The 55,481-nt window shown below is 68.3% G+C and carries 56 protein-coding genes (2 of these 56 running past the window's edge); 28 read left to right on the top strand and 28 right to left on the bottom strand.

Annotation, left to right across the window (positions count from 1 at the left end; genetic code table 11):
• Positions 1-41, bottom strand: partial view of a VTT domain-containing protein gene (locus tag QNJ30_08605; protein ID MDJ0943511.1) — the start only. It extends 586 nt beyond the left edge of the window; 41 of the gene's 627 nt are visible here — the first part of the coding sequence; its start codon is at positions 39-41; its stop codon lies off the left edge, out of view.
• 202 nt (positions 42-243) lie between these two features.
• Complete coding sequence (locus QNJ30_08610; GenBank protein MDJ0943512.1) at positions 244-2,031, bottom strand: hypothetical protein; 1,788 nt, start codon at positions 2,029-2,031, stop codon at positions 244-246.
• Between the two features lie 150 nt (positions 2,032-2,181).
• Between QNJ30_08610 and QNJ30_08615 the strand changes: the two genes are divergently transcribed.
• The 7 genes from QNJ30_08615 to QNJ30_08645 all read left to right on the top strand — a co-directional run bounded on the left by QNJ30_08615 (position 2,182) and on the right by QNJ30_08645 (position 6,519).
• On the top strand, positions 2,182-2,598 hold the full coding sequence (locus QNJ30_08615) for a hypothetical protein (protein ID MDJ0943513.1): 417 nt from the start codon (positions 2,182-2,184) through the stop codon (positions 2,596-2,598).
• 191 nt (positions 2,599-2,789) lie between these two features.
• Positions 2,790-3,440: a hypothetical protein gene (locus tag QNJ30_08620; protein MDJ0943514.1), complete on the top strand. Its 651-nt coding sequence runs from the start codon at positions 2,790-2,792 to the stop codon at positions 3,438-3,440.
• 74 nt (positions 3,441-3,514) lie between these two features.
• Positions 3,515-4,099 carry a hypothetical protein gene (locus tag QNJ30_08625; GenBank protein ID MDJ0943515.1) on the top strand — a complete coding sequence of 195 codons (585 nt, stop codon included), beginning with the start codon at positions 3,515-3,517 and terminating at the stop codon, positions 4,097-4,099.
• Positions 4,100-4,359: 260 nt separating this feature from the next.
• Positions 4,360-4,944: a hypothetical protein gene (locus tag QNJ30_08630; GenBank protein MDJ0943516.1), complete on the top strand. Its 585-nt coding sequence runs from the start codon at positions 4,360-4,362 to the stop codon at positions 4,942-4,944.
• A 313-nt stretch (positions 4,945-5,257) separates the two neighbouring features.
• Positions 5,258-5,467, top strand: a complete 210-nt coding sequence (locus tag QNJ30_08635; GenBank protein ID MDJ0943517.1) for a cold-shock protein — start codon at positions 5,258-5,260, stop codon at positions 5,465-5,467.
• Between the two features lie 187 nt (positions 5,468-5,654).
• Entirely contained in the window at positions 5,655-6,020 is a 366-nt protein-coding gene (locus tag QNJ30_08640; protein MDJ0943518.1) for a DUF4168 domain-containing protein, read from the top strand.
• A gap of 70 nt (positions 6,021-6,090) precedes the next feature.
• The gene (locus QNJ30_08645) at positions 6,091-6,519 is read left to right on the top strand and encodes a peptidylprolyl isomerase (GenBank protein MDJ0943519.1); all 429 of its coding nucleotides are present in this window, start codon (positions 6,091-6,093) and stop codon (positions 6,517-6,519) included.
• 16 nt (positions 6,520-6,535) lie between these two features.
• Here QNJ30_08645 and QNJ30_08650 read toward each other — a convergent pair whose 3' ends face one another.
• Positions 6,536-7,648, bottom strand: a complete 1,113-nt coding sequence (locus QNJ30_08650) for a hypothetical protein (protein MDJ0943520.1) — start codon at positions 7,646-7,648, stop codon at positions 6,536-6,538.
• Between the two features lie 227 nt (positions 7,649-7,875).
• On the opposite strand from QNJ30_08650, the gene hspQ reads away from it, so the two are divergent.
• Positions 7,876-8,205 carry a heat shock protein HspQ gene (gene hspQ / locus QNJ30_08655; GenBank protein ID MDJ0943521.1) on the top strand — a complete coding sequence of 110 codons (330 nt, stop codon included), beginning with the start codon at positions 7,876-7,878 and terminating at the stop codon, positions 8,203-8,205.
• Between the two features lie 29 nt (positions 8,206-8,234).
• Here the strand turns inward: hspQ and QNJ30_08660 are convergent, their stop codons facing one another.
• Together QNJ30_08660 and QNJ30_08665 are read right to left on the bottom strand one after the other, a co-directional pair.
• A complete protein-coding gene (locus QNJ30_08660; protein MDJ0943522.1) occupies positions 8,235-8,504 on the bottom strand; it encodes a hypothetical protein in 270 nt (89 codons plus the stop codon).
• Positions 8,505-8,751: 247 nt separating this feature from the next.
• A complete protein-coding gene (locus QNJ30_08665; GenBank protein ID MDJ0943523.1) occupies positions 8,752-9,624 on the bottom strand; it encodes a DUF547 domain-containing protein in 873 nt (290 codons plus the stop codon).
• Positions 9,625-10,266: 642 nt separating this feature from the next.
• Here QNJ30_08665 and QNJ30_08670 point away from each other — a divergent pair.
• Complete coding sequence (locus tag QNJ30_08670) at positions 10,267-11,418, top strand: TAXI family TRAP transporter solute-binding subunit (GenBank protein MDJ0943524.1); 1,152 nt, start codon at positions 10,267-10,269, stop codon at positions 11,416-11,418.
• Positions 11,419-11,749: 331 nt separating this feature from the next.
• Here QNJ30_08670 and QNJ30_08675 read toward each other — a convergent pair whose 3' ends face one another.
• From QNJ30_08675 to QNJ30_08685, 3 genes are all read right to left on the bottom strand, one after another.
• Positions 11,750-13,198 carry a peptidoglycan-binding protein gene (locus tag QNJ30_08675; GenBank protein MDJ0943525.1) on the bottom strand — a complete coding sequence of 483 codons (1,449 nt, stop codon included), beginning with the start codon at positions 13,196-13,198 and terminating at the stop codon, positions 11,750-11,752.
• Between the two features lie 635 nt (positions 13,199-13,833).
• Entirely contained in the window at positions 13,834-15,039 is a 1,206-nt protein-coding gene (locus QNJ30_08680) for a tetratricopeptide repeat protein (protein MDJ0943526.1), read from the bottom strand.
• 97 nt (positions 15,040-15,136) lie between these two features.
• A complete protein-coding gene (locus QNJ30_08685) occupies positions 15,137-16,192 on the bottom strand; it encodes an endonuclease/exonuclease/phosphatase family protein (protein MDJ0943527.1) in 1,056 nt (351 codons plus the stop codon).
• Positions 16,193-16,399: 207 nt separating this feature from the next.
• On the opposite strand from QNJ30_08685, the gene QNJ30_08690 reads away from it, so the two are divergent.
• A complete protein-coding gene (locus tag QNJ30_08690) occupies positions 16,400-17,626 on the top strand; it encodes a glycosyltransferase family 87 protein (GenBank protein ID MDJ0943528.1) in 1,227 nt (408 codons plus the stop codon).
• Between the two features lie 31 nt (positions 17,627-17,657).
• Here QNJ30_08690 and QNJ30_08695 read toward each other — a convergent pair whose 3' ends face one another.
• From QNJ30_08695 to QNJ30_08720, 6 genes are all read right to left on the bottom strand, one after another.
• Complete coding sequence (locus tag QNJ30_08695) at positions 17,658-19,466, bottom strand: acyl-CoA dehydrogenase C-terminal domain-containing protein (protein ID MDJ0943529.1); 1,809 nt, start codon at positions 19,464-19,466, stop codon at positions 17,658-17,660.
• Between the two features lie 171 nt (positions 19,467-19,637).
• Positions 19,638-21,977, bottom strand: coding sequence for a 3-hydroxyacyl-CoA dehydrogenase NAD-binding domain-containing protein (locus QNJ30_08700; GenBank protein ID MDJ0943530.1), 2,340 nt, complete (start codon positions 21,975-21,977; stop codon positions 19,638-19,640).
• A 3-nt stretch (positions 21,978-21,980) separates the two neighbouring features.
• Positions 21,981-23,120, bottom strand: a complete 1,140-nt coding sequence (locus tag QNJ30_08705; GenBank protein ID MDJ0943531.1) for a thiolase family protein — start codon at positions 23,118-23,120, stop codon at positions 21,981-21,983.
• 45 nt (positions 23,121-23,165) lie between these two features.
• Complete coding sequence (locus QNJ30_08710) at positions 23,166-24,866, bottom strand: long-chain fatty acid--CoA ligase (GenBank protein ID MDJ0943532.1); 1,701 nt, start codon at positions 24,864-24,866, stop codon at positions 23,166-23,168.
• 229 nt (positions 24,867-25,095) lie between these two features.
• Entirely contained in the window at positions 25,096-26,130 is a 1,035-nt protein-coding gene (locus QNJ30_08715) for a class I SAM-dependent methyltransferase (protein ID MDJ0943533.1), read from the bottom strand.
• Positions 26,130-26,912: an SDR family NAD(P)-dependent oxidoreductase gene (locus QNJ30_08720; GenBank protein ID MDJ0943534.1), complete on the bottom strand. Its 783-nt coding sequence runs from the start codon at positions 26,910-26,912 to the stop codon at positions 26,130-26,132. The genes QNJ30_08715 and QNJ30_08720 overlap by 1 nt, the downstream gene beginning before the upstream one ends.
• A gap of 118 nt (positions 26,913-27,030) precedes the next feature.
• Between QNJ30_08720 and QNJ30_08725 the strand changes: the two genes are divergently transcribed.
• Both QNJ30_08725 and QNJ30_08730 read left to right on the top strand, forming a co-directional pair.
• Positions 27,031-28,227, top strand: coding sequence for a phosphoglycerate kinase (locus tag QNJ30_08725; protein MDJ0943535.1), 1,197 nt, complete (start codon positions 27,031-27,033; stop codon positions 28,225-28,227).
• Between the two features lie 79 nt (positions 28,228-28,306).
• On the top strand, positions 28,307-28,750 hold the full coding sequence (locus QNJ30_08730; GenBank protein ID MDJ0943536.1) for a cell envelope integrity protein TolA: 444 nt from the start codon (positions 28,307-28,309) through the stop codon (positions 28,748-28,750).
• Between the two features lie 92 nt (positions 28,751-28,842).
• Here the strand turns inward: QNJ30_08730 and QNJ30_08735 are convergent, their stop codons facing one another.
• From QNJ30_08735 to QNJ30_08765, 7 genes are all read right to left on the bottom strand, one after another.
• A complete protein-coding gene (locus tag QNJ30_08735) occupies positions 28,843-30,501 on the bottom strand; it encodes an acetolactate synthase large subunit (protein ID MDJ0943537.1) in 1,659 nt (552 codons plus the stop codon).
• A 42-nt stretch (positions 30,502-30,543) separates the two neighbouring features.
• Positions 30,544-31,941 (bottom strand): aldehyde dehydrogenase family protein, encoded by a 1,398-nt coding sequence (locus QNJ30_08740; protein MDJ0943538.1) that lies wholly within the window; start codon positions 31,939-31,941, stop codon positions 30,544-30,546.
• Positions 31,942-31,945: 4 nt separating this feature from the next.
• Positions 31,946-32,362 carry a hypothetical protein gene (locus tag QNJ30_08745; protein MDJ0943539.1) on the bottom strand — a complete coding sequence of 139 codons (417 nt, stop codon included), beginning with the start codon at positions 32,360-32,362 and terminating at the stop codon, positions 31,946-31,948.
• Between the two features lie 345 nt (positions 32,363-32,707).
• Entirely contained in the window at positions 32,708-33,046 is a 339-nt protein-coding gene (locus tag QNJ30_08750) for an AzlD domain-containing protein (GenBank protein MDJ0943540.1), read from the bottom strand.
• Positions 33,039-33,764 (bottom strand): AzlC family ABC transporter permease, encoded by a 726-nt coding sequence (locus QNJ30_08755; protein MDJ0943541.1) that lies wholly within the window; start codon positions 33,762-33,764, stop codon positions 33,039-33,041. The genes QNJ30_08750 and QNJ30_08755 overlap by 8 nt, the downstream gene beginning before the upstream one ends.
• A 62-nt stretch (positions 33,765-33,826) precedes the next feature.
• Positions 33,827-35,356, bottom strand: a complete 1,530-nt coding sequence (locus QNJ30_08760) for an ATP-binding protein (GenBank protein ID MDJ0943542.1) — start codon at positions 35,354-35,356, stop codon at positions 33,827-33,829.
• Positions 35,357-35,367: 11 nt separating this feature from the next.
• Positions 35,368-36,492 carry a DUF2336 domain-containing protein gene (locus QNJ30_08765; GenBank protein MDJ0943543.1) on the bottom strand — a complete coding sequence of 375 codons (1,125 nt, stop codon included), beginning with the start codon at positions 36,490-36,492 and terminating at the stop codon, positions 35,368-35,370.
• A gap of 549 nt (positions 36,493-37,041) precedes the next feature.
• Between QNJ30_08765 and QNJ30_08770 the strand changes: the two genes are divergently transcribed.
• Positions 37,042-37,611 (top strand): NUDIX hydrolase, encoded by a 570-nt coding sequence (locus QNJ30_08770; protein MDJ0943544.1) that lies wholly within the window; start codon positions 37,042-37,044, stop codon positions 37,609-37,611.
• A 10-nt stretch (positions 37,612-37,621) separates the two neighbouring features.
• On the opposite strand, the gene QNJ30_08775 is transcribed toward QNJ30_08770, so the two are convergent.
• Entirely contained in the window at positions 37,622-37,867 is a 246-nt protein-coding gene (locus QNJ30_08775; protein MDJ0943545.1) for a hypothetical protein, read from the bottom strand.
• A gap of 203 nt (positions 37,868-38,070) precedes the next feature.
• Here QNJ30_08775 and QNJ30_08780 point away from each other — a divergent pair, with 203 nt between their 5' ends.
• Positions 38,071-38,475: a hypothetical protein gene (locus QNJ30_08780; protein ID MDJ0943546.1), complete on the top strand. Its 405-nt coding sequence runs from the start codon at positions 38,071-38,073 to the stop codon at positions 38,473-38,475.
• A gap of 9 nt (positions 38,476-38,484) precedes the next feature.
• Here QNJ30_08780 and QNJ30_08785 read toward each other — a convergent pair whose 3' ends face one another.
• Positions 38,485-39,360: an EamA family transporter gene (locus QNJ30_08785; protein MDJ0943547.1), complete on the bottom strand. Its 876-nt coding sequence runs from the start codon at positions 39,358-39,360 to the stop codon at positions 38,485-38,487.
• Between the two features lie 252 nt (positions 39,361-39,612).
• Between QNJ30_08785 and QNJ30_08790 the strand changes: the two genes are divergently transcribed.
• Together QNJ30_08790 and QNJ30_08795 are read left to right on the top strand one after the other, a co-directional pair.
• Complete coding sequence (locus tag QNJ30_08790) at positions 39,613-40,269, top strand: hypothetical protein (protein MDJ0943548.1); 657 nt, start codon at positions 39,613-39,615, stop codon at positions 40,267-40,269.
• 82 nt (positions 40,270-40,351) lie between these two features.
• Positions 40,352-40,699, top strand: coding sequence for a hypothetical protein (locus QNJ30_08795; GenBank protein ID MDJ0943549.1), 348 nt, complete (start codon positions 40,352-40,354; stop codon positions 40,697-40,699).
• Positions 40,700-40,704: 5 nt separating this feature from the next.
• Here the strand turns inward: QNJ30_08795 and ftsY are convergent, their stop codons facing one another.
• A complete protein-coding gene (gene ftsY, locus QNJ30_08800) occupies positions 40,705-41,649 on the bottom strand; it encodes a signal recognition particle-docking protein FtsY (GenBank protein MDJ0943550.1) in 945 nt (314 codons plus the stop codon).
• On the bottom strand, positions 41,646-42,908 hold the full coding sequence (mtaB, locus tag QNJ30_08805) for a tRNA (N(6)-L-threonylcarbamoyladenosine(37)-C(2))-methylthiotransferase MtaB (protein MDJ0943551.1): 1,263 nt from the start codon (positions 42,906-42,908) through the stop codon (positions 41,646-41,648). The genes ftsY and mtaB overlap by 4 nt, the downstream gene beginning before the upstream one ends.
• A gap of 97 nt (positions 42,909-43,005) precedes the next feature.
• On the opposite strand from mtaB, the gene QNJ30_08810 reads away from it, so the two are divergent.
• A complete protein-coding gene (locus QNJ30_08810; protein MDJ0943552.1) occupies positions 43,006-44,019 on the top strand; it encodes a hypothetical protein in 1,014 nt (337 codons plus the stop codon).
• Between the two features lie 18 nt (positions 44,020-44,037).
• Here QNJ30_08810 and dapF read toward each other — a convergent pair whose 3' ends face one another.
• Positions 44,038-44,874, bottom strand: coding sequence for a diaminopimelate epimerase (gene dapF / locus QNJ30_08815; protein ID MDJ0943553.1), 837 nt, complete (start codon positions 44,872-44,874; stop codon positions 44,038-44,040).
• A 107-nt stretch (positions 44,875-44,981) separates the two neighbouring features.
• Positions 44,982-45,323, bottom strand: coding sequence for a thioredoxin family protein (locus QNJ30_08820; protein ID MDJ0943554.1), 342 nt, complete (start codon positions 45,321-45,323; stop codon positions 44,982-44,984).
• A gap of 453 nt (positions 45,324-45,776) precedes the next feature.
• Between QNJ30_08820 and ffh the strand changes: the two genes are divergently transcribed.
• The 4 genes from ffh (at position 45,777) to rimM (ending at position 49,244) form a co-directional block, all read left to right on the top strand.
• Positions 45,777-47,168, top strand: coding sequence for a signal recognition particle protein (gene ffh / locus QNJ30_08825; protein MDJ0943555.1), 1,392 nt, complete (start codon positions 45,777-45,779; stop codon positions 47,166-47,168).
• Between the two features lie 12 nt (positions 47,169-47,180).
• Positions 47,181-47,975: a VOC family protein gene (locus QNJ30_08830; protein MDJ0943556.1), complete on the top strand. Its 795-nt coding sequence runs from the start codon at positions 47,181-47,183 to the stop codon at positions 47,973-47,975.
• Positions 47,976-48,026: 51 nt separating this feature from the next.
• Entirely contained in the window at positions 48,027-48,467 is a 441-nt protein-coding gene (gene rpsP, locus QNJ30_08835; protein ID MDJ0943557.1) for a 30S ribosomal protein S16, read from the top strand.
• 219 nt (positions 48,468-48,686) lie between these two features.
• The gene (gene rimM / locus QNJ30_08840; protein MDJ0943558.1) at positions 48,687-49,244 is read left to right on the top strand and encodes a ribosome maturation factor RimM; all 558 of its coding nucleotides are present in this window, start codon (positions 48,687-48,689) and stop codon (positions 49,242-49,244) included.
• A 91-nt stretch (positions 49,245-49,335) separates the two neighbouring features.
• On the opposite strand, the gene QNJ30_08845 is transcribed toward rimM, so the two are convergent.
• On the bottom strand, positions 49,336-49,488 hold the full coding sequence (locus QNJ30_08845) for a hypothetical protein (protein ID MDJ0943559.1): 153 nt from the start codon (positions 49,486-49,488) through the stop codon (positions 49,336-49,338).
• Positions 49,489-49,739: 251 nt separating this feature from the next.
• On the opposite strand from QNJ30_08845, the gene QNJ30_08850 reads away from it, so the two are divergent.
• The 7 genes from QNJ30_08850 to QNJ30_08880 form a co-directional block, all read left to right on the top strand.
• Positions 49,740-50,798, top strand: coding sequence for a hypothetical protein (locus tag QNJ30_08850; protein ID MDJ0943560.1), 1,059 nt, complete (start codon positions 49,740-49,742; stop codon positions 50,796-50,798).
• Between the two features lie 157 nt (positions 50,799-50,955).
• The gene (locus tag QNJ30_08855; protein MDJ0943561.1) at positions 50,956-51,549 is read left to right on the top strand and encodes a nucleoside 2-deoxyribosyltransferase; all 594 of its coding nucleotides are present in this window, start codon (positions 50,956-50,958) and stop codon (positions 51,547-51,549) included.
• A gap of 103 nt (positions 51,550-51,652) precedes the next feature.
• Positions 51,653-52,459 (top strand): phytanoyl-CoA dioxygenase family protein, encoded by an 807-nt coding sequence (locus QNJ30_08860; protein ID MDJ0943562.1) that lies wholly within the window; start codon positions 51,653-51,655, stop codon positions 52,457-52,459.
• Positions 52,460-52,543: 84 nt separating this feature from the next.
• Positions 52,544-53,290 (top strand): tRNA (guanosine(37)-N1)-methyltransferase TrmD, encoded by a 747-nt coding sequence (trmD, locus tag QNJ30_08865; GenBank protein ID MDJ0943563.1) that lies wholly within the window; start codon positions 52,544-52,546, stop codon positions 53,288-53,290.
• Complete coding sequence (rplS, locus tag QNJ30_08870) at positions 53,287-53,790, top strand: 50S ribosomal protein L19 (protein MDJ0943564.1); 504 nt, start codon at positions 53,287-53,289, stop codon at positions 53,788-53,790. Before trmD ends, rplS begins: the two co-directional genes overlap by 4 nt.
• 125 nt (positions 53,791-53,915) lie before the next feature.
• On the top strand, positions 53,916-55,325 hold the full coding sequence (gene leuC, locus QNJ30_08875) for a 3-isopropylmalate dehydratase large subunit (protein ID MDJ0943565.1): 1,410 nt from the start codon (positions 53,916-53,918) through the stop codon (positions 55,323-55,325).
• Positions 55,326-55,346: 21 nt separating this feature from the next.
• On the top strand, positions 55,347-55,481 hold the beginning of the coding sequence (locus tag QNJ30_08880) for a L,D-transpeptidase family protein (protein ID MDJ0943566.1). Its footprint extends 1,512 nt past the window's final position; 135 of the gene's 1,647 nt are visible here — the first part of the coding sequence; the start codon lies at positions 55,347-55,349; its stop codon lies beyond the right edge, outside the window.

Raw genomic sequence — 55,481 nt, forward strand, 5'->3', positions numbered from 1 at the left:
GCCAATACGATCTGGGCGGGTTCCAAGATATAGTCGAACATTAAGCCAATACCTCAGGCCGCAGTGCGGGGAACGGACAAAACTGGCGCCGTTTCCGCAAGGTTGGCCTCTTCCAGTAATCTGTTTATCGCTTTCCCAGTCAGTACACGGTGCCGGCGCTCCTCTGGCAGCAGGAGCGATGCGCCCGACGCATGCTCTCAGTTACCGTATCCTTACTGCTGGCGCAAGGGATCTGCCTTGACATCATCTGAGGGAATACAACTTGTACGAATCGCCTTCCGCGATCGGCTGCTTGAGAGCCAGCACCCAATCCGGTGGAACCATGACAGCGTCAACTCCGAACTCGTTTGCGACGTGGACCCACTCAGCGGCAGTTCGCGCTTCCCAAACTTGCTTGAACGCGCTTTTCACGATCGCCCCCCTGTAACGTGTCGCCACGGGCGGATTCTCAAAACTGACGCCGTAAGCGATCGAAATTATGCGGCGCATTTCGCTCGCAGCCCAGGGTATGTAGGGAAGCGAGTTGGTGGCTGTCGGATCTATGAGCGCAGGCAAGGCACACAGGCGTTGTGAAATGGCAAATTGCCTGTAAGAAGCGACGAGAACCAGGCCCTTCAATTCAACGTCCCTGCATTCGTTCGTATCACCATATGATGCCGCTCTTTCAAATCCGATATATGAAAGCGCCGTAAGCGAGACGGTACCGGCGAAAAAAGCCACTGCGATGACGACGTTTGTTGCGCGAACAAACAGCCTGCTTCGCGGTCTTGGCCGCTGAGTAAATCGGGCTGCAGAAACCAAGAGAATCACGAACACAAAAATCCAAAACAGCATGATTTCATGGTTCCTAACTTCAATGTACAGGCCTAGCACGAAAGAGTACATAAGTAATGTTATCAGAGCGAAGCTAGCGGAACGGTTTTGGCACATTCTGCGGAAGCTAAATCGAAACAGAGTTCCGATAAAGAAAACCTGCACGAAAAACACATTGAACATCATAAATCGACCAGGGATGGCTCGAACCATAATCTCGCTTGCAGCGCCCAAATCGCTATGGCTGATGATGTACGGCAAGGGGCTAAGAACGACGGCGAAAGACAAGGCAAGAGTAATGCTGGAGCCATGGTAAAGGCCTTGAGTTTCTTTGAGTACATGCAGCCATAGCATCATTGCTCCGCAAATAAATGCGCTGATGATAGGCAAAATTTTGAAGTCGATGTTTCTGTGATGTCCCCAGAATTGCGACCAGATCAGGAATGCATGATCGTCGGCCGAGAATTCAGACTTTGTGGTGAAGACAAAGTGATCCACCAAATAGCTGCCAAAAAGAAACAAAGTTCCTAATGATAGACCTCTTAGAATTGCCGAACATTTTTCTCTTCTTTCCTTGAGGAGCAAAAAGGCCGCTATAAAAGCAACGATTATAACTGTCCATAAGCCAAGAATTAAATGTATACAGGTCGTCAGCACTGCGAGGAAGCCCGTGGATCTGAAATAGCCCACAGCCGCAACCCCAAGCGTTAAAATTGCGAATGATGAACCGAGCCAACTTAAATGTTCGCTGCCGATATACTGAGTTGGATAGTCAGATTCGAAAATACTAAAGAAGCCATCGCGTGCAATCAGCGGCGCCAGCAAAACGGCAAGTAGCCCGTTCTTGGAAATCGAATAGAGCAGTAAAGCCAGTCCCGCTACCATTGCTGCGCCCGCCGCCGCGGAAATCGCAGCGGACATCTGACCGTGACCTAATCCAAGTGAATATCCTAGATACCCAATTTGGTGGATCAGGCTCCAAGAGTTGGTGGCCCACTCGACTGCGTATGAATTTGATGGAAAAGAATCGCGTGACAAAAATATATAGGGCACGTCGAGTGGCCGGAGCGCAACGGCGCGCAAGAATCCCCAAACCGCTCCACAGTAGAGCGATATCAGAAAGACAGTTTCAACGTCTATTTTTTTAGAAATCAAATACAGGAAAACATTTGGGGTGCGTAAAAATCTTGAGAATATTTCATACGAGGGAAGATTCATTGCATTCTCGCGGAAGTTTGCACTTGGAGATTTCGCGGTCGTCAGATTGTACAGACAGGGTGTACAGATGCGGTAACCGCCTGACAATCGCCGCTTTTAGCGGGGCGTAATAGGCCGCCTTGGTATTCGGTTGGCAATTGTCAGAGCGATTTGTTCGAGGATGAGGAGGTGCTGCGCGAGGCGCGTTTCAGGAGCGTGCCGGTCATCGAGAACCCCGACTTCTACAACGCGCCGATCGCCGCCGGCCCGCCCTTGCCGACGGACTTCACCTCCGCGCAGGGGATCACCTGCGATGACACCGTGCTGCTCTCGACCGAGGACGGAATCGTGCAGGGCGCGCCTTCCGGCCTACTGTTTCACGAGCTGGTCCACGTCGTCCAATACCGGCTCCTGGGCATCGACGGCTTCGTCACCAGCTACGTGACCGGCTGGGCCGAGGCCGGCTTCGTTCACGAGGCGATTCCCCTGGAGCGCGAGGCCTTCGATCTCCAGCAGCGCTTCAAGCGCGAACCGCAGGGGCGCTTCAGCGTCCGCGCCATGGTTTTGCAGCGGCTCGGGCTGAGCTAGCCGTCACCGGCCCGTCGTTGTCCTTCACGCCTGCTTGAGTTTGCGCCGCCGGCCTTTGCATGCGGAAGACTCCACCCTATGTCTCTCGTTAAGATCGGGAGTTCCTCGGCCGAGGCCCGCGAACGTAGGGTTCGGCCGTCTTGTCGCGCCGGACTGCGGCGGTTTTGAGTTCGATCGGGGAGAAGGCGACCGTGGAGTTGACTGAGAAGGCTCTCGGCCGGATCGCCGCGGCGGCCGCAGTTTTGGTGTTTGTTTCCGCCTGCGGCGTTCCGACCACCTACAAGTGGAACCGCGAGCAGTGGAGCCGCGGCAAGCTCGGCTACGCCGCCGCCCAGGGCGCGATGTTGACCGATATCCGCGGCAACCCCTTCACGGGACCCAAGGCGGAGCTCGACAAGGCGGTGACCGAGACCATGTACGGCGCCCACTTCGGCCCCCTGGTCCGCTTCGTCACCCAAGCCGAAGCGCCGCAGGGCCTGAAGTCGCCCTATCGGGTGGTCATGCTGTTCAATCCCGAGGAGACCACCAGGTCCAAGGAGCTCTGCACCGGCGATCCGGCGCCCGGCGCGCCGACTCCGGGCCAGGTCAAGATCGCGGCGGCGGTCTGTTCTCAGGATCTCCTCGAGACGGCGATCTGGGGCAGGGTCGCCGAGGTCTCCGGACCCGACGACGCGGGGTTCAAGGCCTTGATCCGGCAGATGACCATGCAGCTCTTCCCGCATCAGAATCCCGACGACCGCTCGGCGCAGGGGCCGGCCGGCTACGGCTCTCCGCCGGTCGAAGTGAGCGTCTTCGATGACCCGGCTTCGGGATGGCGCGCCGCGGCGGCTTCGGCGCAATAGGACTGGAATGCAGAGAAGTGGTTTCTGGTTGGCGGTTCAAGGCATGATTGAAACCGACCGAGGAGAAAAAGACCATGGCATTCAAGGCAGAGATTCTCGGACGTAGCGTTCTGGCCGCCGGTGTCGCGGCCCTGGTCGCGGGCTGTTCGGTGCCGACGACCTACAAGTGGAACTACCAGCAGTTCAGCCGCAGCAAGCTCGCCTACGCCGCCAAGGAGGGCGCGATGCCGACCGAGATCCGCGGCAACCCCTTCAACGCGCCGAAGGCGGAGGTCGACGCCACCATCCTCGACACCATGTACAAGTCGCACTTCGGACCGCCCGTGCCCTTCGTGAGCCAGGTGCCCGAGGACTTCAGATCGCCCTACCGGGTGGTCATGCTCTTCGACCCCAAGGAAACCATGACCGCCCACGAGCTCTGCACCGGCGAACCGGAGGCCGGCGATCCGGACGCCCGGACGATCAAGGTCGCCGCCGCCTTCTGCGCCCAGGATATCCACGAGACTTCGGTCTGGGGCACCGTCCCTCGCTCCTCGGGCCCGAACGACCCGGAGTTCCAGGCCCTGATCCGGAAGATGACGAACCAGCTCTTCCCGGTTCTGGAGCCGAACGTGCGAGACAACGACCCGTCGGGCAGAAGCACCCGACGGCGCCGCTAGAGCACGATTCAGACATGAGGTCGACTCGACCTCATGTCATCGTGCTCTAAACTGTTGAACTGGAGCGGGATTCAGATTTGAAGTCCAGTCGACTCCAAATCATCCCGCTCTGGGACCGGCGCCGTCCGTTGGGCATCGGCGGCAGGGAGTTTGATCTGGTTCATGTCGCTCGGGCGGCATCTCGGGCTTCAATCGACCGAGGCTTGCCCTCGAGGGGACCGGCTTCCGATTTCGCGGCACTGACCAAGGAGGATCGAGCCATGGCGCTGAATACGCGGATTTTGATGCGCGGCGCGCTGGCGGTCGGCATCGCGGCCGTCGCGGCGGGCTGCGACTGGCCGAGGACTTACAAGTGGGATTGGCAACAATGGAGCCCGAACAAGCTGCGCTACGCGGCAGGCGAGGGCGCCATGCTGACCGAGATCCGCGGCAATCCCTTCTCGGTGCCCAAGACCAAGGTCGAGGCGGTCATCACCGACACCATGTACGGCGCCCATTTCGGTCCGCGCGTGCCCTTCGTTACTCAGGTGCCCGAGGACCACAGGTCGCCCTACCGCGTGGTCATGGTCTTCGATCCCGAGGAGACCTTGAACTCCCGGAAGATCTGCGCGGAGCCGCCGCAGCCGGGCCCGGCGAATCCCGACCGGATCCGGGTCGCCGCCGCTTTCTGCTCCCAGGAGGTCCACGAGACCTCGGTCTGGGGCACCGTCGGCAGGACCGAAGGTCCCGACGACCCGCAGTTCAAGGCGCTGATCCGCAGCATGACGACCCAGCTCTTCCCGAGACAGGATCCCAACGAGCGGGACAACTTCGACAACGGCAACGACGTCGACTGGGTCCAGTAGCGGCCACCGAACCCGAGGGTGCTCTACGGGCATCGCGGCAGGTTTGGGCATGGCGATCGACCGCCGGCGTCCGCAGTTCGAGCGATGCAATACGCCGATTCGCCCTCTGCGATGCGCCGCGGAGCCGCTTCGGATGACACGCAAAGGCTTGTTGACAATTTTAACCAGTCACCGGACACTCCGCCCCTTCACCGCGTGTGTCTGGTCGATGTTCGGCTCTTGTGCCTAATTTGCTCCCGACATTGCGGCGAAGTGAGCGGCACCCGCCCCGGCGGCGGGGGCCATCAAGACTATGCAGTGAGGGATTACAGGAATGCCCACAGGAACCGTGAAGTGGTTCAACGCAACCAAGGGCTACGGTTTCATCCAGCCGGACGACGGGGATCGTGACGCCTTCGTGCACATCTCCGCCGTCGAACGTGCCGGTTTGTCCGGGTTGAACGAAGGCCAGCGCGTCGAGTACGAGCTGGTGCCGGGCCGTGGTGGCAAGGTCGCGGCCGACAACTTGAAGCTGGCCGAGTAGACCAGCCGCGCTTCGAACTTGTGCCGGCGGGTGAGGTGCTTGACCCACCCCCGGCCAAAATTTCCTCGCTGCATGGACCCCTCAAGGCGTCGGGCGACTTTTGACGCCATGCTTGACGCCGCTGCGCGCTCTTAGAGGACGGACGGAGTCCTCGATTCCCCCCAATAGCAGCGAGAGGCATAGCGATATGACTGAGTTGGCAAGGCGCGGTCTCCGCGCCGGCGTTCTGGCCGCCCTGCTGTTCCTGGCCGGCCCCCTGGCCAATGCGCAGGCCCAGGGTTCCTTCGACGACCAGAAGCTCGAGGCTTTCGTGGTCGCCGTGGTCAAGGTCGATTCCCTGATCGATAGCTGGGCGCCCAAGATTCGGAGCGCCGAAAGCCAAGAGCAAGCCGAGGCCATGAACAAGCAGGCGAATGCCGAACTCCGGCAGGCCATCGAAGAAACCGACGGAATCACGGTCGACGAATACAAGGCGATCAGCGATGCCTTGAGCAGAGACCTGGACCTGATGTCGCGGGTCGAGGCGATCTACAAGAAGCAGAACGGAGAGTGAAGCGATCGGTCGCCGGGGCAGGCGCCGAACAGGTCGCCCCGCCCCGGCCGCCGGCAGAAAGGAAGCAACGATGTCAGCGGTAAGCCCGGGCGACACGGTCCGGTTCCATTATACGACCAAACTCGAAAGTGGCGCGGAGCTCGAATCCTCGCGGGATGGCGATCCCCTGGAGGTGACACTCGGCGAGGGCAAGATCATCGCTGGCCTGGAGAGCGCCCTGGTCGGCATGGCGGCCGGCGACGCCAAGACCGTGACGATCCGTTCCGAGGACGCCTACGGCCCGCACCACGCCGAGTTCGTCCGGGTCGTCGATCGCTCGATGATCCCGCCGCACATCGACCTCGAGGTCGGCAAGGTGCTGCAGGCGGGAGCCTCCGAGGCGGAGCAGATCAGCCTGACCATCACCGAGGTCGCGGAGGAGACCGTGACCCTGGATGCCAACCATCCGCTGGCCGGCAAGGACCTGGTCTTCGATCTGGAGATGGTCGAGATTCTCTAGTACGCCTGGGGCGGTGTCAGGACCAGGCGTTCAGCGCCAGGACCTCCTCCTCCTCGGCGGGATCGACGACCGCCTCGAGATCCCGCGAATTAGCCGGCGACAGGGTGCCGCGGTAGAAGGGATCGGTGAGGCTGCGGCCCTCGGTCTCGGATAGGAAGTTGCGCGCGCCCTGGCGCCCGATACCGACCAGCATGCCGTGGCTGAGATGCAGGCGGGGCGCCACCAGGCCGAATTCGTCCGCCGCGATCCGGGCCAGGTGATCGACCGTCATACGGTCGTAGGTATCCAGGCGCCAGGCCTTGGCGAACCAGCGGTCGAAGGCCGCACGGGTGGCCCGAAGCTCTGCAGCGGCATCCTGCCCGCGCTCCATGGCGTCCGCGAAGGCCACCGCCAGGTCGCCGTAGACGCCGGCGCGCTTGGCCTTCCAGACCTCGGTCAGACCGGCTCTCGCGAGCTGCCAGGCGATGCGAGTCGCCGTCGCCTCGGCTGCCGCCTCCCGGACGCGGCGCAACAGCACGAGGTCCTCAGGCGGAAAATAGCGGTTATCCGAGAAGGCCGGATGCTGGGGTACGTGGGCCAGCTCATGGGAGAGGTAGATCAGGCGCTCGGCCCGGCTCAGGCTGCGCCGCAGGCCGATCAGACGCAGGCCCGAGAAGTAGTAGGCCAGGAGCGGGGTGTCGGCGTCCAGACAGACAATGACGTTACGACCGGCCGCGGTCCGGAGCAGCTCGACCGCCTGGGCGCTGCGGCGCAGGTCGCGGATCAGTGCCGCGATCTCGCGCTGCTGCCGGGTGGCCGGACGCTCCGCCGTGATCGGGAGGCAGGCCGCCTCGGCATTGTCGACGTGATGCCGGATGCGGTGCGAGCGCTTCGGGCCCGCCGGCAGATTGCCCTGGGCCAAGGCCGCTTGCGGGCCGCTGTCGGCGAAGGTCGCCCGTCCGCTGCCGGGCGCGCCGGGCTCGGCGACCAGGCCGACGAAGGCAGCGCCGGCGAACAGCAGCCCGGCCAGCAGCAGACAGAGCAGGGCGGCGTGGCCGTCCTGGGCGGCCCGCCGGAGCGGGCTCCAACGAGGCCGCAGAGGGGCCCCGCCGGTCCCGGTCGCCCGGCTGTCTGAACCTGTCGCTGTCACCTGTCTTGGCCCGCCCGTCGCTCGAGTCTGTCGGCTGAGAACACCGAAGCGCAGGCTAGCGCGGAATGCTTAAGACTTGGCTGCCAGCCCCTTTTCGGCGCTGGTCGAAGCCCAGAAAGCCAGGGATTCCCTTGGCCTTGGCCGGGAAAGAGCCGTATTTTCCTTTCCGGTCCGGGCGTGTAATCTGGCTGGGCAACCGAGGGAGCCAGGACGGCGAGACCTGAACGATGGAAACCAGGCTAGCGAAATTCCAGATCGGGCAGATCGTCCGCCACCGCTTCTATCCCTTCCGCGGTGTGGTGTTCGACGTCGACGCGGTGTTCTCCAACACCGAGGAGTGGTACGAGTCGATCCCGGAGGAGATCCGGCCCCGCAAGGACCAGCCTTACTATCACCTCTTCGCCGAGAACGAAGAGACGACCTACGTCGCCTACGTCTCCGAGCAGAATCTGGTCCCCGACGACACCCAAGAGCCGGTCCGCCACCCCGAAGTGCTGGAGGTCTTCTCCGGCATCGAGAACGGCTGCTACGTCCTGCGCAACCACCAGACCAACTAAAGCGCTGCGATCCCGGCCCGGAGGACGCCTCAAGGCTCCTGCCCGAGGCCGTCGCGGCGCAGGGCCCACCATTTGAAGAGGCACTGTCCGGGATCAGGGTCGGTGACGCCCTCGAGCAGGAACTCGGCCCGGATCTTGGCGGTAACCACCAATTCGGGCAGGTCCGAGGCCATGACCAGGTCGTGGGTCATCCAGTCGCAGGGATCAAGGCTCTGATAGCGCCAGTAGGTCGCCGCCATCGCCGCGCCGGCCAGGACGGCGACCAGGACGCTTGCTTTGAATAGACGCATCACGGCCATGCAGGGGCTCGCTCGACGGCTTCCAGGGGCGGCGGGAGGTCGGGATCGGCGCCAGTCTAGGGCATTAGCCGGCCGGATGGAAAGGCTTCGCGATCCAGCCGGCCGGACGTAATGCCTTCACTTCAGCGTCTTAGCGACCCATTTGCGGGCCGGACCGAAAGCTTCGGATAGGGGCCTGTGCCGGGCGTTGCGCGCCGTCTTGCCGGTCGGCGCGAGATCCCGGCCCGCGTCGCCCGGGGGCGGCCGCTCAGCCAGCGGGCCGCGACGCGTTCAGGCGCCAGTCGTAGTCGGTGTCGTGAATCTCGCCGATGGCTTTCAGCTGGCTCGCCAGCTCCGGTCCCGCGTAGCGCAGCAGGTGGGCTTTCAGGCTTTCGGGGCTGCGGCCGAAATCCTCGTAGAACCAATCGTAGATCTTGGAGACGACGACCCTGCCGCCGTCGACCGAGACGCCGCGCGGGTCGTTGACGTAGCTGCGGGCGGCGTCGTCCAGGGCGGCCTCGATCCCCTCCGCCTCGTAGGCCGCCGGGCGCAGGTCGGGGCAGCCGATCGAGGCACAGTTGACCGCGTAGTGGATCCGCGGATCCCGCCAGATCGGGCGCAGGATCCGGTGCTCGATGTCGTCCAGGGTCAGGGCCTGGCCCTCGACCTCGATCAGGGCCTTGCCCCAGGGCCCGTCCGAGAACCAGCCGGGCGAGATGTCGATGTCGCGGATCGACTCCACGGGGAAGTGGTCCAGGACCACGCGCACGGTCAGCGCGTTGTAGAGGTTGATCCAGTAGGCGAACTGTTCCGGCCTGGAGAAGCGGCTGATCGGCAGCGCGGCCATGCGGGCCAGGAAGCCGTCCAGGGCCCGGCGGTCTGCCTCGGTCACCGCCGCGTAGTCGAAGAGGTTCGCACCCTCGCCCTCCATGACGTAGGTCATCAGCAGGCGGTCCCAGTCCGAGAAGTCGATGCGCTCCTGGCTCTGCGGGTCGTGGGCCTGCCAGCGCGGCCAGACTTCGGCGCTGGGCGCGAAGAGGTTCTCCTTGGGGGTGAAAGCCGCCAGGGGCAGCAGCAGGGCGAGCGCGGTCAGGCTGCGGCCGAAGGCCCGCCGGGGGCGTCCGGCTTTGGTGGTTGGCACGGTTCCGGTCCCTTTCTCTCTTGCGGCGACTGCAGATCGATTTGGGAAGCCCGCGCCGCCCTCGCAATCAAGCCTTCGCGAGCACGGCGTGATCCCGGTGGCGTCTACCGGCTCGGCGCTGGCGCGTCGCCCAACCCGGTCCGTCAGCGATCGGCCACCCTCGGCTGTCGGCGTTCGGGGGCGAAGCGGGCGCAGACGCTTGGGACGCCGAGTCAGAGGTGGAAGGGCGGCGCGATCACCGCCGCAGCAAAAGCTGCAGCCTCTCATCCACAGGACACGGTCGATCCGAAACTCCGGCCGAGAACGACCCGCAATGCGCTTAAAGATCGTTTCCGGGCGGTCGCAGCCGACCTGCCCGGCCCGGCCCGCCGGGGGCCTCGGGGAGCGCCGTCGCAGGGACGGATCCGGATCGCGGGATCCTGCCTGGATCGAGAGGCTTTGGTTGGCTAATCCGGTTCGGCGCAGTAATTTAGGCCTCAGGGTGGCGGTGCAGACAGACGCGGCCTGGATCCTTGGTGTTTGGCATGGTCTCGACGGGGGCGCAGGCGACCTTCGGGGTTGCCTGGCGAATGCCTCATTGATAACACACCAGAGATGTCGGCCTTATGGCATATAGGGAGCAGCTGAATGCGAGGTAAATCCATGTGGCAGCGTTTGAGCATCCTGCCGGCCGTCTTCCTTTTGGTTGCGGCGGTAGGTCTTGCCGTGGCGGCGGCTCCGGCTTCCGCCCAGGATGACAAGTCGAAGAAGCAGGCATCGAACCTGCGCGAACAGATCAACCGCGGCACGGTCGGAATCATCTCCGGGGGAATCAACGGCACCTACATCCGGATCGCCAGCGATCTGGCCTCGGTTCTGGATGACGGCAACCAGCTCCGGGTCCTGCCCTTGGTCGGCAAGGGCTCGGTCCAGAACATCCGCGACATCCTGTATCTCAAGGGGATCGACATCGGGATCGTGCAGTCCGACGTCCTGGCCTTCCTCAAGCGGCAGCGGCCGCACGCCAAGATCGAGGACCGGATCCACTACATCACCAAGCTCTACAACGAGGAGCTGCATCTGGTGGCCGGTCCCGGGGTCAACTCCGTCAAGGACCTCGCCGGCAAGAAGGTGAACTTCGGCAACAAGGGCAGCGGCACCTACATGTCCTCCTCGATCATCTTCGAGAAGCTGGGCATCAAGGTGCAGCCGACCAGCTTCGATCAGGCCACGGCGGTCGAGAAGACGCGCAAGGGCGAGATCGCGGCCCTGGTCTACATCGTCGGCAAGCCGGCGCGGCTCTTCCAGGAGGCCAGCGTCCAGGGGCTCAAGCTTCTGCCGGTGCCGCAGACGCCTGAACTTCTCGAGGTCTATCTGCCGTCCCGCTTCACCGACCAGGACTATCCGGGCCTGGTGCAGGCGGGTCAGGAGGTTCGGACCCTGGCGGTCGGCGCGGTCATGGCGGTCTACAACTGGGACCCTACCGGCGAGCGCTATGCCAAGGTGTCCCGCTTCGTCGACAGCTTCTTCGGCCGCTTTAAGGAGTTCCAGCAGGCACCCCGCCATCCGAAGTGGCGCGAAGTCAACCTCAACACCGAGGTTCCGGGCTGGAACCGCTTCAAGGCGGCGAACGAATGGCTTGCAAAGGCCAGGGTCGCCCAGCAGCCGAGCCTGGAAAGTAGCTTCGCTCGCTTCCTGGCCGAGCAGGGCCCGAGCCTGCGCGGTGGTGGTGGCGAGGCCAACAACCTCGAGCAGGCGAAGGACGAGCTGTTCCGCCAATTCCTGCTCTGGCAGGCGAAGCAGCAGAGCCAGTAGCCGGCTTCCGGGCCTCACCGCTCCGGCGCGGAGTCGTCGGATCGGGCTTCAGACGATGGCAGCCGTGGGGAGCGGATTCCCGCTGCCGTGCGCGCCGCTTCGCCGCTTCCGAACCCCGAATCTAAATCGTCCCGGATCGGCCCGATCCGGGACGAAACGCTCGAGCTATTCGAACAACAAAGCAGGAAACGCCTCGTACGGCTGAGGCGTCACGCGTTCATGCTTGAGGGCCAGGCATCCGCAACCCGGCGCCCCTGGAGCGGGCTGACTTGAAGTCGAATGGACGTCAAGTAAGCCCGCTCAAAGGGCCGAGCGGCGAGCCCGCCTGAGATCAGCGGTTCTGCACCCAGTTGCGGAGCCGATCGAGCCGGCTCTGCGCGGCGCCGTCGCCCGCCTGGACGGCTTCGCCGTAGAGCGCCAAGGCCCGATCCGCATCTGGTTCCGGACCGTTGATCTGCGCTTCTGCGAAGTACAGGGGATCGTAGGTCATGGCCAGCGCCGTGCGCCCGGCGGCGCTGCCCTGGCTGATCGCCTCCTCGAAGAACAGTCGCGCCGAGGCGATGTCGCCCAGGGACAGCAGCTCGTTGCCGCGGCCGATGTGCCAGGCCCCGGGGTCCGAGGGGTTGACCGCCGGCAGGGTCGGTGCCAGGGCGGCGGTCTGATCGCGCACCGACGGTCGCGTCTGCTGCGTCGGTGCCGCCGCCTCTATCTGGGGCGGGGCCGGTGCCTTGGCCGCAGGCGGACTTGGCGCCGGTGCGGTGGGCTGGATCTTCGCGACCTGGGTCCCGAGCATGTGATCCAGCAGGCTGCGGCTGGCGCGGCCGTCGACCCCTAGGCCGTGGGTTTGCTGATATTCCCGGATCGCCGCGCTCAGTTGCGGGGTGGTCCGTCCGTCAAGCGTGCCGGGGTCCAGGCCGGCCCGCTTGAGGCCGAGCTTGACCAGGCGCACGACGCTGCTGTCCGCAGAGCCGGCATCGGGCACGGCGGCGGCATCCCGGTTGCCGCCGTCCGGGGCGCCGGACTTGGTGGCGACGATCTGTTCGTTCGCCTTTCGCGCGACGACCAGACAGTGCTGGCCGGCATCGGTGACGCTGATCTGTGCGCAGAAATCCTGGGCGGTCGACTCGCTCGGCAGGTAGCCGGCCAGGCCACGATAGACGACCCGGTTGCCCTCAAGGGCGACGCGGCGAAGCTCCAGCGTGGTGTCGCCCAGAAGCTCCGGATAGGCCTTTTGAAGCCGGGACCACTCGGTCTTGGCCTCTTCGAGGCTGGTCGGGGCGATCACCTCCACGGTGTACTGCGTCGGCGCGACCGCCCTTGGTCGCGGCTCTGCAACGGGTTCCGCCGGCTCGGCCCGCGCGGTCTGGCGCGGCTCGGGTGCGGGGATGCGCTGAGGTTCCGGGGGCGCGGTGAAGGTCTCCGCCTCGGCCGTCGGGCTCGGCGCCGTCACCTCCGGCGCGGCCGGGATCGCGATCCGGGCCCCTCCGCTCGGGGCGGGCGCGGGCGCCGCCGGTGCTTCAGTGGCGGGGCGGCCGGCGAGCAGGCGCTGCAAGGTCTCCGAGGCCCGCGGCGGGGCCTCTGTCGCCTGCTCTGCCGGCGCCGCTGGCGCTGCCGGCGGCGGGCTGGACCCCTCGGCCTCGAGCTTCGCCGGCTCGTTCTGGGCCGTGATTACCGGCAGGTCGCTGCGCTCGGCGACCATGCCATCGCGCAGGCTGCGCACGACCAGAACGCCGACGCCGATGCTGACCGCAAAGACCAGAGCCAGGATGGTCGGACCCATCCAGCGTGTCCCGCTCTTCTTATCTTGCGGCTCGGCCTCGCTACGGCGTTGGTAGATGAAGTCGGGCGGCGGCTCGGGCGCCGAAAGTCGAAGCGAAAGGATATCTGCGGCGCGCTGTTCCGACGCCAAGTTCTCCGGAAGGGGAGGACTCGGCGCCTCTCGCCGCCATGGAAACCGGGATGACACCAGCAGCTCTCCTCAGCAAAGTCTCCTCAACCAAAAACCCAAGGTCACGACATCCTCGTGGCCCTGAGGTTCCGGCCGGTCTGAGTGTCGCCGCCGCTCACTCCGCGCTTCAGGCTCCCTCCAAGCTTTGCGCCAAGAATTGCTTCCGCGGCGACAGTCTCCGCCTCTTCTCCCGTTAACCAAGATTAAGGCTGAAAGACTACACGCACGCCAAGTATAGTCAAATTCCGAATCCGAATACCGTGACAAGTTTAAACCAAAACTGTGCGGCCACAAGGGGATCAAAGGGAAAATCAGGGGAAAACGGTTAATCTCTGTTCGGCCGCCCCAGTTCTTGTCAAATAGACGCGGCTCGGCACGGCGCGGGTGTCAGGGTTCGGCGATGACCTTCTTCGCTTCGACACCGGTGCCCGGATGTGGCGGCCGGCCGCGCCGGCGCAGCTCGACACTCAACCCTCGCTGTCGCCGGCGGGCGCCGCGCCTTCGAGCTCGGCCTCCAGGGCCTCGAGCTGTGGCAGGGCCGGCCGGTAGCCCGCCTCAACGGCGGCGCGCAGCCAGCGCCGGGTCTGATCCAGGTCTTGGGGCACGCCCTCGCCCCTGCGAAACAACTCGGCCAGCTTCACCGCAGCCTGGCCCCAGCCGGCTTCCGCCGCCGACTGCAACAGCGCCGCGGCGCGCTCGGGGTCCCGGGCCACGCCCAGGCCGGCGAGATGCAGCTCCGCCAGCTCCAGGCGGGCAACCTGCACCGCCTGCCATTGGGCCGGCCGCAGGCGCGGATGATGGTAGGCGTAGAGGTCGGGCCAGCCGACCGGCGACCGGCTCGGCCGCTCCGCGGCCGCGGCCACCTTGCGATACCAGGACGCCGCCGCCTCGTAATCCTGGGTCAGGTCCTTGCCTGTGGCGAGGCGCTGGGCCAGGCCGAGCTGCGCCGAGGCGATGCCGTTCTCGGCGGCGCGGCGGAGCCAGTGCAGGGCCTGGACCGGGTCGCTCTCCTGGAAGACCACGGCCAGGCTCGCCTGGGCCGGTCCGTGGTCCTGGCGGGCGGCGTCCTGCCACCAGGCCATGATCTTCTCCGAACGCCGGGCCTGCTCCTCGATCGGGACCTGGTCGTCCTGGTAGAACAGCATGCCGAGGGCGTACTGCGCCTCCGGGTGCCCGCCTTCCGCCGCCTGCCGCAGCAGGTCCTCCTTGCGCGCTTGCCAGCCCGGCCGCCGCCGCTGCTCGACCAGGCGCGCCAGGGTGATCCGGGCGAAGGGATTGCCCGCCGCGGCCGCTTCGGCCAGCAGGGTCTCGGCCCGGTCGAGGTCCTGCAGGGTGCCGAGGCCGCGCTCGTAGAGCCGGGCCAGATTGTACTTGGCGGCGATCACGCCGGCCTCGGCCGCGCGCTCGTAGAGGGCGAAGGCCTCTCCGAAGCGCTGCTTCGTCCCCAGGCCCAGGTTGGCCAGGACCCCCAGGTTGTTGGCGGCCGGGGCATGGCCGAGGCTGCTGAGGCTCTGGAACAGCGCGAATGCCGCCTCGTGGTGGCCCTGCTCGTAGAGCCAGACGCCCGCCCGGTTCTTCAAGGGGTAGCTGGCCGGCAGCGGCACTAGGACCAGGATGACCAGGACCGCGAGGCCGAAGCAGGCGTAGAGGCCGGCCTTCAGGAGCAGCTTCATCGGGTTTCGTCGGCCATCGGGGGCGGACTCCGGTTGGACCCACGTCCTGTCCTAGCGCCGCAAAAGCTAACAAGACCTTAAGGGCGCCCTTCGGCGGTCAGCGCGCTTCCGGCTTGGTCGGCCGGTCGCCCGCTCCTGGCCGCGGTTCCGGGCCGGCATCGTCGCCGCGGTTGGGCAGAGTGCCGGCGGGCCGCGGCCAGTGCAGCGCCGCCGTGACCGCGGCGTGGTCCGAAAGGGCGTCGTAGGGCAGCGACCCGAAGGTCTCGACCCCGGCCTCGCGCACCCGGATCCCCGGGCCGCGCAGGAAGATGTAGTCGATGCGCCGGCGTTCCCAGCTGTCGGTGCCGCCCAGGGCGAGGCCCAGGTCACGGAATCCTAGGGGCGCCAGCCGTCGCATCAGCCCCTGGTACTCGCCCTCCGGATCGGCGCGCGCTGCCGGCGAGCCGTCGACGTTGAAGTCACCGAACAGCAGCGCCGGCAGCCGGGGATCGGCGCGCGCCTCGATGAAGGTCGCAAGCTCGACGATCTGGCGGCGCCGGATCTCGGCGTGGTTGGCCTGCAGGTGGGTGACGAAGACCTCGATCGCGTCCTCCACCGCCGACCTGCCGCCGCGCCCAAGCCGGGCGTGCAGCACGCCCTTGGCGGTCAGGGCGTCGGTTCCGCGTGCCGCCCCGAAGACCCGGGAGCCGCTGGCGATGACCGGCAGCCGGGTGACGATCGCGACTTCGTCGTCGGTCACCGCCATGGGCACGTCCGAGGTCGCGAAGGCGGCCAGACCCGCCAGGCTCGGCCAGCCCCGGGCCGCCGGCGGCAGGCTCGGCCCCGCGAGCAGCTGGAAGCTGTGGCCGCCGCCGAAGCGCGAGGGCTTGCCGCAGGCCGGCGCCGCCGACTCCATGGCCGCCAGGATCTGCCGTCGCCGTCGGTCGTTGATGGTCTCGTTCAGGGCGACGATGTCGAAGCAGGCCAGCGCCCGGCCGATCGCCCGCGCCCGCTCCTCGGTGTTGGGATAGTGCTTCGGGGAGGCCCGGCTGAAGTCCCAGGGCGCGACGAACTGGACGTTGTACTGGATGACCTCGAGGCCTTCGGCACGGGCGCAGGACAGCCAGGGCCCAAGCGCGCAGGCGGCAAGGCTCAGAAGGACGAGCGGCAGCATCCGACCTGCCTCACGACGCCGCAACCGAAACGGATCCTGCATGCCCCTCGCCCGCTGTGCCGAGCCCGAGAATACCCGACGGCGGCGCGATGCCCAGGCGAGTTTCCGGTGATTTTGTCGTGCCGGCGCCGGGGCGCATTAACCGGGATCCAAGGATCGCCTCGCTATCCTGCCGCGCAACGTCGCGCCGAGAACCGGGTTCCCGCTTTGATCGACGACCTGAAATACATGTCCTGGCTGACGCCGGCCCGGCTGATGGCCTATGCGGCCGTCTTCGCGGTCGTGTCCATCGCCGCCTACGCGATCGACCTCTCGGGCCAGACCGCGGTCGGGCTCAGCGACGGCAAGGGTCGGCCCCTGGGTGACGATTTCGTCAACTACTGGTCGGCGGCGGTCCTGGCGGTCGAGGGCCGCACGGCGGAGATCTACGACCTCGCGGCCTTCAACGCCTTCCAGAGCGGCGCCTTGGCGGCGCCGCTCCAGCCCTACCATTTCAGCTATCCGCCGGTCGCGCTGGTGCTGCTGTGGCCCCTGGCCGCCTTGCCCTACGTTCCCGGCCTCGCGGTCTGGCTGTTGAGCGGCCTGGCGTGCTTCTGGGCCGCCCTGTCGCTCAACCTATCGCGGCGGCTCGCCCTGCTGGCCGCCGTGGCGACCCCTGCCGTCTTCATCAACGCGGTCGCCGGGCAGAACGGCGTCTTCTCGGCGGCGCTGCTCGGCGGCGGCCTGACGCTCCTACCGAACCGCCCTGCCCTCGCCGGGGTCCTGATCGGCCTGCTCTGTTACAAGCCGCAGCTGGGCCTGCTGATTCCCTTCGCGCTGGCCGCGGCCGGCCAGTGGCGCGCCTTCCTCTGGGCGGCCGCCACCGTCGCCGCCCTGTTCACGGTCTCTCTCGCCTGGTTCGGCGAGGGCATCTGGGCCGACTACCTGGCGCGGGCCGAGTTGCTGAAGCGCGCCGTCCTCGAGAACGGCAGCGTCTTCTGGCATCGCATGCCCTCGATCTTCGCGGCCCTGCGCAGCTGGGGCGTCGCGACGCCCGCGGCCTACGGCGCCCAGCTCGCCACCGCCTTGATCGCGTTCTGGGTCACGCTCCGGGTCTGGAGGTCGCCCTGCGAACAGGCGGCGAAGTCCTCGATCCTCCTGATCGCGACCTTCCTGGTGAGCCCCTACGCCGTGGACTACGACATGGTCGTCCTGATCTTCGTCGTCGCCTTGACCGCCGCCCAGAGGCCCGCGCTCTTCGACGCGCCCTGGGTGCGCTGCGCCCTGGCCGGCCTCTTGCTGTTGCCGATGGTTCACGCACCGCTGATGCGGCTCTGTCCCCTGCCCTACGGGCCCGCCGCCCTGCTCTTCGCGCTCTGGGCCTACCAGCGGGCCCTCGGCATTCCGCTCGGATGGCGCGCCGCCGCGCTTCCGGCCGCCCCGGGCAAGGATTGACCGCGCCGGGACCCAACCCTTCCGGAACGGCTTAGAATGCCTCCGCGTCCAGGGCCATCAGCGGCTTCTTTCCGGCCATGATGGCGGTGAAGAGAGCCGAGGACTCCGGCAGCACCCGGGCCATGTAGAAGCGCGCGGTCGCCAGCTTCGCCTCGTGGAAGGCGGCGTCTCCGTTCGCGGCTCCGTTGGCCCCACCATTGGCCTGGGGCTTACTGATCACGACCATGCGGGCCCAGAGGTAGGCCAGCGCCGTCAGGGCGAAGAGCTTCAGGTAGTCGGTCGAGGCCGCGCCTGCCTCTTCCGGATCGGCCAGGCCCTGCTGGGCGATCCAGGCGGTGGACTGCTGCAGCTTGGCGAAGGACTTGGCCAGCGGCAGCACGAACTCGGCCATTTCGGGGTTGGTCTGATGCTCTTCGATGAAGGCCTGGACCGGGTGGAAGAACTGCCGCAGCAGGCGGCCCATGCCCTGGCCCAGCTTGCGGCCGACCAGGTCGAGGGCCTGGATGCCGTTGGTGCCTTCGTAGATCTGGGTGATCCGGGCGTCGCGGACCAGCTGCTCCATGCCCCACTCGTGGATGTAGCCGTGGCCGCCGTAGACCTGCTGGCCGGTGTTGCTCAGCTCGAAGCCGGCATCGGTCAGGTAGGCCTTCACGATCGGCGTCATCAGGGCGACCAGGTCGTCGGCCGCCTGCCGCGCCTCGGGGTCCGGATGCCTCTCCGACCGGTCGACCGCGGTGCCGACCCAGAGCGCCAGCGCCCGGCCGCCCTCGATGATGGCGCGCATCTTCATCAGGTTCTTGCGCACGTCGGGGTGGACGATGATCGGGTCGGCCGTCGCCTCGGGCTCCGCCGCGCCCTTGAGCGCGCGGCCCTGGCGCCGGTCCTTGGCGTAGGCGACCGCGGACTGGTAGGCGGTCTCGGCCAGGCCCAGGCCCTGGATGCCGACCGCCAGGCGGGCGACGTTCATCATGGTGAACATGTAGCGCATGCCCTTGTGCGGCTCGCCGATCAGCCAGCCCTGGGCGTCGTCGAAGTTCATGACGCAGGTCGCAGAGGCCTTGATGCCCATCTTCTTCTCGATCGAGCCGCAGCGCACGCCGTTGCGCGAGCCGACGCTGCCGTCCTCCTTCGGGATGAACTTGGGCACGATGAAGAGCGAGATGCCGCGGACGCCCGGCGGCGCGTCGGGCAGCTTGGCCAGCACCAGGTGAACGATGTTATCGGTCAGGTCGTGCTCGCCGGCCGAGATGAAGATCTTGGTGCCGTTGATCCGGTAGCTGCCGTCATCGTTGGGATCGGCCTTGGTCTTGATCAGGCCCAGGTCGGTGCCGCAGTGCGGCTCGGTCAGGCACATGGTGCCGGACCAGGTGCCGTCGGTCAGCTTGGGCAGGTAGAGGCTCTTCTGGTCCTCGCTGCCGTGCAGCTCCAGGGCGTTGTAGGCGCCGTGGCTGAGGCCCGGGTACATGCCGAAGCTCAGGTTGGTCGAGCAGATCAGCTCGTCCAGGACGAACTGCAGGGTCTTGGGCAGGCCCTGGCCGCCGTATTCGGGATCGCAGGACAGGCCGGTCCAGCCGTTCTCGCAGAAGGCCGCATAGGCCTCCTTGAAGCCCTTGGGCGTGCGCACCACGCCGTTTTCGTAGTGGCAGCCCTCGGCGTCGCCCGAGAGGTTGAGCGGCAGCAGCTCGTTCTCGCAGAAGCGCGCGCCTTCCTCCAGCACGGCGTCGAGAAGCTCCGTGGTCGCTTCCTCGTAACCGGGCAAGCCGGCGACGGTCTTCTCGTAGTCGAAGACCTCGTTCAGCAGGTAGCGGATGTCGTCGAGCGGTGCGGCGTAGGTGACCATGGGTCCTCGTTCCTCAAGTTCCTTCGACGCCTTCTGCTTCGGCGCCTGAGTTTTCCCCTCCCCCGACCCCCTCCCGCCAGGGCAGGGGGACCCCGGTTCGAGGCCTCGCTTAGCTCCCTCCCTCTCGATGGGGGAGGTCGGGGAGGGGGTGGATCCCTCGTCCCTTCGGTCTCAGTTCCTCAGCGGCTTGCCGGTGGTGATGGTGTGCTCCATCCGGGCCAGGGTCTGGCTGGTGCGGGCCAGCTTCATGAAACTCGCGCGCTCCAGGGCCAGGATCTCATCCTCCGGGATCGGCTCGGTCTGATCCGCGCCGGGCCCGCCGGTCAGGACGTTGGCGAGCTCGCCGGCCACGGTCTCGTCGTGCGGCGTGACCAGGCCCTTCAGCTTGAGGTCGTGCAGCGCCAGGTTCAGCGCGGCGCGGCCCGAGGGTCCGGGCAGGGTTAGCTCGATCGGCTCCGGCGGCCGGTAGCCTTCGGCCAGCTCCAGGGCCTTGGCCTTGGCGTCGGCCAGCAGGCGGTCGCGGTTGAAGCTGATGCCGTCGCTCGGCCGCAGGAAGCCCATCTCCTGGGCCTCGAAGGCCGACTTCGCCACCTGGGCGGTGCCGATGGTCTCGAAGGCCTTGGCGACGTGCGGCATGGGGCCCTTGGGCAGGCGCGGATTTTCGGCCAGGCGGTGCATCAGCTCCTTGGTGCCGCCCCAGCCCGGGATCACGCCCACGCCGACCTCGACCAGGCCGATGTAGCTCTCGGCGTGGGCCTGGACCGCATCGGCGTGCAGCAGCATCTCGCAGCCGCCGCCCAGGGCCAGGCCCGAAGGCGCCGCGACCACCGGAAAGGGCGCGCGCTTCAGCGCCAGATAGGTCTTCTGGCCCTCGCCGACCATGGACTCGATCATCGGCCACATCGCCGTGTTGGCGGCGAAGAGCGCGAGGCCCAGGTTGGCGCCGGCCGAGAAGTTGCTGCCCTCGTTGTAGAGCACCAGGGCCTTGTGCGCCTTGGGCACGATCTCGATGGCCTTGCGGAACAGGGCGAAGACCTCGGGGTCCAGGACGTTGAGCTTGGTGTGGACCTCGAAGCAGAGCACGCCGTCGCCGACGTCCCAGAGGCTGGCCGAGCCGTTCCGGGCCAAAGGCTCGCTGCGCCGCTTGACGTCGGCCAACAGCTCGACGCCCGACGGGCGCTCCACGTCGTGGTAGCCGCCCTCGACGCCGAGGTACTGCAGCCGGCCGCCCTCGACCCGGTAGAAGCTGCCGGCCTCGGCCGCGGTCTTCAGCAGCGGCGGCACCGGCGCGCCCTCTGCCTCCAGGCGCCTGGCGAAGTCGGCGGCGCCCAGCTTGTCGATCAGCTCGAAGGGCCCGAACTTCCAGTTGTAGCCCAGGCGCATGGCGCGATCGACGTCGGCCACGCTGTCGGCGATCTCGGGCACCAGGGAGGCCGAGTAGTCGAGCAGCCGCGACATCACGGTCCAGGCGTAGACGCCGCCCCTGTCCTCGTGCGCGACCAGGGCCTTGGCGCCGCCCTGCTTGGCCGCGTCCAGGCTCTCCAGATGGACCTTCTGGGCCGGGGCATAGGCGCCGGTCTGCAGGTTGCGCGCCTCCTTGATGCGCTTGCCGCCCTCCTTGTTGAGCCGGAAGAAGCCGCCCTTGCCCTTGCGGCCGGTATAGCCGGCCTCGATCATCTCGCGGACCACAGGCAGGTCGCGGCGCACCTGGTTGTAGGCGTCGTCGGCCGGCAGGTTCTCCGAGAGGCTGCGGTCGACGTGCGGCATAAGGTCGATGCCGACCAGGTCCATCAGGGCGAAGACGCCGGTCTTGGGGATGCCCAGCGGCCGGCCCATGACGGCGTCGGCCTCCTCGACCGAGAGGCCCTGGTCGAGCGCCGCGGCCACCGCGGCCTGGACCCAGAAGGTGCCGATACGGTTGGCGATGAAGCCCGGTGTGTCGTTGCAGGCGACCACGTCCTTGCCCAGGCGCCGGTCGGCGAAGTCGCTCAAGGTCGCGACGGCGTCGGCCCGGGTGTCGGGCCCGGCGACCACCTCCAGCAGGCGCATGTAGCGCGGCGGATTGAAAAAGTGCGTGATCAGGAAGTCGGGCTTGAGTTCGGCCTCCATGCCCTCGACCAGCCGCGCCAGCGGCAGGGTCGAGGTGTTGGAGGAGACGATGGAGCCCGGCTTCCGGGCCGCCTGGATCTTCTTGTAGAGCTCCTGCTTGATGTCCAGGCGCTCGATCACGACCTCGACGATCCAGTCGCAGTCGGCGAGCTGGTCCAGGTCGTCCTCGATGTTGCCGGCGGTGACCCGCTTGGCCGCCCGCCTGCTCATGAAGGGCGCCGGATCGGCCTTGAGCATCTTCTGGATCGCGGTCTTGGCGACCACGCTGCGGTCTTTTGCCCCGTCAGGGACGATGTCCAGCAGGACCACCGGGATCCCGGCATTGGCGACTTGAGCGGCGATGCCGCCGCCCATGACGCCGGCGCCGATGACGGCGACCTTGTTGATCGACTTCTCCGCCATGGCTCAGGCCGCCTCCAGGATGGTCGCGATGCCCTGGCCGCCGCCGATGCACTGGCTGGACAGCGCCAAGCCCTTACCGTCGCGGTGCATGATCTGGGCCGCCTTGCCGGTGATCCGCGCCCCGGTCGCGCCCAGGGGATGGCCCAGGGCCAAGGCGCCGCCGTCGATGTTGATCTTCTCCATCTCGAGCCCGAGCTCGTCGATGCAGGCCAGGGCCTGCGAGGCGAAGGCCTCGTTGAGCTCGACCACGTCGATGTCCTTGGCGGTGACGCCGGCGCGCTCCATGGCCTTGCCGCTGGCGACCACCGGGCCCATGCCCATGATCTCCGGGGCGCAGCCGCCGACCGCGATGGCCTTGATCCGGGCCAGCGGGGTCAGGCCGTGGGCCTTGGCGAAGTCCTCGGAGGTGACCAGGGTCGCCGCCGCGCCGTCGGTCAGCGGCGAGGAGGTCGCCGCGGTCACGCTGCCCGTGTCCTTGAAGGCGGGCTTGAGGCCGGCCAGAGACTCGGCGTTGGTGTCCGGCCGGATGCAGCCGTCGACCTCGACCTTGTGGTTGCCCTGGGTGATCGCCACCAGCTCGCCCTCGAAGCGGCCCTCGGCTTGGGCCTTGGCTGCCTTCTGGTGGCTGATGACGGCCAGCTCCTCCTGGCGCTCGCGCGGGATCTTGTACTTCTCGGCGACGTTCTCCGCGGTCTCGCCCATGGACATGTAGGCCTGGGGATAGCGCTCGGCCATGACCGGGTGCAGCAGCGGGTTGAAGCCGGGGATCGGCACCCGGGTCATGGACTCGACCCCGGCGCAGATAAAGGCTTCGCCGGCGCCCATCTGGATGGCGCCGGCGGCGATGTGCACCGACTGCATGGAGGAGCCGCAGAAGCGGTTCACGGTCATGCCGGCGACCGAGATCGGCAGCTCCGCCAGAAAGCCGACCAGGCGGCCCATGTTCAGTCCCTGCTCGCCCTCGGGCAGGGCGCAGCCGAGGATCAGGTCCTCGATCTCGTTGGGATCGACGCCGGTCTTCTCGATCAGGCCGCGCACGGTCTGGGCGGCCAGCTCGTCGGGCCGCACCCGGGTCAGCTCGCCCTTGTTGGCGAAGTGGAAAGGCGACCGGGCGAAGCCGGCGATGACGACGTTCTTCTCCATGGGGTTCCTTGCTCCCGTCTCGGACCTCTGCAGGCCGGACCCGCCCTACTTGCCGTCGGGCGGTCCGACGTATTCGGCGACCAGGACCTTCTTCTCTATCTTGCCCACCGGGGTCTTCGGCAGGCTGTCCCGGAACTTGTAGATCTTCGGCATCTCCATCGGCGCCAGGCGGTCCTTGAGGAAGGCCGTCAGCTCCTCCTCGGTCGCGCGCTGGCCCGGGGCGAAGGCGACCACCGCCATGACCGTCTCGCCCCGGTACTCGTCGGGCGCGCCGATGACCGCGCATTCCACGACGGCGGGGTGCTCGTAGAGCGCCTCCTCCACCGTGCGCGGATAGATCTTGTAGCCGCTGGCGATGATCATCTCCTTGATCCGGTCGACAATGAAGAGATAGCCATCCTCGTCCAGATATCCAACGTCTCCGGTGTGCAAACGGCCGCTACGCAGGGTCTTGGCCGAGACCTCGGGCTTCTGCCAGTAGCCGGCCATGACCTGGGGTCCGGTGCCGGTGATCTCGCCGCGCTCGCCGATCCCCAGGACCTTGTCCGGGTCGTCCAGGGCGACGATCTCGACCGTCGTGTCCGGCATCGGCTGACCGACCGAGCCGGCCTTGTTCTCGCCTTCCAGCGGGTTGCAGCTCAGGACCGGCGAGGCCTCGGAGAGTCCGTAGCCCTCGACCAGGCGGCAGCCGGTCAGGGCCTCGAAGCGGTTCTTGACGTCCATCGGCAGCGGCGCGCCGCCGGATATGCAGGACTTGATCGAGGTCAGATCGTAGTCGGCGATCTTCGGATGGTTGGCGATCGCGGCGTAGAGCGTCGGCACGGCGTGGAAGACGCTGGGCTTCTTCTGGTTGATGACCTTCAGCAGCTGGTCCAGGTCGAAGCGCGGCAGCAGGATCAACGAGCCGCCGTTCATCAAGGCCCAGTGCATGATCGCGGTCATGGCGAAGACGTGGAACAGCGGCAGGACGCAAAGCAGCTTTTCCTTGCCGATCTCCCGCGACGGGAACCAGTCGCTCAGCTGGCGGGCGTTGATGTAGACGTTGCCGTGGGTCAGCATCGCGCCCTTGGACAGGCCCGTGGTGCCGCCGGTGTACTGCAGCACCGCCAGGTCCTTGACCGGGTGGACCGGCTGCGGCTGGAAGGCGCCGTCGTTGGCGGTCAGCTTGGAAAAGCGCAGGTGCTGGACGTCGTCTGGGATGCTGGCCAGCTGCGAGAAGCGCAGCAGCGGGAACAGCAGATTCTTCGGAAAGGGCAGGATCTCGGACATCTTGCAGACCACCACCCGCCGCAGAGGGGTCGTGGCAAGCAGCTGCGCAACCTTGTCGTAGAGCGCGCCGACGTCGAGGGTAAAGAGGATCTCGACCCCGGAGTCCTCGACCAGGTGCTGCAGCTCCTTCTCGGCGTAGAGCGGGTTCAGGTTCACCACGATCGCGCCGGCCTTGAGGATCCCGAAGTAGGCGGCGACGTAGTAGGGCGTGTTGGGCAGCAGCAGCCCGACCCGGTCGCCCGGTTTGACGCCGGCCTCCTGCAGCCCCTTGGCGACCCGGTTGGCGAGGTCCAGAACCTCGGCGTAGCTGTAGTGCTTGTCGAGGAAGTCCAGGCAGAGCCGCGCGCCCATCTTCGCGGCCGCGTCGTCCAGGATCGTATGGAGGGGTTGGGCGACGTAGCCGGCGTCCCAGCGCACGCCCGGCGCGTAGTTGCGCAGCCACGGCTGCGCGCCCTGAGGGCTAGTCCCTTCCGCCATCTTTATCGCTCCCGGCCCTGCCAGACGCAGGGCATTGAACCGCCGGTTGTCGTTGCAACCGATGGTAATCCTGACCGCGAGATCTGGACCAGACCTCTTCGACGCCAGCTTGCGCCGAAAGGCTTGACCTTTGGTGTCCGCGCGGCCTCCCTGCCGAGAGCCCTGACCGTGCCCGGACCATTTATTGGTCCGGTGTCAGCGCGTCAAGCGCGGTGATAGAACCCGGACTCTAATTCGGCTTGCGCAGCGCCATGACGCGCGAGAAATAGGCCAGGCTGACGTCTTCGGTCCGCAGCCCGGCGTCCGCGAAAAGCGCCTCCAGGTCGCTTTTCGCGTAATCCGCGTAGTACGGCTCATGAAAAGCAACCGGGAAGTACTCGATCAGGCCGTCGTACTCCGGCACGTCGCCGAGCTGCAGGGAGTCGACCAGGAGGAAGAGGCCGCCGGGCTTCAGCAGGCGGGCCGCCTCGGCGGCGACCGCGCGGCGCACCTTGGCCGGCAGCTCGTGGAACAGGAAGACCGCGGTGACCACGTCGAAGTCGCCGTCGGGCAGCCCGGTCTCCTCGGCCGGGGCCTGGACGAAGGCGATGTCGCGCCAGGGCCGCAACAGCGCCTGGGCCCGCTCCAGGTAGTAGGGGCTGAGGTCGAGCGCGGTGACCCCCAGGCGTGGGTAGTTGTCCTTGACGAAGGACAGGAGACGCCCGGTGCCGCAGCCCAGGTCGAGCAGCCGGGTCTCGCGCACCCGCCGGTCCTTAAGGAAGTGGTAGAGCGGCACCAGGGCCTGGCGGCGCATGGCGTCGGCGCCGCCGCCGAAGAGCACCTCGACCTGATGGTCGTAGAGCTCGGCCGACTCCCGGCTGAGGTAGCCGTCGGTCTGGTAGTGGAAGTTCTGCAGGAAGTAGCGCGGATAGCGTCCCCTGTGCGGCGCCTCGAAGACCTCGCTGTTGCTGCGGGCGTGGCGGCGGGCCTCGACCTTGGCCAGGTCCGAGAAGTAGGCGCCCGCCCGGGCTACGGCCTGCAGCGGCGAGGCCGCCAGGTCGTGCGGCAGGCGATAGTAGCCGGCCTCGATGTTGCGCCAGTCCTGGAGGAAAAGCTCGCGCAGGCCGTCCAGGACCCGGCGGCTGCCGGGCATCGGCTTGTCGATCGGCCGCGGCGCCTTGACCGGCTTGGTCATCCGGCCGGACAGCCAGTACTGGCCCCAGTAGACCCCGGCCCGGGCGGTCTGGCCCAGGGCGTAGGCGGTGCGCTCCAGGGGGCCGGTCATCAAGTCCCGCCCATGCCGGCCAGGGCCCGGCGGTAGAGGGCCGCCACGGTGCGCCGCGGCAGGAAGCGCGGCACCGAGGTCACCAGCCGGTTGCGGCCGCCGACGACGTGGACGCTGCGCTGGCCCAGGGCCGCCAGGGCCTCGCGCGCGACCCGCTCCGGGCTGTCCCAGCCGCCGCTGCGCCCGGCGTGGATCCCGGCCCGCTCGCCGAAGCGGGTCCGAGTGCCGCCGGGGCAAAGCGCCAGGACGTCGATCGGCTGCCCGGCCAGCTCGGCGGCCAGGGCTTCGGCGTAGTGCAGGTCGAAGGCCTTGGTTGCGGCGTAGGTCGCCATCATCGGCGCCGGCTGGAAGGCCATGATCGAGGCGACGACGATCAGCCCCGCGCGCCGCCGCTCGGCCCTGGCGCGCTCCAGCATGCCGGGCAGCAGGGCTCGGGTCAGGACCACCGGCGCGACCACATTGACCTCGGCCATCTCGCGCTCCCGCGCGGCCGGGATCTCCAGCACCTCGCCGACCTGTCCGATCCCCGCGTTGTTGACCAGAAGGTCAAGCGGCCGCGCCTCGGCCGCCGCGATCACCGCCTCGCGCCCGGCGTCCTCGGCCAGGTCCGCGACCAGGGTCTCGACTTGCCGTTCGCCGTTTCCCAGCTCGTCCTTCAGCGCCGTCAGGCGCGCGCCGTCGCGGCCGGTCAGCAGCAGCCCGGTGCGCGCGGGCAGCGCCTTCGCCAGGGCCTCGCCGATGCCGCTGGTGGCGCCTGTGATCAGCGCGAAGCGATACCTCATACCCGCAAAGCTGGAAAACTCCGCGCGGCCTGTCAATCGAACTCTCTGTGACGCTTGCCCCGCGCCCGGGTCTCGGGCATAGCTCGACCTCGGACAGCAAAGGCGGGAGGACGGCAGGATGGCCGGGTTTCGGACCCTCGACGACCTCGACCCGGCGGGCCGGCGGGTGCTGGTCCGGGTCGACTTCAACGTTCCCATGAAGGACGGCCGGGTCACCGACGCGACCCGGATCGAGCGCGCCCTGCCGACCATCCGGACACTGAGCGAAGGCGGCGCCAAGGTGATCCTGCTGTCCCACTTCGGCCGCCCAAAGGGCGAACGCCGGCCGGAACTCTCCCTCGCGCCGGTGGCCGCGGCGCTCGAGGCCGCCCTGGGCGCGCCCGTGGCCTTCGCGTCGGACTGCATCGGCGCGCCGGCCGAGGCCACCGTGGCGGATCTGCCCGAGGGCGGGGTCCTGCTGCTCGAGAACCTACGCTTCCACCCCGGCGAGGAGGCCAACGACCCGGCCTTCGCCGGGGCCCTGGCCGCCCTGGGCGATCTCTACGTCGACGATGCCTTCTCGGCGGCCCACCGCGCCCACGCCTCGGTCGAGGCCCTGGCCCGCCGCCTGCCCGCCGCTGCCGGGCGCCTGATGCAGGCCGAGCTGGAGCACTTGGCCCGGGCCCTGGAGAAGCCGGAGCGGCCCCTGGCCGCCCTGGTCGGCGGCGCCAAGATCTCGACCAAGCTGCAGCTCCTGGGCAACCTGGTCGCGCGGGCCGACCTGCTGATCATCGGCGGTGGCATGGCCAACACCTTCCTGGCCGCGGCCGGGGTCGAGGTCGGCCGGTCGCTCTGCGAGCACGACATGGCCGACACGGCGCGGGAGATCATGGCCAAGGCCAAGGCGCAGGGCTGCGACATCGTCCTGCCGACCGACGCCCTGGTCGCGGCGGCGCTCGAGACAGGCGTCGCGAGCGAGACCGTCTCGGTCAAGGCGGTCCCGGCCGAGCAGATGATCCTCGACGTCGGCCCGGCGACCGCCGCGCATCTGGCGCGGCGGCTGGAGGACTGCCGCAGCCTGGTCTGGAACGGCCCCCTGGGCTGCTTCGAGGTGCCGCCCTTCGATCAAGGGACCAACGCGGTCGCCCAGGCCGCCGCCCGCCTGACCCGCGACGGCCGCCTGCTCTCGGTCGCCGGCGGCGGCGACACCGTCGCGGCCCTGGCCCACGCCGGTGTGCTCGAGGACTTTACCTACGTCTCCACCGCCGGCGGCGCCTTCCTGGAATGGCTGGAAGGCCGTACTCTGCCGGGGGTGGCTGCGCTGGAGGCGGGGTAGCGAAGCGCAGCGAGCCTGGAGCTCCTGCAACTGCAGGATGCGGTCTGTCCGGCTTTCGGCTAGAGATGAGACATGAGACATGAGCAGTGCTTTGATCCGCGGAACAGCTTTTCTTTTTGTCGCCGCCCTGATTCTCGCCGCCTGCACGGCGAGACCAAAGCCGGAAGCGCCCGAGACTCCGAGCCCCGTGGATGTCACGGGTCCAAATCAGCTGACTGCCGAGGAGATGGACGCTGTCCGCACCCAAGTCCGGCGCTGCTGGAGTCCGCCGGTCGGCGTCCCGGACCGGGATCAAGTCATCGTCACGCTGCGCCTCGCTCTCAATTTCGACGGATCGCTGCGGCAGATGGAGGTGACCGAAAAAGAGAAGCTGAACCGCGAGCGCTTCTACGAAGTCTCCGCCCAAGCCGCAATGCGTGCCGTTCGCCGCTGTAGCCCGCTCACACTGCCGCCGGACAAGTACGAGAGCTGGAAGACTCTCTACCTGACTTTCAATCCATCGTTTCTCTTGGATCGACGCTAGAGCTACTCCCTACACCCGGCCGAAGCGGTTGTTGCACGCTTGGAAAATAAAGAGCAGGGCCTGCCAGGTGAGGCCCTCGACACTCTCGCCCCCTAAAGGTGCAGCTCGACCTCGCCCAGGCGCTTGGTCAGCTTGCGGTTCTCGGCGTAGTCGACCTCGACGGCGATCAGGCAGGGGCCGTCCTGGGCCAGGGCCTCGTCGAGCGTCGGGCGGAAGTCGGCGGCGGCTTCGACCTTGCGGCCCCAGATGCCGAAGGATTTCGCCAGCAGCTCCATGTCCGGGTTGGTGAAGGCCAGGTCGGAATGACGGCCGTCGAAGTGGTTCTGCTGCTTCCACTTGATCAGGCCGTACTCGCCGTCCAGCCAGACCACGACCACCAGGGGAATCTTCAGGCGCGCCGCGGTCTCCAGGTCGTGGACGTTCATCAGGAAGCCGGCGTCGCCGCAGACCGCCACCACCTTCGACTCCGGAGCGGCGAACTTGGCGCCGATGGCGCCGGGCAGCGCGAAGCCCATGGAGCAGAAGCCGTTGGAGATCAGGCAGGTGTTCTGCTCCAGGCACTGGTAGTAGCGCGCGACCCACATCTTGTGGGCGCCGACGTCGGAGAGGAGGATGTCCTGGGGGCGCAGGGCGGCGCGGATGTCGTTCAGGATGCGCTGCGGCTTCATCGGGAAGGCGGTGTCCTCCCGCTCCGCGGTCAGGTCCGCCCAGATGGTGTCGCGCAGCTCCCGGCAGCGCCCGATGTCGTGCAGCGGCAGGTCCTCGCCCCGCACCTCGTTGATGCGCTCGTTGATCTGCCACAGGGCGTCGGCGACGTCGGCGCAGATGTCGACGCTGACCGGATAGGCCTCGTCGATCTCGGCCGGCTCGAAGTCGATGTGCACGATCCGCTTGTCGCGCTCCGGGTTCCAGAAGCCGGGCGCGTACTCCACAAGGTCGTAGCCGACCGAGACGATCAGGTCGGCCTTCTTGAAGGCGCGCAGGATGTGGTCCTTGCCCTGCAGCCCGATGGTGAAGAGGCAGTGCGGGTCGTCCATCGGCACTGCGCCCTTGCCCATGAAGGTGTTGACGACCGGGATGCCGGTCTTGCGCGCCAGGCGGCGCAGCTGCTTGGCGGCGCGGTTCCGGACGGTGCCGTTGCCGGCCAGGATAAGCGGGTCCTTGGCCGCCAGGATCAGGTCGACCGCCTGGTGCACGGCCTTCCAGTCGGCGGCCGGCCGGCGCGTGCGGCTGGGCACCATGGGCTGCAGGTCGACCTCCGCCTCGGCGACGTCCTCGGGCAGCTCGATCACGGTGGCGCCCGGCTTCTCCATCTGGGCGACCTTGAAGGCCTTGCGCACGACCTCGGGAATGGTCGCCGGGTTGAGGATCGAGCGCGCCCACTTGGAGATCGGCTCGAACATGGCGATGGAGTCCATGTTCTGGTGGCTTTCCTTGTGCAGCCGCGCGGTCGAGCCCTGGCCGATGATCGCAACCAGCGGCGCGCGGTCCATGTTGGCGTCGGCGACGCCGGTCACCAGGTTGGTCGCGCCCGGCCCGAGGGTCGCCAGGCAGACGCCGGGCTTCCCGGTCAGGCGGCCGTAGGCGTCGGCCATGAAGGCGGCGGCCTGCTCATGCCGGCAGAGCACGAAGTCGATCTTGGAGTCGAGCAGGGAGATCATGAGATCCGCGTTCTCCTCGCCGGGCACGCCGAAGATGCGCTCGACGCCTTCGGCTTCGAGGCAGCGGACAAAGAGGTCGGAGGCTTTCATGGCTGGGGGCTCCATCGTGGGTTCGGGGGGCCGGCCGGCGGCTCAGGCCAGGGGGCTGCGCAGCACCAGCATCTTTTCGATCTGCATGTCGCGCAGGGTGTGGGGGATGCCGCCGACGCCGAGGCCCGACTGTCCGAGGCCGGCGAAGGGCATCCAGTCGACCCGGAAGGCGGTGTGGTCGTTGACCATGATCGCGCTGGCCCGCAGCCGGTGGAAGCCGGCCAGGGCAGCGTCCAGGTCGCGGGTGAAGACCGCCGCCTGAAAGGCGAAGGGCAGCGCGTTGGCGCGCGCGACCGCGTCGTCGATCGTGTCGTAGGGATAGACGCAGACGACCGGGCCGAAGACCTCCTGGGTGGAGACCCGGCTGTCGGCCGGCGGATCGTAGAGCACGCTCGGCGCATAGAGGCGCTCCGACAGCCTGCGGCCGCCGGTCAGGGCCCGTTCGGCGCCGGCCTCCTCGACCCATTCCCCGACCCGTGTCACCTCGCCGGGCCGGATCAGGGGCCCGACCTCGGTCGACTCTTCGGTCGGGTCGCCGACCGCGAGCTTCATTGCGCCTTCGGCCAGGGCCTCTGCCAGATCGCGGGCGATGCGCCGCTCGGCGAAGACCCGCTGGACGGACACGCAGACCTGTCCGGCGTGATAGAAGCCGCCTTTCAGCAGGCTGGGCAGGATCTCGTCGATCTCGGCGTCGGCAGCGACGATGACCGGCGCCGCGCCGCCGTGCTCCAGGGCGCAGCGGGTGCCGGGCGCCAGCTTGGTACGGAGGTGCCAGCCGACCCGCGCGCTGCCGATGAAGCTGAAGAAGCCGACCCGCGGATCTGTGACCAGGGCCTCGGCCAGGCTCAGCTCGGCCGGGTGGACGACCCGGCACCACGCCGGCGGCAGGCCGGCCTCGACCAGGATCTCGACGACGCTGCGGCAGGACAGCGGCGTGTCCTCGGCCGGCTTGACGATCACCGGACAGCCGGCCGCGACCGCCGGCACGACCTGGTGGACGATCAGGTTGACCGGGTGGTTGAAGGCGCTGACCGCCACGACGGGGCCGATGGGCTCCTTCTGGGTGAAGGCGATGCGCCCGGCCGAGGCCCGGTTCAGGCCCATGGGCACGACCTCGCCGGCCTCGGTCCGCAGGCAGTCGAGGGCGGCCTTGAAGCCCTCGACCGCGCGTTCGACCTCGACCCGCGAGTCGGTCAGCGGCTTGCCGCCTTCCCGGGTGGCCTGCAGGGTCAGCGGCTCGACCCGCTGGTGCATCTGCTCGGCGGCGCGCTCGAGGATCTCGATCCGCCGCCACAGCGGCAGCCAGCCGTCGCGGTCGCGGAACAGGCGCTCGGCCGTCGCCAGGCTGGCCTCGATCGCGCCGGCGTCGTCTGTCGGCAGGCTCGCGATCTCGGCACCGTCGAAGGGCGCCGTGACTTTCAGGGGGGAGGTGCTGTTCATGGCGTCATCCTTCTCGGGCCCGGGCTGGCTCGACGGCGGCGTCGCTCTCCAAACTCGGGAAGGGGCAGTTGACGAAGGACACGCTGCCGGCCGGCCGCAGGTCCCGGGTCGAGCCGAAGGCGCGCGTCGTGTCCAAGTCCTTGGCCGCGCGGTAGATGTAGCAGCGCTGCTCGCGGTTGAAGGGCATCTCCTCGCGGTCCATCGCAAAGACGTACTGCCGGAAGAAGGTGCCTAGGTGCTCGACGTAGTAGCGGAAGCGGCCGATGAGCGGATAGTTGCGCCGGATCGCATGCCGGGTCGGCGAGACGTCCTGCATGAAGAGCACGACCACGACCAGAACCGGCAGGCCGACCGCGAAGATGAAGAGGCCCGGCGGAAGACTCAATAGGGTGATCACGAAGTCGGAAAGCTGCGCGATCATGATGTCTTGTCTCCCTCAACGTCGGCACTCTAGGTCGGCAGGACTCGGCGACCCTCTGCGCGTCGGGCCGAGAAGGCTGCCGGCGCCGACCCGCACCTATGGCTCGGCCGGATATCCCGCGAGCCCCCGATGTCTCCCGGCCGTCTGCAACCCCCGAGAGGCGCGGGCGAGTCCGAAATTGGATGCGCCGCCACCGTCGGAGGTTACGCGTCGGCGGTTTTTTCATTTCCGTCCATATTGGGGCGATCGAGGCGCTCGGCGCTCAAATTCTCGTGTGCTTTCGGTAATGCGCCTGCCGGTCGACGGGCCGTCGTTTCCTGCCGCGCGGCTATGGTGTCGTGCATCCTAACCGAAGCCAAGGGTCAGCAGGGTTAGGGCACCGACCCCGGCGGCGATGCCGAGCAGCAGGTTGTGGCGGGTCAGGAAGAAGATCGCCAAGGAGATCACCGCGGCGGCGACCCGGTGGCTGAGCGCGGTTTCGGCCAGTGGGCCCAGGGGCAGCACGATCATCCGCGCGATCAGGCCGGCCAGCAGGGCGTAGGCGACGCAGGCCACCCACTCGAAGGCCGGGCTGTCGGCTTCTATACGATCGGATAATAAGACGCCGAGCGCGCGCCAGGCATAGGTGACGGCGGCCCCGCCCAGGACGACCAGCAGCGGCCAGAGCGCGAGCGGCTCAGCCATGGTGGCTCCGCGGGCTTTCCTTGCGGCGGCGCCACCAGCGGTCGCCCAGGAAGGCCAGGCTCCCGGCGATCAGCCCGGTCAGCAGCAGCGACCAGTCGGTCGCCACCAGGTAGAGCGACGGCCCGGCCAGCGCGCCCAGCACCAGGGCCAGCACCCGGGCGCGGCGTCGGGCGTCGGCGGCGAAGACCAGCATGAAGTAGATCGGATTGAGGAAGACCAGACCCAGGGTGACCTCGGCCGGCACGGCCCCGGCCAGATAGTAGCCGCCGGCCGTGGTGAGAAGTGAGCTGCCCCAGATCACCACGACGAAGCCGAGGAAGTAGGGCAGCCGCGCCGGCGCTGGCAGCAGCGGCGCCTGGCGCATGGCTGCCGCCCAGCCGGTGACCGCGACGAAGTGGGCCGCCAGGTAGAGGGCGCCGCGGCCGCGGCAGGGCGCGCGCAGCAGCGGCATCAGGGAGACGGTCATCGGCAGCAGCCGGGCGTTGGTCAGCGCGACCGCGGCCAGGATTGCGGCCAGCGAGGCGCCGGCGGCGTAGAGCTCGACCATGGCGACCTGGCCGGGCAGGGCCCAGCCCAGTGCGGTCGAGAGCAGGCCGTGCCAGGGCGAGAGCCCGGCCTCGCGGACCAGAGCGCCGAAGCCCAGGAAGCTGGCGCCGAGCACGATGGCGGGTATGCCGAAGGCTTCGCGGGCGCCCTGCCGGGCCGCGGCCCGCCACACGGCCCGCTGCGCTGGGGACTCCTTATGGGGTGACGCGTCGTCCCCGGCCAAGTCGACCGGTCTCAGACGCCGGCCGGCTTGGTCTCGACGACCCGGCTGCGCGGCAGGTGGATCGTGACCTTGGTGCCCTTGCCGAGCTTGCTTTCCAGGGACAGGTTGCCGTCGTGCAGCTCGGTCAGGGCCTTGGCGATGGGCAGACCGAGGCCGGTGCCCTCGAACTTGCGCGCCAGGCGGTTGTCGACCTGGCGGAAGGGCGTGAGCGCGATCTCGCGGTCCTCCGAGGCGATGCCGATCCCGGTGTCGCGCACGCTGAAGACCATGCCGCCGTCCTCGCTGCGGCCCGCCCTGACTTCGATGCGGCCCTCCTCCGGGGTGAACTTGATCGCGTTGGTCAGTAGGTTGAGCAGGATCTGCTTCAGCTTGACCGCGTCGGCACGCAGCAGCGGCAAGCCGGGGTCGACCGCGATCTCCAGGTCGTGCCCGCTGGCATGCAGCCGGTCCTCGACCACGCGTAGGGCGGCGTGCAGCAGGTCCTCCGGCACGATGCGGCTCTCGTTGAGCACAACGTTGCCGGATTCCAGCCGGGTCACGTCGAGGATGTCGTTGATCAGGGCGAGCAGGTGGCGGCCGCTGTCCAGGATGTCGTCGACGTAGTTCTTGTAGCGGTCGATGCCGATCGGGCCGAAGACCTCCGACTTGATCAGCTCGGAGAAGCCGATCACGGCGTTCAGGGGCGTGCGCAGCTCGTGGCTGATGTTGGCCAGGAATTCGCTCTTGGCGCGGTTTGCCGCCTCGGCGGCATCGACCGCCCGGTGCAGCGCGATCTCGCGCGCGCGCAGCTCGGTGATGTCCTCGGCGGTGCCGCGATAGCCCTGGAACTCGCCGGTGTTCTGGCAGTAGATCGGCAGCCCGTTGAGCCGGAACAGGCGCAGGCCGCCGCTCTTGTGCGCCATCTCCATCTCCAGGCCGCGGAAAGGCGTCCGGGTCTTCCGGTCGAGCCGCTTCCGGCCGGGCTCCTTCGGCTGGCGCGCGATCCGGTCGAGCCGCCGGCCGATCATCTGCCGGGGATGGTGGCCGAGGATGTCGGTCACCCGCGCCGAGACGTAGACCAGCTTGAGGTCGCGGTCGGTCTCCCAGACCCAGTCTGAGACCAGGCGGGTCAGGTCCGAGAAGCGTTCCTCGGCCAGGGCCCGGGCGCGCTCGGCCTCGGCGACCGCGCTGGCCGGCAGGTAGCGGCCGAGGACCGCCGCGACCTTGCCGCGGTTGTCGCGCAGCAGGCTGTACTCGACCTGGTAGGCTTCCTCGCGATCGTCGATGCTCAGGTTGATCTCGCGCAACAGCGGCGTCTCCAGCGACTGGAGGGTCGCCACGATCTCGGGGGTCGGCGCGCTTTCCCTGATCTCCTCAAGCGCCGGCTGGATGCGCCGGTAGGCGGCGTTGGCATAGGTCACCACGCCATCGGGGTCGGTGACGCAGTAGGGCGGTCCATTGTCCAGCAGCTCCTGCTGCAGCCGCGACAGTATCTCGCCGGGCAAGCCCGAGGCGGCGGCGGCTTCGATCACCCGCGTCCCCCTGGCACGCTTGAGGCGCATTGCCTGCCCCCTCAGACCTGGTCGATCGCGTCCTGGTAGGCCCAGTCGCGTTGCCACAAGCGCACTACGCGCTGTGCAGCATCCGGATCGATGCGGTCGAACAAAGCCATCACCTGAGCCACCTCTTGCGGATCGGATACCTTTTCGCTCGGCCGGCCTTTCCGGCTCAAGAGAAAAAGCGATGCGAAGACCGGTTTTTCGATACCTGTTGCCCGGCAGACGATCGCCAGGCTTCGGCCTCCCGGTTCGTATACTACCCTTTGGAGGCGCGGCCGCTCCAGCCCCGTCATTCGGCCCAGCACCGCCTCGAAAAGCGAGACCTCGCCGTCCCGCAGCATGTGGATCAGGCTTTGGGGCGTGATCTGCGTTTCCGCGTCCAGCTGCGCGGCCAGGGCTTCGGCGGCGCCGCGCCTTTGCCCGCCGGGCGCATCTGACGGGACCGCATCCGGGCCCAGATGCCGCATCACCGCCAGCAGGAGGTCGTCCAGCATCACGGGATCGACCTCGAAGCGCTCCAGCAGATGGGATCTCAGCGCGGCGGCGACCCAAAGGTTGAGGCGCCTGGCCAACTCCGGGTTCAGGCTCTCGCGCTTGACCAGGGGTTCCTGATAGCTGTCGACGCGGCGAGATTCCTCGACCAGGTAGTCCATCGTCGCCTCGGAGACCTTCGGGTTCGGGTCCTCGAGCAAGGCCTTGATCACGTCGGTGCCGTTGGCTTCGAGCAGGCCGTCGGCGACCTCGGCGGAGGCCATGCGGCGCATCGCGACGGCCAGCTGGTGCTGCAGCGTTCGGTGAACAACGATCTCGATCAGCTCGGGATCCTTCAGCACCTCGGTCTTCATCAGGGCCGGCCGGACCAGCTCGGTCTCTTCGTTGGCCAGGTGGAGCAGAAGCTCCTGCGGCGCGTCGGACCGCTCGGCCAGCTGCGCCGCCAGATCGCGGCGCACGGCCGTCTCGACCTCGCGCAGCAGCTTGCCGAGAATGTCCGACATCAGGGCGCGCTCGCGTTCGGTCAGAACCTCCGGCCGTTCGCCGAAGAGGTCGGCGACCGTCGAGAGTAGAGCGCGCCGGCTGGCCGAGGAGATCTCCTGGGCCAGCCTCAACAGCTCCTTTTGATCCGACTCCGGATCGACCATCGGGCGACGTTCCTGCACTGCGCACCCGACGGGAAGCCTATGTCGTGCGTGGCCCCGCCTTCATCTGCCGCTCGGAGACGTGATGTTGCCGATCTCCGAAAGAAGGGGGGCCTGGCCCACCCGTGCCTCTTGGATGCAGAATAATTCCGCAAGTTTATGGTTAACGTTTCATAAACGACTTTGACAAAGTTATTCTTACCACTGGAACTAATCCATCGCACCCACAAATTGGATTTGCGAAGACAAGAATAGCCTTGCATTTCTGCTGGGATTCTTTGGCACCTATTCCTACGACCCACCGGCGCGGCTGCGCCAGGGTCCGGGGCGTTCTGGGAAGACACCACAACACGCCGGGAATGTGGCCGATTTGCGGATGCGTCTTGCACCAGGCCTTTGCGAACGTCTTTCCCGCCCGACCCCGAGTCTCCGAAGGACAGGTCTCCGGATGAGGTAAGGCAGACACAGGTTAGTACGGAAGGGTCGGGCTGCAAAGCGTGCCGGCCTGGCGGCGGCTTGCCGAGCGTCGCGACCTTGGTCCAGAGTAAGGCCATGACAGAGTCCAAAAGCCTGCCGGAGCCCGGTGAGCGGGGCGGCGCCGGCTTCGAACGCCGGGTGCCGCCCGGCGACGACCACGAACGCCTGGTCTGCCGCGATTGCGGCTTCATCGCCTACGAGAATCCCAAGGTCGTGGTCGGCGCGGTGATCAGCCGCGGCGACCGGATCCTGCTGTGCCGGCGCGCGATCGAGCCGCGCAAGGGCCTCTGGACCCTCCCGGCGGGTTACCTCGAGCTCGGCGAATCGGCGGACGAGGGGGCCCGGCGCGAGGCCTGGGAGGAAGCCCGCGCCGAGATCGAGATCGATCAGCTGCTCGCCGTCTACGCGATCCGTCGGATCAGCCAGATCCAGCTGATCTACCGGGCCCGTCTGGTCTCGGACGCGATCGCCGCCGGTCCGGAATCCGAGGAGGTCGGTCTCTTCGACTGGGAGGAGATCCCCTGGCAGGAGATTGCCTTTCCCAGCGTCCACTGGGCGCTTCGGGATCATCACCGCCTGCGCGACGCCACCGCCTTCCCGCCGCGGAGCAACCCCGCGGAGGCGGGCGGCGCCGATCTCCTGTGAGGCAGGCGGTTTAGTCCTCGGCGCGCACGACGTTGATCAGCACCCAGATCATGACCACGCCGATCACCATGAGGATCATCAGGTTGGCGCCGAAGTGTTCCTGCGCCTGGGCGTCGGCCATCATGTCGAGGGCCATGGTGAAGAAGACTCCGACGTTGAGGGCCAGCAGGGCGGTGATGAACCGCTCCCGGGCCAGCCGCCTGACAACGCGGCGGCCGAAGGACGTCTCGTCGGGTTGCACGCTGTCGTCGGCCACGGTCGCGGGTCTCCCGCCCCCTCGCGGGAGGCACTGTTTTGGCGACCGGGATCCTAGGCCCTCAAGCTTACCGAAAGCCTAAACGGGCTCGCCGCCCGGCGCCGCCCGGGCTTCGCCGTGGAAGGGTTTTGGTAATCTTGCCGGTGTATTCAGGATTCCCCTTCCCAGGCGACTTGGCCGAGGGAGCAAACGGTGGCGGAGCGATGAGCGAGAACGAACTGACCGTGATCGGCGATTGGCCGGAGCTCTCCGGGCAGGTACTGGACCAAGTTCTTTGCCAGGAGTTCTGGTGCGAAGGCAAGCTTGAGGAGCCGGCCTACGCGGTCGGCCTCGTGGTCGCCGGCGAGGCCTATCGCCTGAGGTTGAACGCCGGGACCATCTTCCTGCGCAAGGGCGAGCGCCTCGACGCGCTGCCCAACCAGCCCGACGGCATGATCCAGTACAAGGTCGTCGACCTCAGCGAGAACGAGGGCCTCGGCGGCGCGACCATCACCGGCTTCGAGAAGCGCGCCCTGCCCAGCGGCACCGAGGTTGCGATCACCTTCGACGACGGCCGACGGCTCGCCTTCGTCAACCAGGACGAAGTCACCTCCTACCAGCTCTCCTGAGGCCCGGATCTAGAACCCGCCGGTCTCCAGCAGGACCGCGCCGGCCGCGACCACCGCGGCGGCGGCGATTCGCTTGCGGCCGAAGGGCTCGCGCAGCAGGCGCGTGCCGATGAGCGCGGCGATCACCACCGAGGTCTCGCGCAGCGCCACGACGTGCGCCATGGGCGCCACGCTCATCGCCCAGATGACGATGCCGTAGGCCAGGCCGGACAGCAGGCTGCCGATGGCTCCGGCCTTGAGGTGCGGCTTGAAGGCCGCGACCACCCGCCCGCGCCGGCGCCACACAGCGAAGGCGGTCAGCGGCACCGCCTCCAGCGCGAAGAGCCAGAGAATATAGGACAGGGCGTGGCCGGACTCGCGCACCCCCAGGCCGTCGACCAGGCTGTAGCTGGCGATGGTCGCTCCGGTGAGGAGCGCGAAGCCGATGGCCTTGGCCTCGCGGCCGTCGCCCTGCCCGCTGGCCCGCCGCAACTGCGCCGGCAGGCCGGTCAGCGAGACGATGCCCAGCGAGACCGTGAAGACCCCCAGAAGCTCGGCCGCGCTCAGCGCCTCTCCAGCCAGGACCCAGGCGCCCAGGGCGACCAGCGCCGGCGCCGAGCCGCGGGCGATGGGATAGACCTGCGACAGGTCGCCGTGGCGATAGGCGCCGATCACCCCGGCGTAGTAGAGGAAGTGGATCGCTGCCGAGAGCCCGAGGTAGGGCCAGCTCGCCGGCGCCGGCAGCGGCAGGAAGAACAGCAGCGGCATGGCCAGGTAGCCGTGGACGCAGATCACGAGGGTCTGCATGACCAGCTTGTCCTCGCCCGCCTTGACCAGGGCGTTCCAGCTGGCGTGCAGCACCGCCGCCAGCAGGACCAGCAAGAGGACTCCTGCTTCCATCACCATCAAGAGGCGCTTTCTCGAAACCGGGCGGCGCAGCGCGCCCGTCTCAAATCGGTAACCAAAGGCCCGCGGATTAGAGCGGCTTGCCGGGGCCGCGTCCACCGCCACGCGCGCTGGGTTGTCCTGCTTCCGCTGCAGACCTGCCGTCCCGGCCTGCAGCAGCCGTAGAGGGAATCGAAAGCTCTCTCTGGCAGGCTGCCGGGTTCTTCGTCGCCTTGGCGGACCGGCGGCGGCGGATACTGGAGGGCGAAGGACATGTCGGTAATGGATGGGCTGTCGGGCCGTGGCGGCGCCGAGGCGCCGGCGGCGGACTCACCCTTCGATGCCTTCTGGCAATGGTTCCGGTCGGCGGAGGCGCGCCTGCGTGAAGCCCACGGCGGCGGAACGGCCAAGCTCGAAGCCGCGGTCAACGAGATCGGCGACCGCCTGCGCCGGGTCCATCCCGAGCTCTGCTTCGAATACGGCCAGGCCGACGACGGGGTCTACGAGCTGATCCTCTCGGCCGGCGGCATCCGCAGCCTCTTCCCCGCCGTCGCCGCCCTCAGGCAGGCCGCGCCCGAGGTGCCGGGCTGGCGGATCGTCGCCTTCCGGCCGCGCAAGGCTGCCTGCGCCCGGGTCCAGCTCGGCGAGGCCGTGCTCGAGCCCGAGGGCCTCTGGTACCGCCTCATGCCGGACACCGACCACGCCGACCTCGACCTCTTCGTCGCCGGCCTGACACCGGAGACCCTGGAAGGCCTCGGTGGCGCCGCCTTCCTGATGCTCGACGCGGCGCTCGGCGAATACGACGTCGCCACCCGAATCGGCGCCATCGACTTCGACGCCCTGCCCGAAGACCCGGCCGGCCTCGACCTCAAGCCAATCGGGGCCCTCCGCGCCGACTTCGACGCCCTCTTCCCGCAGACCAAGCAGTAGCTCGCACTGCCGGATCTCGCCGGCCCGCGGCGGTCCTGCTAGGGTCTGGCGATCGGACCTTGACGGTGAGCGGCCGAGACAGATGAACGTCCTCCGCGCCATCCATCCCTACAAGCACGAAGGCCTCTGGGTCTTCGACGACGAGGCGGTCGGGCTCGACAAGGAGCCCTTCGTCTCCGGCGCCGACGAGGTCATCGACGCCATGGTCGCCGGCATTCCCGAGGCTGCGGCCGGTTTCACGCTGATCTTCTCGGACCGGCCCTTCCCGGGCCACCAGGCGGTCTTCGAGCGCCGCCGCGAGGAGTTCGGCGGCTGGTGGTACCACAGCGCCGCCCTCGACAAGGAAGGCTGGCTCTGCCCGGCCCTCTTCAAGTACTTCGAGGCCGCCCCGGAAAAGCTCTACGCCCAGTTCAAGGCGAAGGCGGGTTAATCGTCTCAGCCCTCCAGCCCTACCAGCGCCCGGGCGAAATCGCGGGCGTCGAAGGGGCGGAGGTCGTCGATGCCTTCGCCGACGCCGACCGCGTGGACCGGCAGGCCGAAGCGCTCGGCCAGGGCGACCAGGACGCCGCCGCGCGCCGAGCCGTCGAGCTTGGTGACCACCAGGCCTGAGATCTCGGCCAGCTCCTTGAAGGTCTCGACCTGGGCGTGGGCGTTCTGGCCGGTGGTGGCGTCCAGGACCAGAAGGCAGTCGTGGGGCGCGGTGGGGTCGAGCTTGCGGATCACCCGCACCACCTTCTCCAGCTCGGCCATCAGCTCACTGCGGTTGTGCAGGCGCCCGGCGGTGTCGATCAGCAGCAGGTCGTCGCCCTCGCGCCGGGCGGTCTCCAGGGCCTCGTAGGCCAGGCCGGCGGCGTCGGCCCCGGGGGCCTTGGCGACCACCGGGCAGTCGGTCCGCTCGCCCCAGATCTTGAGCTGCTCGATGGCCGCGGCGCGGAAGGTGTCGCCGGCGGCCAGGCGGACCTTCTTGCCCTCGCCCCGCCACTGGGCGGCCAGCTTGCCGATGGTCGTGGTCTTGCCGCTGCCGTTGACCCCGGTGACCAGCACCACGTGGGGCCGGTGGGCCGGGTCGGGGCGGAGCGGCTTGGCGACCGGCGCCAGCACGCCGGCGATGTCCTCGGCCAGGGCGCCGCGCACCTCCTCGGGCGCGACCTCCTTGTCGAAGCGGGTCTTGGCCAGGTTGGCGGTCAGGCGCGCCGCGGTCGTGACGCCGAGGTCGCTGGTGATCAGCAGCTCCTCCAGCGCCTCCAGGGCGTCGTCGTCGAGCTTGCGCTTGGTGAAGATGCCCGCGATGCCGTCGCCCAACTTGCCGGAGGAGCGGCTGAGCCCGGCGCGCAGGCGGCTGAGCCAGCCACCCTTTTTCTCCGTCGTCGTCTCGCTCACGCGCCGGCGCCGACCAGCCGGCCGTCCTCCACCGCGGTGAGGCGCAGGGTCTGGATCTCGCCGGGCGTACCGCCCTCCAGGGCGACCGGCGCGAAGTGTTCGCTGCGGCCGAAACCCAGCTTCTCGACCAGGACCTTCGCCGTCGTGCCGACCGTCATTTCCAGAAAGCGCGCGACCGCCTGCTCCCCCGCGGCGCGCAGCCGGGCGGCGCGCTCCTTGCGCAGCGGCTTGGCGACCGCCGGCATGCGCGCCGCCGGCGTCCCGGGGCGCTCCGAATAGGGGAAAACGTGCAAGTAGGTCAGGCCGCTCTCCGCGACGATGTCCAGGGTGTTTTGGAACATCGCCTCGGTCTCGGTCGGAAAACCGGCGATGATGTCGGCGCCGAAGACCACATCGGACCGCGCGGCCCTGGCCCGGCGGCAGGTCTCGATGACGTCGGCGCGCAGGTGGCGCCGCTTCATGCGCTTCAGGATCAGGTCGTCGCCCGACTGCAGGGAGAGGTGCAGGTGCGGCATGAAGCGCGGCTCCTCGGCCAGCAGGCGGAAGACCTCGTCGTCCAGCTCGACCGGGTCGACCGACGACAGGCGCAGGCGCGGCAGCTCCGGCACCTGGGCGAGCAGGCGGCGGACGGTCCGGCCCAGGCTGGGCCGGCCCGGCAGGTCCTTGCCGTAGTCGGTGACGTCGACCCCGGTCAGCACGACCTCGGCAACCCCGGCCTCGGCCAGGGCGCGGACCTGGGTCACGATCTCGCCCAGGGGGACCGAGCGGCTGGGGCCGCGGCCGAAGGGGATGATGCAGAAGGTGCAGCGATGGTCGCAGCCCTGCTGGACCTGGATGAAGGCCCGGGTCCTCGCCTCGAAGCCCTGGATCAGATGGGCCGCGGTCTCCCGCGCTTCCATGATGTCGTTGACCCGAACGCGGGCGGTATCGCCGGGCCGGAAGCTCTCGGCCCGCAGCTTCTCCTCGTTGCCCAGCACCTGGTCGACCTCGGCCATGGCGGCATAGGCCGCGGGGTCGATCTGCGCAGCGCAGCCGGTGACGATGATCCGGGCCTCGGGCCGTTGGCGCCGCGCCTTGCGGATCGCCTGGCGGCACTGCCGCTCGGCCTCCGCCGTCACCGCGCAGGTGTTGACGATCACCGCGTCGCCCAGCTCCGCCGCCCGGGCATGCCCCCGCATCACCTCGGACTCGTAGGCGTTCAGCCGGCAGCCGAAGGTCAGGATCTCGGTGTCCTGGCGGCGGGCAGTGGTCTTGGTCACGGCGGTCGTCATCTGCGGGTTATAAGGTGGCAATATCCGGCTGTCCACAAGGGCTGCCGGACTGGGAAGCGGGCTAGCGGACGGGTCGGGCGCGAGCGTGAGTCTGGCAGATCTCCAGCTCTTGGAATGGATGCTTTTCAGCGATCGACAGGCCCGTGCCTTCTGTGAGGCGATCGAGGCCAAGCTTCCGCTGCCCGTTACCTTCAAAGGTCTGCGATACAACCGCTATGCGCAGCGAAGGCTCCGGTTGGCCTGCTTCGAGTATGACGGCGCGGCCTTTTCGCTTCTGCCTGGCGGCGAGCTTCGCCTCGGTTTCGATCCCGATCACTTCACGCCGACTGCCGCGCAGGCGGAGTCCTATCTGGACTCGGCGGTGGAGCAGAAGATCGAAATGGATCTGCGCCGCTACCTCCGGAGCGTCACGACATCGCCGCGCCGGGTCACCCTGGCCCCCCTTCTGGTGGAGACCAGGCCCGGTGAGATCGGTCTCGAGCCGATCAGCCCGGATCGACCGGAAGTGCGTCCTCTGTTCGATCATTTTCCGGACGGCAACGGAGAGTTGCACGCCGATGACGTCGTTCTCCGGATCGAACGAAGAAAGGATGGGTCGATCTCGACTTGGCGCGTCGTCCTCCCACCTCACCGCCAGATTGTCTCCGACCTGGAAGCGCAGGGCTGCAGGCTGCTGACCTCAGACGAGTGGGAGTATGCCTGCGGCGCCGGCGCGAAGACCCTGTTCCGCTGGGGCGATTTCTTTCCCTGTGATCGCTATCCGACCGACAACACGCCGGCGGAACGGAGGCGGGCGACCATCTGGGCGCTGTCCGGCGGTACCGTCCCATTCAAGCCCGATGTGCCGGACTGGACTCTCCATATCGTTCCGAACCTTTTTGGTCTGGAGATTGCCCAGACCCCCTACGCCTGGGAGGCGGTCGCCGAAGAACAACTGGTCAGAGGTGGCGACGGCGGCGTCAACATCTGTGGGGGCGTGGGCTTCTTCATGGGTTGGCTGCCTCTGGCGAGCGCCTACTGCGACCCGAGAATCAAGGATTGGATCAAAGAGGGAATCCGTCCGAACTACCTCCGCCGGGTCATCCCTCTGGACCTTTAAACGAGGCGGGGTGATCTGCTAAGGCCCCAGCAGCTCTGCACCCAAGGTGCCGCTGAAGGCGGTGGTCGTCGGGCCGGTCATGAGGACGTGTCCGTCCTCGCGCCAGTCGATCTCCAGCTCGCCGCCGTCCAGCACCACGGCGGCGCGGCGTCCGGTCAGGCCGCGGCGGGCGGCGGCCACGACGGCGGCGCAGGCGCCGCTGCCGCAGGCCCGGGTGATGCCGACGCCGCGCTCCCAGACCCGGAAGCGCAGGCGCTCGGGGCCCAGCACCTGGGCGACGCCGATGTTGGCGCGCTCGGGGAAGAGCGGGTCGCGCTCCAGCTGCGGGCCGAGGGTCGAAAGGTCGACCGCCTCGGCGTCTTCGACGAAGAAGGTCGCGTGCGGGTTGCCGAGGCTGGTCGCGACCGGATCGTGGAGCGGCCCCAGGGCCAGGCCCAGGTGCAGGGTGTCGCGGGCCTCGGCCAGGGGGATCTCGGCCCAGGCCGTGCGCGCCGGGCCCATGTCGACGGCGACCCGATCGCCGCTCGCCGCCGTCGCCTGCAATATGCCGGCAACGGTCTCGATCGCGATCTCCTCGCGGCCGGTCTCGGCCATGACCAGGCGGGCGATGCAGCGCGTGCCGTTGCCGCAGGCCTCGGCCTCGCCGCCGTCGGCGTTGCGGATCCGCAGGAAGACCTCAGCCCGTCCGTTGGCCGGCGGTTCCAGGATCAGGAACTGGTCGCAGCCGACCCCGAGGCGCCGGTCGGAAATCCGCCGCCAGGCCTCGGTCGGCAGGTCGATGGGCGCAGTTCGCCCGTCGAGCACCACGAAGTCGTTGCCCAGGCCGTGCATCTTGATGAAAGCCAGCTCCGCCATGCCCGGGTTATAGGGTCCCGGCGGCCGGCGAGTCCACAGGCTTGCCGCGTCAGCGTGATGCCGCGCCTGCCCCGGACACCAGGGTTTGCGCCCTTCGCTCCGAAAGGTCAGCGAGCAAGTGTGAGCCCTTGTTGAAGCATGTCTAGCAGTTCGTCCGGCAACTCTGGATACAGGAAGTAGCGATACACCGGATCTGGTCCACTGATCTCCTCGACATGTCGGCCTTCCGGATCGAGGATCATCGAGCGCGGAACGTAGGTACCGTCAATAGCGCAGCGGCCGCTTATGCTCGGCTCAAATTCGCTGTCCACGATAATGAAGACCAGCCGCTGGGCCATCTCCTCCACCTGCTCGTCGAAAAACTGGGATCGATAGACCCTGCAGACGGGGCACCAGGTCGCGTGAACCAAGAGGAATATGGGTTTCCCGCTTCGGCGGGCTTCCTGCAGACCGTCCTAAAAGGTCTGCCAAGCAATGCCCTCGTCGTTGAAGCCGCTCGGTGTCGGCGGTGTATCAGCGTCAGCGGCGGACGGAGCTGTCAAAAGACCGGCGAGAACCACGAGCAGACGTGAAACCATGCTTGGCCACCAGATCGGATCTGTTTTCCCTCAGCGCGACTGCACTCCATCGTGATCGGGCTGAGCGCTCTTCGCAAGCGCCCGACAACCGCGCTTGGTTGCGCTTCAGTGGTCGGTGAAATCTCCCTGGCTGGAGACGTCAGGACCGAACGCGCGGGCCTGCTTGACCTGCGCGCACCGCCTGCCTAAGTTTCTGCCAACCAAGCGCCAGGGATCAAACCCAGGCGACCCCGCTTCCGGGGCGCTCCGCCAGTCCGCGAGTTTCGCGCACTGGCGCTAAGGGTGTTTGGGCTGACCGTTGCACCGAAGAACTGGGACCGGAAGATGTTCGACAGTCTGCAAGACCGCCTGGGCAAGGTTTTTCAGGGCCTAACCCGCCGCGCCTCGCTCTCCGAGAGCGACGTCACGGCGGCGCTGCGCGAGGTCCGCGTCGCGCTGCTCGAGGCCGACGTCGCCCTGCCGGTGGTCAAGGACTTCGTCGAGCGGGTCAAGGAACAGGCGGTCGGCCAGGAGGTCCTGCGCTCGGTCACGCCGGGCCAGATGGTCGTCAAGATCGTCAACGACCAGCTGGTCGAGATGCTCGGCAAGGAGGCGGAGCCGGTCAACCTGGCGGCGACCCCGCCGGTGCCGATCCTGCTGGTCGGCCTGCAGGGCTCGGGCAAGACCACCAGCTGCGCCAAGATCGCGCTGCGCCTCAGGGACCGGGAAAAGAAGAAGGTCCTGATGGCCTCGCTGGACGTCCGCCGCCCGGCGGCGCAGGAGCAGCTCAAGGTCCTGGGCGAGCAGGCCGCCATCGCAACCCTGCCGATCGTGCCGGGCGAGCCGCCGGTCGCCATCGCCAGGCGGGCGCTGCAGAGCGGCGCGCTCGAAGGCTACGACGTGGTCCTGCTCGACACCGCCGGCCGCCTGGCGATCGACGAGGAGCTCATGGCGGAGGTCGCGGCGGTGCGCGACGCCGCCAAGCCGGCCGAGACCCTGCTGGTCGCCGACGCCATGACCGGCCAGGACGCGGTCACCGTGGCCGAGAACTTCCACGCCAAGGTCGGCCTGACCGGCATCGTCCTGACCCGGGTCGACGGCGACGCCCGCGGCGGCGCGGCGCTCTCCATGCGCGCGGTCACCGGCTGCGCGATCAAGCTCCTGGGCACGGGCGAGAAGCTCGACGCCCTGGAGGCCTTCCACCCGGACCGCATCGCCGGGCGCATCCTCGGCATGGGCGACGTGGTCTCGCTGGTCGAGAAGGCCGCCGAGACCATCGAACAGGAAGACGCCGAGAAGCTGCTCAAGAAGATCGAGAAGGGCCGCTTTGACATGAACGACATGGCCCAGCAGATCCGCCAGATGACCAAGATGGGCGGGCTGCAGCAGATGCTCTCCATGCTGCCGGGCATCCCCAACGTCCAGGACCAGCTGAAGAAGGCCAACGTCGACGAGAAGATGCTGACCCGCCAGCTGGCGATGATTGACTCCATGACCGCGGAGGAGCGGCGCCGGCCGGAGATCATCAAGGCCTCGCGCCGCCAGCGCATCGCCCGTGGCTCGGGGACCACGGTGCAGGACGTCAACAAGCTGCTGAAGCAGCACCTCCAGGCCTCGAAGATGATGAAGAAGGTCAAGAAGCTCGGCAAGAAAGGCCTCGCCCGCGGCGGCATGCAGGGCATGCTGCCGCCCGGCATGGGCGGCCCCGGGGGCGGTCCCGGCGGCTTTCCGCGCTAGGGAAACGAAACGATGCTGAGCCACGTCACCTTCGGGACCAACGACATCGCCCGCGCCGGCGCCTTCTACAACGAGGTGCTGGGCCTGCTCGGCATCGTCCGCCAGGCCTCCTACAAGGCGGCGCTGGGCTACGCGCGCAGGCGCGACGGCGCGCCCTGGATCTGGCTGATGCGGCCCTTCGACCGGCTGCCGGCGACCTGGGGCAACGGCAGCCACCTGGCGCTGATGGCCGAGAGCCGCGAGCAGGTCGACCTCTTCCACGCCGCAGCCCTGGCCAAGGGCGGTAAGGACGAAGGCGCGCCGGGCCTGCGCGAGCACTACGCGCCGGACTACTACGCCGCCTACGTCCGCGATCCGGACGGCAACAAGCTGCAGGCCGTCAACTACGGCGAGGGCCGGGTCATGGCCAAGGGCCAGGGCGCGATCTCCCACGTCACCCTGGGCAGCAACGACCTCGATCGGGCGCGCGCCTTCTACGACGCCCTGCTCGCGACCCTGGGCATCGAGAAACTCTACGACGAGCCCGAGGGCAGCGCCTACTGCCGGCCGGAGACCCAGAAGCCGGCCTTCTCGATCCGCCGGCCCTTCGACGGCCGGCCGGCGACCTGGGGCAACGGCACCCACGTGGCCTTCCTGGCGAGGAGCCGGGCCCTGGTCGACGGCTTCCACGCCACGGCGCTCAAGCTGGGCGGTGCCGACGAGGGCGCGCCCGGCCCCCGCCCCCACTACGGCCCGAGCTATTACGGCGCCTACGTCCGCGACCTGGACGGCAACAAGCTGCAGGCCGTCTGCTACGCGCCGGATTGACCCTTCACCGATCATCGACGAACACGAGACCCGAGAAAGGAAGACCTGGAAATGTCCCTCAAGATCCGTCTGTCCCGCGGCGGCGCCAAGAAGCGGCCCTTCTACCGCATCGTCGTCACCGACTCCCGCAACCCCCGCGACGGCCGCTTCATCGAGCGGCTGGGCCACTACAACCCCATGGTCGCCAAGGACAATCCGGAGCGCGTCCGCCTGGACGAGGACAAGATCAAGGAATGGCTGTCCAAGGGCGCCAAGCCCAGCGACCGGGTCGCCCGCTTCCTGGGCGAGGCCAACATCATCGAGCTGCCCAAGCGGCGCGAGCAGACCAAGAAGAGCCAGCCCAAGGCCAAGGCGCAGGAGCGCCTGAAGGCGGCCCAGGAGGCGGCGGAAGCGGCCGCCGCGGAGGCCGAGGCTCCAGCTGAGCCGGCGGAAGAGGTCCCCGCCGAGGCGCCCGCGGCCGAAGGCGGCGAGGAGGCCAAGGCCGAAGCCTGAGACACGAAGCAGTCCAAAATGGCTGGCATCGTAGGTCCCCCCACCCTTCCCCTCCCCCACAAGGGGGGAGGGAACGCGGATGCGGGCGTCGTTGTCCCGCCGATCAAGCTATATGTGGCCTATGTCTCGGAGTGGCGAGCCTGATTTCCCTCCCCCCTTGTGGGGGAGGGTCAGGGAGGGGGGCACGCGAAGCGTTCTTCTCCCCCTGCGCAGGCCATCGTGACCGGCGATCCAAAATCGGGCCGGGTCTGCCTCGGGGTGATCGCCGGGGCGCATGGGGTGCGCGGCCTGGTGAAGATCAAGAGCTTCACCGAGGCGCCGGAGGACGTCGCGGCCTATGGCCCGCTGTCCGACGAGACCGGGAAGAGGCGCTTCGTGGTCAAGGTCAAGGGCCGGGTCAAGGGCCTGGTCCTGGCCGAGCTCGAGGGGGTCCAGGACCGTGAGCAAGCCCAGGCCCTTCACGGCTTGCAGCTCTACGTCGCGCGCGCCGCCCTGCCCCGGCTCGAGGAGGCGGAGACCTTCTACCAGACCGACCTGATCGGCCTGGCGGCGGAGGACCCGCAGGGCCGTCCGCTGGGCGAGGTGGTCGCGGTGCCGAACTTCGGCGCCGGCGACCTGCTCGAGGTCCTGGATCCGGAGCGGGTTTCGCAGTTCTACCCTTTCACACGTGACGTCGTCCCCGAGGTCGACCTCGCCGCCGGCCGGGTGGTGATCCGGCCGCCGGCGGAGATCACCGTGCCGCCCGAGCCGGACCGGGAAGCGGACGAAGGCGGCTGAGGCGGCGCAAGGCAGCGTCGCGGTCACGAAGAATAGGCCCCCGCCGCCGGGAGGCAGCGGCAGGGGCCCGCGCCGGCGCGCTCCGAGGGGGTCAGTGCTGCGCCGGCAGCTCGATCGGGCTCTGGCCCTTCGCGTGCGGGATCGCCGCGCTCCCCGTGTTTCCGGCAAGCGAGGCCATGGCCAGGAAGGCCAGGGCGCAGGCGGCGAAGATCCGAACTCCGGTGCTGGCGATGGCGGTCTGCATGGGGCGGCTCCCTCGTTTCTCGCAATGGCGTTGCTTTCGTCTTGAGCCTGACATGGCCGCGCTTCACCGCGCCCGAAGTGACGGCGATCACGCCTCACGGGCCGGTGATGCGGCGTGATCGGCGCCATGGCGCCCGGCGTCACCGCCACAACACGGACAGAAAAATGCCCAGCTTCTGCCCCGCTTCATCCGAAAGCGGGGCACAAAGCCACGCCACAAACATCCCTTCGTCGTTTTTTCGGGAGGGAACCATGCAGCGCCGAAGCTTTCTGTCCTGCGCCGCCGCGGCCTGTGCCGCGCTGGCCTTCAGCCAGGCCGAGCCCGTCGCGGCCGCCAGCGGCATGACGAAGGGCGAAGGGGCCCACCGCCTCTCCGGCCCCTTCACCCACGACAACCTGGCGATCTACCTGGTGCATGGCGCGCCGGGCGGCGGTCCGGTGCCTCTGACCCTGCAGGAGGCGCTCGAGAAGGGCAGCTTCAAAGTCTACGAGACCAGCGACGTCAACGAGCTGGCCGTGCAGAACCTCGGCGCGGACCCGGTCTTCGTCCAGTCCGGCGACATCGTGAAGGGCGGGCGCCAGGACCGCGTCCTGACCGTCAGCCTGGTCCTGCCGCCGAAGTCCGATCGGGTCTCGATCGGCGCCTTCTGCGTCGAGCAAGGCCGCTGGCGCGCCCGCGGCCAGGAGCGGGCCGACAGCTTCTCCAGCGCCGCCGAGGCCCTGCCCTCGCGCGCGGCCAAGCTCGCGATCAAGTCGCCCAAGCCGATGGCCGGCGGCCGGGCCGAAGACATCGGCAGCCGCCAGCACGAGGTCTGGCGGGGCGTGGCGGAGATGCAGGACAAGTTCGGCAAGAGCCTCGGCACCAGCGTCGCCGCCCAGGAGTCGCCGAGCAGCCTGCAGCTCGCGCTGGAGCACGAGCGGCTGCAGGAATCCCGTGCCGCCTACTACCAGGCGCTGCACCGCGTCGCAACGCGGGAACCGGACATCGTCGGCTACGTCTTCGCGATCAACGGCAAGGTGAACAGTGCCGACGTCTATCCCTCGAACGGCCTTTTCCTCAAGATGTGGCCCAAGCTGCTCAAGGCCAGCGCGGCGGAGGCCATCGCCGAGCGCGACGGGAATCCGGGCACGACGGCGCCTTCGATCCCGGCGGTCGCGGCCTTCCTCGAGCGCGCCGAGGGTGGCCGGGCGCGCCGCGACACGCTGTCCCGCCACGCCGAGTTGGAGACCCGCGAGGCGGACGAGGCCTTCTTCTTCGAGAGCCGGGCGGCGGGCGGCGGCTGGGTGCATCGCAACTACCTCGCCAAGTAGCGCGCCGGACCGGCCAAGGGAGTCGACCCCGAAGAGAGAACGGGGGCGGCCGGCGGGCGGCGGGGTGGGAAGAGGGGGGCTCCGCCGCCCGCGCTGGCGACCCGGTCTCGGCCAGGTCGCACTGGCGCCGCGCCGCCGCGCCGGGCAAAGTGGCGCCATGCGCGTCTATCTTGCCGGACCCGAGGTCTTTCTGCCCGATTCCGAGGCGATCGGCGCCCGCAAGATCGAGATCTGCCGGCGCCGCGGGTTGACCGGAGTCTATCCCGGCGACACCAACCTGGATCTCTCGGGCCTGGCGCCGCGCGCCGCGGGGCAGCGGATCTATGCCTGCAACCGCGACCTGATGAAGGGCTGCGATGCCGTCATTGCCAACATGACGCCCTTCCGCGGCCCCAGCATGGACGTCGGCACCGCCTTCGAGCTCGGCTATCTGGCGGCCCTTGGCCGGCCGGTGCTGGGCTACAGCAACTCGGCCCGGAGCTTTCCGCAGCGGATCCTCGCCTATTTCGGCCTCGACCCGGCCCCGGGCGACGGCGGTCCCCCGGCACGCGACCCCCTGGGCCTGGCGATCGAGAACTTCGGCATGACCGACAACCTGATGCTGGACGGCGCGATCCTGGACGCCGGCTTCGAGGTCGTAACCCGGCAGGTCGAGGATCCCGAGCGGCTCTACCGGGACCTGACCGGCTTCGAGGCCTGCGTCGAGGCCCTGGCGGCGCGCGGCCCGGCCCGGCCCGGGGACGGCCGCTGAGACCGGACAAGGCCCGGACAGGGATCGGTAGAGTCCCCGATTTCTACCGAGGCCCGCTCTGCGGCAGACTGGGCGCCGGACCGGCCTTGGCGAGGATCCTGAGATGCCCAAGCACCTGACGGTTGGTCAGCTCATCCAGTACCGCCGCGACGGCGCGACCTTTCCGCTGTCCGTGCTCTCGGCCGAGGAGGCGGCGGCCCACCGCGCGCGGCTCGAGGCGGCCGAAGCGGTGCGCGGCCCCCTCCACTACACCGTGAAGCCCTACCTCATCTTCGGCCCGGCCGATGCGCTGGCCCGGCACCCGGCCCTGCTCGACGCGGTGGAGGACGTCCTGGGGCCGGACATCCTGCTCTGGGACTCCGCCTATGTGATCAAGGAGGCAGACGACCGTCGCCACGTCGCCTGGCATCAGGACCTGACCTACTGGGGCCTGGACTCCGACGAGGTGGTGACCGCCTGGGTTGCCCTCACTCCGGCCAATTCGGAGAACGGAGGCATGCGCTATCTGCCGGGTTCGCACCGCGAGGGACGCCTGGCCCATGTTGACACCTATGCCGACGACAGTCTGCTGCATCGCGGTCAGGATGCCTCGGCCCACGTCGACCCGGCGGAGGTCGCGGCCGACATCGTGCTGCGGCCCGGCGAGGCCTCGCTTCACCACGGCTGGACGCTCCACGCCTCCGGCCCCAATCCCTCGAGCGACCGGCGCATCGGCCTGACCCTCCAGTATGTGACCCCCAGGGTCCGCCAGACCCTGACCGACGAGGAGACAGCGACCCTGGTTCGCGGTCGTGATTCCTTCGGCCACTTCCGCCCGGAGCCGGCATTCGCCGGCGACTTCGCCCCGGCGGCCCTGGCCTTCCAGGCCCAAGCCGAGCGCCTGAAGAAGTGGGTCTACGACCAGGCGTGAAAGGCGCCGGAGTGCTGCGTTCCGGGGCTGGACAAAGGCCCCAAAAGGCGCCATAAAGCGCCGCTTTGACCGACGGGAGTGGCTATGTGCGCGGCGGTCGCAGCCCCTAGGGCACAGGGGAGCGATCCCTGGACGGCGCGGGTCTTGACCATCTTTCCGGAGATGTTCCCCGGGGCGCTGGGCGCCAGCCTCGCCGGCAAGGCGCTGGAAAAGGGTTTGTGGCGCCTGCAGGTCCTGGACATCCGGGACGTCGCGCGCGATAAACACCGCTCCGTGGACGATGCGCCCTTCGGCGGCGGGCCGGGCATGGTACTGCGCCCGGACGTCGTGGACGCGGCGCTGGCCACCGTGGAGACGGCGCCCGGCCCGGTCATCTACCTCTCGGCCCGGGGCCGCCTGCTGGATCAGGCGCGGGTTCGGGAACTGGCGGCGGCGCCGGGACTGACCCTGCTCTGCGGCCGCTACGAAGGGGTCGATCAGCGGGTCCTGGACGCCCGCCGCGTTGAAGAGCTGAGCATCGGCGACTATGTGCTCTCCGGCGGCGAAGCGGCGGCCACGGTGGTGATCGACGCGGTGCTGCGGCTGCTGCCCGGGGTCATGGGCAACGAAGCCAGCAGCGGCGAGGAGAGTTTCGAACGGGGACTTCTGGAGTATCCCCATTACACGCGGCCCGCCGACTGGCAGGGCCGCAAGGTACCGGAGGTGCTGCTCTCCGGCCACCACGCCGAGATCGACCGCTGGCGACGGGCGCAGGCGGAGACGACGACCAAACAGCGGCGGCCCGATCTCTGGGCCCGCTATTGCAAGGACGCGAAGGGACGAGAGCCATGAACACCATCCAAAAGATCGAAAAGGACCAGATCGATCGGCTCAGCGCCGAGAAGCAGATCCCCGACTTCGCGCCCGGCGACACGATCCGCGTCGACGTCAAGGTGGTCGAGGGCACGCGCGAGCGGATCCAGGCCTTCGAGGGCGTCTGCATCGGCCGCAAGAGTCGCGGCATCAACTCCTCCTTCACGGTCCGCAAGATTTCCTACGGCGAAGGCGTCGAGCGCGTCTTTCCGCTGTTCTCGCCGCGCATCGCCGGGATCTCGGTGGTCCGCCGCGGCGACGTCCGCCGGGCCAAGCTCTATTACCTGCGCGGACGGCGCGGCAAGTCGGCGCGCATCGCCGAGAAGACCACCGGCCTGGCCGGCAAGCTGACCGCCGCCGAGCGCGAGGCCGCCGCCGAGGCCAAGTCCCAGGCCCAGCAGGCCGCCAAGGCCAAGGCCGCCGCCAAGGAGGCCGAGGCCCAGGCCAAGACGGTGGAGGCCAAGGTCCCGGCGGAGTAGGCCGCGACGGTTCCAGGGAGCCAAGGCTCCCAACGGTATTGCGGCCCCGCCGCGTCACAGACAGCAATCACCGGGGCGGCGCCGTCTTCCGCCAGGCGCAGCGGGCCCCTGGGAGGACGGAACCGATGGCTCAGCCGCGCACCCTCTTCGACAAGATCTGGGACAGTCACGTCGTCGACCGCCAGGACGACGGCACCTGTCTGATCTACATCGACCGGCACCTGGTCCACGAGGTCACCAGCCCGCAGGCCTTCGAGGGCCTGCGCCTCGCGGGCCGCAAGGTACACCGGCCGGAAGCGACCCTCGCCGTACCCGACCACAACGTGCCGACCAGCGACCGCTCCAAGGGCATCGACGACGAGGAGAGCCGGATCCAGGTCGAGACCCTGGAGAAGAACTGCGCCGAGTTCGGCGTGCCCTTCATCGAGATGGACGACGTCCGCCAGGGCATCGTTCACATCATCGGCCCCGAGCAGGGCTTCACCCTGCCCGGCATGACCATCGTCTGCGGCGACTCCCACACCTCGACCCACGGCGCCTTCGGCTCGCTCGCCTTCGGCATCGGCACCTCGGAGGTCGAGCACGTCCTGGCGACCCAGACCCTGATCCAGAAGCCGGCCAAGAACATGCGTATCACCGTCGACGGCGCGCTGCCCCTCGGCGTCACCGGCAAGGACCTGGCCCTGGCCATCATCGGCAGGATCGGTACCGCCGGCGGGACCGGCCACGTCATCGAATACGCGGGCGAGGCGGTCCGGGCGCTCTCCATGGAGGGCCGCATGACCCTCTGCAACATGTCGATCGAGGGCGGCGCGCGCGCCGGCCTGATCGCGCCCGACGAGACCACCTTCGACTACCTCAAGGGCCGGCCCCTGGCGCCCAAGGCCGGGCAGTGGGAGGCGGCGGTGACCCACTGGCGCAGCCTGCCCTCCGATCCGGGGGCCGCCTACGACAGCGAGGTCGCCCTGGCCGCCGCCGAGATCGAGCCCCAGGTCACCTGGGGCACCAGCCCCGAGGACGTGCTGCCGATCTCCGGCGCCGTGCCTGGCCCGGCCGAGGCGACCAGCCCCGAGAAGGCCCAGGCGATCCGCCGCTCGCTGAACTACATGGGCCTGACCGCGGGGACGCGGCTCGCCGACATCACCGTCGACAAGGTCTTCATCGGCTCCTGCACCAACGGCCGGATCGAGGACCTGCGCGCCGTCGCCAAGGTCGCCGAAGGCCGCAAGGTCTCCGACAGCGTGCACGCCATGATCGTGCCCGGCTCCGGCCTGGTGAAGCACCAGGCCGAGGAGGAAGGCCTGGACAAGATCTTCCTCGAGGCCGGCTTCGACTGGCGCGAGCCGGGCTGCTCCATGTGCCTGGCGATGAACGCCGACAAGCTGAAGCCCGGCGAGCGCTGCGCCTCGACCTCCAACCGCAACTTCGAGGGCCGCCAGGGCCCCGGCGGGCGAACCCACCTGATGAGCCCGGCCATGGCGGCGGCGGCGGCGGTGACCGGCCGCCTGACCGACGTCCGCGACCTGGTCGACTGAGGCCACGGGGCGGAGGCGGCCGTGCTCTTCGGTTCCGCGCTTCGCCAGCTTCCCGGGATCGGGCCGCCGATCGCCGCCGCGGCACTGCTTCTCCTGTCTTGCCCGTCCGTCTTGGCCGAGGAGACGCCCGAAGCCAGCTTCGCCGAAGAGCTCCAG

The sequence above is a fragment of the Kiloniellales bacterium genome, assembly GCA_030066685.1.
Classification (GTDB): Bacteria; Pseudomonadota; Alphaproteobacteria; order Kiloniellales; family JAKSBE01; genus JAKSBE01.

Bases quoted from the DNA above. Each gene is read 5' to 3' on its own strand.
- ffh (MDJ0943555.1), top strand. From the start codon at position 45,777: ATGTTCGACAGTCTGCAAGACCGCCTGGGCAAGGTTTTTCAGGGCCTA.
- QNJ30_08785 (MDJ0943547.1), bottom strand. From the start codon at position 39,360: ATGGTGATGGAAGCAGGAGTCCTCTTGCTGGTCCTGCTGGCGGCGGTG.
- QNJ30_08670 (MDJ0943524.1), top strand. From the start codon at position 10,267: ATGTGGCAGCGTTTGAGCATCCTGCCGGCCGTCTTCCTTTTGGTTGCG.
- QNJ30_08765 (MDJ0943543.1), bottom strand. From the start codon at position 36,492: ATGGTCGATCCGGAGTCGGATCAAAAGGAGCTGTTGAGGCTGGCCCAG.
- QNJ30_08635 (MDJ0943517.1), top strand. From the start codon at position 5,258: ATGCCCACAGGAACCGTGAAGTGGTTCAACGCAACCAAGGGCTACGGT.
- QNJ30_08830 (MDJ0943556.1), top strand. From the start codon at position 47,181: ATGCTGAGCCACGTCACCTTCGGGACCAACGACATCGCCCGCGCCGGC.
- rpsP (MDJ0943557.1), top strand. From the start codon at position 48,027: ATGTCCCTCAAGATCCGTCTGTCCCGCGGCGGCGCCAAGAAGCGGCCC.
- QNJ30_08770 (MDJ0943544.1), top strand. From the start codon at position 37,042: ATGACAGAGTCCAAAAGCCTGCCGGAGCCCGGTGAGCGGGGCGGCGCC.
- QNJ30_08675 (MDJ0943525.1), bottom strand. From the start codon at position 13,198: ATGGGTCCGACCATCCTGGCTCTGGTCTTTGCGGTCAGCATCGGCGTC.
- QNJ30_08725 (MDJ0943535.1), top strand. From the start codon at position 27,031: ATGGCCGGGTTTCGGACCCTCGACGACCTCGACCCGGCGGGCCGGCGG.
- QNJ30_08695 (MDJ0943529.1), bottom strand. From the start codon at position 19,466: ATGGTCACCTACGCCGCACCGCTCGACGACATCCGCTACCTGCTGAAC.
- rplS (MDJ0943564.1), top strand. From the start codon at position 53,287: ATGAACACCATCCAAAAGATCGAAAAGGACCAGATCGATCGGCTCAGC.
- QNJ30_08730 (MDJ0943536.1), top strand. From the start codon at position 28,307: ATGAGCAGTGCTTTGATCCGCGGAACAGCTTTTCTTTTTGTCGCCGCC.
- QNJ30_08790 (MDJ0943548.1), top strand. From the start codon at position 39,613: ATGTCGGTAATGGATGGGCTGTCGGGCCGTGGCGGCGCCGAGGCGCCG.
- QNJ30_08745 (MDJ0943539.1), bottom strand. From the start codon at position 32,362: ATGATCGCGCAGCTTTCCGACTTCGTGATCACCCTATTGAGTCTTCCG.
- QNJ30_08860 (MDJ0943562.1), top strand. From the start codon at position 51,653: ATGCCCAAGCACCTGACGGTTGGTCAGCTCATCCAGTACCGCCGCGAC.
- QNJ30_08640 (MDJ0943518.1), top strand. From the start codon at position 5,655: ATGACTGAGTTGGCAAGGCGCGGTCTCCGCGCCGGCGTTCTGGCCGCC.
- QNJ30_08710 (MDJ0943532.1), bottom strand. From the start codon at position 24,866: ATGGCGGAAGGGACTAGCCCTCAGGGCGCGCAGCCGTGGCTGCGCAAC.
- QNJ30_08700 (MDJ0943530.1), bottom strand. From the start codon at position 21,977: ATGGCGGAGAAGTCGATCAACAAGGTCGCCGTCATCGGCGCCGGCGTC.
- trmD (MDJ0943563.1), top strand. From the start codon at position 52,544: ATGTGCGCGGCGGTCGCAGCCCCTAGGGCACAGGGGAGCGATCCCTGG.
- QNJ30_08680 (MDJ0943526.1), bottom strand. From the start codon at position 15,039: ATGAAGCTGCTCCTGAAGGCCGGCCTCTACGCCTGCTTCGGCCTCGCG.
- QNJ30_08645 (MDJ0943519.1), top strand. From the start codon at position 6,091: ATGTCAGCGGTAAGCCCGGGCGACACGGTCCGGTTCCATTATACGACC.
- QNJ30_08740 (MDJ0943538.1), bottom strand. From the start codon at position 31,941: ATGAACAGCACCTCCCCCCTGAAAGTCACGGCGCCCTTCGACGGTGCC.
- QNJ30_08855 (MDJ0943561.1), top strand. From the start codon at position 50,956: ATGCGCGTCTATCTTGCCGGACCCGAGGTCTTTCTGCCCGATTCCGAG.
- QNJ30_08750 (MDJ0943540.1), bottom strand. From the start codon at position 33,046: ATGGCTGAGCCGCTCGCGCTCTGGCCGCTGCTGGTCGTCCTGGGCGGG.
- QNJ30_08685 (MDJ0943527.1), bottom strand. From the start codon at position 16,192: ATGCTGCCGCTCGTCCTTCTGAGCCTTGCCGCCTGCGCGCTTGGGCCC.
- QNJ30_08660 (MDJ0943522.1), bottom strand. From the start codon at position 8,504: ATGGCCGTGATGCGTCTATTCAAAGCAAGCGTCCTGGTCGCCGTCCTG.
- QNJ30_08715 (MDJ0943533.1), bottom strand. From the start codon at position 26,130: ATGACCGGCCCCCTGGAGCGCACCGCCTACGCCCTGGGCCAGACCGCC.
- QNJ30_08625 (MDJ0943515.1), top strand. From the start codon at position 3,515: ATGGCATTCAAGGCAGAGATTCTCGGACGTAGCGTTCTGGCCGCCGGT.
- QNJ30_08850 (MDJ0943560.1), top strand. From the start codon at position 49,740: ATGCAGCGCCGAAGCTTTCTGTCCTGCGCCGCCGCGGCCTGTGCCGCG.
- QNJ30_08760 (MDJ0943542.1), bottom strand. From the start codon at position 35,356: ATGCGCCTCAAGCGTGCCAGGGGGACGCGGGTGATCGAAGCCGCCGCC.
- QNJ30_08780 (MDJ0943546.1), top strand. From the start codon at position 38,071: ATGAGCGAGAACGAACTGACCGTGATCGGCGATTGGCCGGAGCTCTCC.
- QNJ30_08705 (MDJ0943531.1), bottom strand. From the start codon at position 23,120: ATGGAGAAGAACGTCGTCATCGCCGGCTTCGCCCGGTCGCCTTTCCAC.
- QNJ30_08630 (MDJ0943516.1), top strand. From the start codon at position 4,360: ATGGCGCTGAATACGCGGATTTTGATGCGCGGCGCGCTGGCGGTCGGC.
- QNJ30_08720 (MDJ0943534.1), bottom strand. From the start codon at position 26,912: ATGAGGTATCGCTTCGCGCTGATCACAGGCGCCACCAGCGGCATCGGC.
- QNJ30_08735 (MDJ0943537.1), bottom strand. From the start codon at position 30,501: ATGAAAGCCTCCGACCTCTTTGTCCGCTGCCTCGAAGCCGAAGGCGTC.
- dapF (MDJ0943553.1), bottom strand. From the start codon at position 44,874: ATGGCGGAGCTGGCTTTCATCAAGATGCACGGCCTGGGCAACGACTTC.
- QNJ30_08610 (MDJ0943512.1), bottom strand. From the start codon at position 2,031: ATGAATCTTCCCTCGTATGAAATATTCTCAAGATTTTTACGCACCCCA.
- QNJ30_08795 (MDJ0943549.1), top strand. From the start codon at position 40,352: ATGAACGTCCTCCGCGCCATCCATCCCTACAAGCACGAAGGCCTCTGG.
- leuC (MDJ0943565.1), top strand. From the start codon at position 53,916: ATGGCTCAGCCGCGCACCCTCTTCGACAAGATCTGGGACAGTCACGTC.
- hspQ (MDJ0943521.1), top strand. From the start codon at position 7,876: ATGGAAACCAGGCTAGCGAAATTCCAGATCGGGCAGATCGTCCGCCAC.
- QNJ30_08845 (MDJ0943559.1), bottom strand. From the start codon at position 49,488: ATGCAGACCGCCATCGCCAGCACCGGAGTTCGGATCTTCGCCGCCTGC.